Source organism: Nocardioides sp. 1609, from assembly GCF_004522105.1.
GTDB lineage: Bacteria > Actinomycetota > Actinomycetes > Propionibacteriales > Nocardioidaceae > Nocardioides.
The window spans coordinates 682193-739863 of the sequence record NZ_SPUJ01000003.1; the positions used below are offsets into that span (position 1 = coordinate 682193).

At 72.4% G+C, this 57671-nt stretch carries 52 protein-coding genes and 1 tRNA gene (1 of these 53 cut by a window edge); 17 read left to right on the forward strand and 36 right to left on the reverse strand.

What is annotated here, in order from left to right; translation table 11 throughout:
- The 4 genes from nucS to E4623_RS09490 form a co-directional block, all read left to right on the forward strand.
- Positions 1–293: the final stretch of an endonuclease NucS gene (gene nucS, locus E4623_RS09470; protein ID WP_209020580.1), read on the forward strand. 406 nt of this gene lie to the left of the window's left edge; 293 of the gene's 699 nt are visible here — the last part of the coding sequence; its start codon lies off the left edge, out of view; it ends in the stop codon at positions 291–293.
- A gap of 7 nt (positions 294–300) precedes the next feature.
- A complete protein-coding gene (locus E4623_RS23330) occupies positions 301–1068 on the forward strand; it encodes a DUF952 domain-containing protein (RefSeq protein WP_209020581.1) in 768 nt (255 codons plus the stop codon).
- A gap of 56 nt (positions 1069–1124) precedes the next feature.
- On the forward strand, positions 1125–1469 hold the full coding sequence (locus E4623_RS09485; RefSeq protein WP_134766247.1) for a hypothetical protein: 345 nt from the start codon (positions 1125–1127) through the stop codon (positions 1467–1469).
- 94 nt (positions 1470–1563) lie between these two features.
- Positions 1564–1971: a hypothetical protein gene (locus E4623_RS09490; RefSeq protein WP_134766248.1), complete on the forward strand. Its 408-nt coding sequence runs from the start codon at positions 1564–1566 to the stop codon at positions 1969–1971.
- Between the two features lie 18 nt (positions 1972–1989).
- On the opposite strand, the gene E4623_RS09495 is transcribed toward E4623_RS09490, so the two are convergent.
- From E4623_RS09495 to E4623_RS09515, 5 genes are all read right to left on the reverse strand, one after another.
- Positions 1990–2862: an FAD-dependent oxidoreductase gene (locus E4623_RS09495; protein WP_134766249.1), complete on the reverse strand. Its 873-nt coding sequence runs from the start codon at positions 2860–2862 to the stop codon at positions 1990–1992.
- Between the two features lie 11 nt (positions 2863–2873).
- On the reverse strand, positions 2874–3398 hold the full coding sequence (locus E4623_RS09500; protein WP_134766250.1) for a ferritin: 525 nt from the start codon (positions 3396–3398) through the stop codon (positions 2874–2876).
- Between the two features lie 26 nt (positions 3399–3424).
- Positions 3425–3613 (reverse strand): hypothetical protein, encoded by a 189-nt coding sequence (locus E4623_RS09505; RefSeq protein WP_134766251.1) that lies wholly within the window; start codon positions 3611–3613, stop codon positions 3425–3427.
- Between the two features lie 50 nt (positions 3614–3663).
- The gene (locus tag E4623_RS09510; RefSeq protein WP_134766252.1) at positions 3664–5718 is read right to left on the reverse strand and encodes a protein meaA; all 2055 of its coding nucleotides are present in this window, start codon (positions 5716–5718) and stop codon (positions 3664–3666) included.
- Between the two features lie 83 nt (positions 5719–5801).
- Complete coding sequence (locus tag E4623_RS09515; protein WP_134766253.1) at positions 5802–6107, reverse strand: STAS domain-containing protein; 306 nt, start codon at positions 6105–6107, stop codon at positions 5802–5804.
- Positions 6108–6269: 162 nt separating this feature from the next.
- On the opposite strand from E4623_RS09515, the gene E4623_RS09520 reads away from it, so the two are divergent.
- The 3 genes from E4623_RS09520 (at position 6270) to E4623_RS09530 (ending at position 11025) form a co-directional block, all read left to right on the forward strand.
- Positions 6270–6848, forward strand: a complete 579-nt coding sequence (locus E4623_RS09520) for a cob(I)yrinic acid a,c-diamide adenosyltransferase (protein WP_134766254.1) — start codon at positions 6270–6272, stop codon at positions 6846–6848.
- Positions 6849–6915: 67 nt separating this feature from the next.
- Entirely contained in the window at positions 6916–10152 is a 3237-nt protein-coding gene (locus E4623_RS09525; protein WP_134766255.1) for a DEAD/DEAH box helicase, read from the forward strand.
- Between the two features lie 84 nt (positions 10153–10236).
- Positions 10237–11025, forward strand: coding sequence for a TIGR02206 family membrane protein (locus E4623_RS09530; protein ID WP_134766256.1), 789 nt, complete (start codon positions 10237–10239; stop codon positions 11023–11025).
- On the opposite strand, the gene E4623_RS09535 is transcribed toward E4623_RS09530, so the two are convergent.
- The 23 genes from E4623_RS09535 to argS form a co-directional block, all read right to left on the reverse strand.
- Positions 11022–12194 (reverse strand): MFS transporter, encoded by a 1173-nt coding sequence (locus E4623_RS09535; RefSeq protein ID WP_134766257.1) that lies wholly within the window; start codon positions 12192–12194, stop codon positions 11022–11024. The two genes, E4623_RS09530 and E4623_RS09535, sit on opposite strands and share 4 nt — an antisense overlap.
- Positions 12191–12631 (reverse strand): DUF2550 domain-containing protein, encoded by a 441-nt coding sequence (locus E4623_RS09540; RefSeq protein WP_134766258.1) that lies wholly within the window; start codon positions 12629–12631, stop codon positions 12191–12193. The genes E4623_RS09535 and E4623_RS09540 overlap by 4 nt, the downstream gene beginning before the upstream one ends.
- 48 nt (positions 12632–12679) lie before the next feature.
- Positions 12680–13072: a F0F1 ATP synthase subunit epsilon gene (locus E4623_RS09545; protein WP_134766259.1), complete on the reverse strand. Its 393-nt coding sequence runs from the start codon at positions 13070–13072 to the stop codon at positions 12680–12682.
- Position 13073: 1 nt separating this feature from the next.
- The gene (gene atpD / locus E4623_RS09550; RefSeq protein WP_134766260.1) at positions 13074–14531 is read right to left on the reverse strand and encodes a F0F1 ATP synthase subunit beta; all 1458 of its coding nucleotides are present in this window, start codon (positions 14529–14531) and stop codon (positions 13074–13076) included.
- A gap of 4 nt (positions 14532–14535) precedes the next feature.
- Positions 14536–15450: a F0F1 ATP synthase subunit gamma gene (locus E4623_RS09555; protein WP_134766261.1), complete on the reverse strand. Its 915-nt coding sequence runs from the start codon at positions 15448–15450 to the stop codon at positions 14536–14538.
- Between the two features lies 1 nt (position 15451).
- Complete coding sequence (atpA, locus tag E4623_RS09560) at positions 15452–17089, reverse strand: F0F1 ATP synthase subunit alpha (protein WP_134766262.1); 1638 nt, start codon at positions 17087–17089, stop codon at positions 15452–15454.
- Positions 17090–17169: 80 nt separating this feature from the next.
- Positions 17170–17979, reverse strand: a complete 810-nt coding sequence (locus tag E4623_RS09565) for a F0F1 ATP synthase subunit delta (RefSeq protein WP_134766263.1) — start codon at positions 17977–17979, stop codon at positions 17170–17172.
- A gap of 2 nt (positions 17980–17981) precedes the next feature.
- Entirely contained in the window at positions 17982–18542 is a 561-nt protein-coding gene (locus E4623_RS09570) for a F0F1 ATP synthase subunit B (protein WP_134766264.1), read from the reverse strand.
- A 45-nt stretch (positions 18543–18587) separates the two neighbouring features.
- Positions 18588–18791, reverse strand: a complete 204-nt coding sequence (gene atpE / locus E4623_RS09575; protein WP_280633646.1) for an ATP synthase F0 subunit C — start codon at positions 18789–18791, stop codon at positions 18588–18590.
- 48 nt (positions 18792–18839) lie between these two features.
- Complete coding sequence (gene atpB / locus E4623_RS09580; RefSeq protein WP_134766266.1) at positions 18840–19655, reverse strand: F0F1 ATP synthase subunit A; 816 nt, start codon at positions 19653–19655, stop codon at positions 18840–18842.
- A 313-nt stretch (positions 19656–19968) separates the two neighbouring features.
- Positions 19969–20460 carry a hypothetical protein gene (locus E4623_RS09590; protein ID WP_134766267.1) on the reverse strand — a complete coding sequence of 164 codons (492 nt, stop codon included), beginning with the start codon at positions 20458–20460 and terminating at the stop codon, positions 19969–19971.
- A 67-nt stretch (positions 20461–20527) separates the two neighbouring features.
- Entirely contained in the window at positions 20528–21766 is a 1239-nt protein-coding gene (locus E4623_RS09595) for an MraY family glycosyltransferase (protein ID WP_134766268.1), read from the reverse strand.
- On the reverse strand, positions 21766–22515 hold the full coding sequence (locus tag E4623_RS09600; protein WP_348537287.1) for an L-threonylcarbamoyladenylate synthase: 750 nt from the start codon (positions 22513–22515) through the stop codon (positions 21766–21768). Before E4623_RS09600 ends, E4623_RS09595 begins: the two co-directional genes overlap by 1 nt.
- 5 nt (positions 22516–22520) lie before the next feature.
- Positions 22521–23387 carry a peptide chain release factor N(5)-glutamine methyltransferase gene (gene prmC / locus E4623_RS09605; protein WP_209020621.1) on the reverse strand — a complete coding sequence of 289 codons (867 nt, stop codon included), beginning with the start codon at positions 23385–23387 and terminating at the stop codon, positions 22521–22523.
- Between the two features lie 5 nt (positions 23388–23392).
- Entirely contained in the window at positions 23393–24466 is a 1074-nt protein-coding gene (gene prfA / locus E4623_RS09610) for a peptide chain release factor 1 (RefSeq protein WP_134766270.1), read from the reverse strand.
- Positions 24467–24571: 105 nt separating this feature from the next.
- A complete protein-coding gene (gene rpmE / locus E4623_RS09615) occupies positions 24572–24796 on the reverse strand; it encodes a 50S ribosomal protein L31 (protein ID WP_134766271.1) in 225 nt (74 codons plus the stop codon).
- A 154-nt stretch (positions 24797–24950) separates the two neighbouring features.
- Entirely contained in the window at positions 24951–25316 is a 366-nt protein-coding gene (locus E4623_RS09620; protein WP_134766272.1) for a response regulator, read from the reverse strand.
- Complete coding sequence (rho, locus tag E4623_RS09625; protein ID WP_134766273.1) at positions 25316–27346, reverse strand: transcription termination factor Rho; 2031 nt, start codon at positions 27344–27346, stop codon at positions 25316–25318. The genes E4623_RS09620 and rho overlap by 1 nt, the downstream gene beginning before the upstream one ends.
- A 177-nt stretch (positions 27347–27523) precedes the next feature.
- Complete coding sequence (thrB, locus tag E4623_RS09630) at positions 27524–28459, reverse strand: homoserine kinase (RefSeq protein ID WP_209020582.1); 936 nt, start codon at positions 28457–28459, stop codon at positions 27524–27526.
- A complete protein-coding gene (thrC, locus tag E4623_RS09635; protein WP_134766274.1) occupies positions 28456–29529 on the reverse strand; it encodes a threonine synthase in 1074 nt (357 codons plus the stop codon). The genes thrB and thrC overlap by 4 nt, the downstream gene beginning before the upstream one ends.
- Positions 29526–30848, reverse strand: coding sequence for a homoserine dehydrogenase (locus E4623_RS09640; protein WP_134766275.1), 1323 nt, complete (start codon positions 30846–30848; stop codon positions 29526–29528). The genes thrC and E4623_RS09640 overlap by 4 nt, the downstream gene beginning before the upstream one ends.
- Positions 30848–32257 carry a diaminopimelate decarboxylase gene (gene lysA, locus E4623_RS09645; protein ID WP_134766276.1) on the reverse strand — a complete coding sequence of 470 codons (1410 nt, stop codon included), beginning with the start codon at positions 32255–32257 and terminating at the stop codon, positions 30848–30850. The genes E4623_RS09640 and lysA overlap by 1 nt, the downstream gene beginning before the upstream one ends.
- A 3-nt stretch (positions 32258–32260) precedes the next feature.
- Positions 32261–33934: an arginine--tRNA ligase gene (gene argS / locus E4623_RS09650; protein WP_134766277.1), complete on the reverse strand. Its 1674-nt coding sequence runs from the start codon at positions 33932–33934 to the stop codon at positions 32261–32263.
- 80 nt (positions 33935–34014) lie between these two features.
- On the opposite strand from argS, the gene E4623_RS09655 reads away from it, so the two are divergent.
- Positions 34015–34087: transfer RNA gene (locus E4623_RS09655), tRNA-Arg, on the forward strand.
- A gap of 131 nt (positions 34088–34218) precedes the next feature.
- On the opposite strand, the gene E4623_RS09660 is transcribed toward E4623_RS09655, so the two are convergent.
- Both E4623_RS09660 and E4623_RS09665 read right to left on the reverse strand, forming a co-directional pair.
- Entirely contained in the window at positions 34219–35115 is an 897-nt protein-coding gene (locus tag E4623_RS09660; protein ID WP_134766278.1) for an LCP family protein, read from the reverse strand.
- Positions 35115–35720, reverse strand: coding sequence for a hypothetical protein (locus E4623_RS09665; protein ID WP_134766279.1), 606 nt, complete (start codon positions 35718–35720; stop codon positions 35115–35117). The genes E4623_RS09660 and E4623_RS09665 overlap by 1 nt, the downstream gene beginning before the upstream one ends.
- Positions 35721–35894: 174 nt before the next feature.
- Here E4623_RS09665 and E4623_RS09670 point away from each other — a divergent pair, with 174 nt between their 5' ends.
- From E4623_RS09670 to E4623_RS09680, 4 genes are all read left to right on the forward strand, one after another.
- The gene (locus E4623_RS09670) at positions 35895–39674 is read left to right on the forward strand and encodes a multifunctional oxoglutarate decarboxylase/oxoglutarate dehydrogenase thiamine pyrophosphate-binding subunit/dihydrolipoyllysine-residue succinyltransferase subunit (protein ID WP_209020583.1); all 3780 of its coding nucleotides are present in this window, start codon (positions 35895–35897) and stop codon (positions 39672–39674) included.
- A gap of 145 nt (positions 39675–39819) precedes the next feature.
- Positions 39820–39996 carry a DUF6104 family protein gene (locus tag E4623_RS22580; RefSeq protein ID WP_167736547.1) on the forward strand — a complete coding sequence of 59 codons (177 nt, stop codon included), beginning with the start codon at positions 39820–39822 and terminating at the stop codon, positions 39994–39996.
- A gap of 142 nt (positions 39997–40138) precedes the next feature.
- On the forward strand, positions 40139–40810 hold the full coding sequence (locus E4623_RS09675; RefSeq protein ID WP_134766281.1) for a thymidine kinase: 672 nt from the start codon (positions 40139–40141) through the stop codon (positions 40808–40810).
- Between the two features lie 51 nt (positions 40811–40861).
- A complete protein-coding gene (locus tag E4623_RS09680; protein WP_134766282.1) occupies positions 40862–42091 on the forward strand; it encodes a hypothetical protein in 1230 nt (409 codons plus the stop codon).
- A gap of 26 nt (positions 42092–42117) precedes the next feature.
- Here the strand turns inward: E4623_RS09680 and E4623_RS09685 are convergent, their stop codons facing one another.
- From E4623_RS09685 to E4623_RS09700, 4 genes are read right to left on the reverse strand one after another with little or no spacing between them, the layout of a single operon-like run.
- Complete coding sequence (locus E4623_RS09685) at positions 42118–43242, reverse strand: nucleotide pyrophosphatase/phosphodiesterase family protein (RefSeq protein ID WP_134766283.1); 1125 nt, start codon at positions 43240–43242, stop codon at positions 42118–42120.
- Positions 43243–43256: 14 nt separating this feature from the next.
- Positions 43257–43862 (reverse strand): DUF5998 family protein, encoded by a 606-nt coding sequence (locus E4623_RS09690; RefSeq protein WP_134766284.1) that lies wholly within the window; start codon positions 43860–43862, stop codon positions 43257–43259.
- A 23-nt stretch (positions 43863–43885) separates the two neighbouring features.
- Complete coding sequence (locus tag E4623_RS09695; RefSeq protein ID WP_134766285.1) at positions 43886–44518, reverse strand: LysE family translocator; 633 nt, start codon at positions 44516–44518, stop codon at positions 43886–43888.
- Positions 44519–44576: 58 nt separating this feature from the next.
- Entirely contained in the window at positions 44577–47282 is a 2706-nt protein-coding gene (locus E4623_RS09700) for a GNAT family N-acetyltransferase (RefSeq protein ID WP_245154987.1), read from the reverse strand.
- A 73-nt stretch (positions 47283–47355) separates the two neighbouring features.
- Between E4623_RS09700 and E4623_RS09705 the strand changes: the two genes are divergently transcribed.
- Genes E4623_RS09705 through E4623_RS09720 form a run of 4 tightly spaced genes read left to right on the forward strand, consistent with a single transcriptional unit; the run spans position 47356 to position 52849 of the window.
- Positions 47356–49860, forward strand: a complete 2505-nt coding sequence (locus E4623_RS09705; protein WP_134766286.1) for a DNA topoisomerase (ATP-hydrolyzing) — start codon at positions 47356–47358, stop codon at positions 49858–49860.
- 5 nt (positions 49861–49865) lie between these two features.
- The gene (locus tag E4623_RS09710) at positions 49866–50588 is read left to right on the forward strand and encodes an LppX_LprAFG lipoprotein (protein WP_167736548.1); all 723 of its coding nucleotides are present in this window, start codon (positions 49866–49868) and stop codon (positions 50586–50588) included.
- Positions 50585–52336 carry an MFS transporter gene (locus tag E4623_RS09715; RefSeq protein WP_134766288.1) on the forward strand — a complete coding sequence of 584 codons (1752 nt, stop codon included), beginning with the start codon at positions 50585–50587 and terminating at the stop codon, positions 52334–52336. Before E4623_RS09710 ends, E4623_RS09715 begins: the two co-directional genes overlap by 4 nt.
- A gap of 18 nt (positions 52337–52354) precedes the next feature.
- Entirely contained in the window at positions 52355–52849 is a 495-nt protein-coding gene (locus E4623_RS09720) for a carbonic anhydrase (protein WP_134766289.1), read from the forward strand.
- A gap of 116 nt (positions 52850–52965) precedes the next feature.
- Here E4623_RS09720 and E4623_RS09725 read toward each other — a convergent pair whose 3' ends face one another.
- Complete coding sequence (locus tag E4623_RS09725) at positions 52966–54954, reverse strand: DNA topoisomerase IV subunit B (protein ID WP_245155012.1); 1989 nt, start codon at positions 54952–54954, stop codon at positions 52966–52968.
- Between the two features lie 492 nt (positions 54955–55446).
- Between E4623_RS09725 and E4623_RS09730 the strand changes: the two genes are divergently transcribed.
- Complete coding sequence (locus E4623_RS09730) at positions 55447–55671, forward strand: hypothetical protein (RefSeq protein ID WP_134766291.1); 225 nt, start codon at positions 55447–55449, stop codon at positions 55669–55671.
- A 255-nt stretch (positions 55672–55926) separates the two neighbouring features.
- Here the strand turns inward: E4623_RS09730 and E4623_RS09735 are convergent, their stop codons facing one another.
- Positions 55927–57453 (reverse strand): RNA polymerase sigma factor, encoded by a 1527-nt coding sequence (locus tag E4623_RS09735; protein ID WP_134766470.1) that lies wholly within the window; start codon positions 57451–57453, stop codon positions 55927–55929.
- Positions 57454–57671 lie beyond the last annotated feature (218 nt).

Genomic DNA, 57671 nt, shown 5'->3' on the forward strand with positions numbered 1-57671 from the left:
CCACGGCGATCGGCCCGGTCGACCTGATGTGCCGCGACGCCGGCGGGCTCAGCGTCGCCGTCGAGATCAAGCGCCGCGGGGAGATCGACGGCGTCGAGCAGCTGACCCGCTACCTCGAGCTGCTCAACCGCGACCCCGCGCTGACCCGCAGGGGCGCCGTCCGCGGCATCTTCGCGGCCCAGGAGATCAAGCCGCAGGCGCGGGTGCTGGCCACCGACCGCGGCATCGCCTGCGCCGTGGTCGACTACGACGCCCTGCGCGGCATCGACGACTCCGAGCACCGGCTCTTCTAGGTCCGTCGTGCGGGTCTTCCACATCGCCACCGTCGCCGACTGGGAGGCCGCCCTCGTCTCCGGGCGCTACACGACGTCCACGATCGGCCGCACCCTCGCCGAGGAGGGCTTCATCCACGCCAGCCGCGGCGACCAGTGGCAGGGCGTGCGCGACCGGTTCTACGCCGACGTCGCCGAGCCGCTCGTGCTCCTCGTCCTCGACACCGACCTGCTCACCTCGCCGGTGGTCGAGGAACCGGTCGAGGGCGCGGCGCCCGGGAGCGAGACGTTCCCGCACGTGTACGGCGCGATCACCCCGGACGCCGTCGTCCGCACGATCGCGCTGACCGACCCCCCTCTGCCGGCCGACCCCCCTCCGCCGGCCGACCCCCCTCCGCCGGCCGACCCCCCGCCGCCGGCCGACCCCCCTCCGCCGGCCGACCCCCCTCCGCCGGCCGACCCCCCTCCGCCGGCCGACCCCCCTCCGCCGGCCGACCCCCCTCCGCCGGCCGACCCCCCTCCGCTGGTCGAGCCGGCGAGCGCCAGCGAGCCGAGTCGAGACCCCGCGCCCGCACCACCACCGCAGGCGGTCCCCGAGCCGTCCTTCAGCCGGATCTACTTCCAGGAGCTGTTCCGCAACCTCCTCGTCGCGAGCCTGGTCCTGGCCCTCGTGGTGGCCGCCACCCTCACCGGCCGGGCCCTCGACGAGGACTGGGGACCGATCACCGGCGCCGTGCTCGGACTGGTCGTCGGCGTGCTGGTGGCCCGCCGGGTCGCGGCCCGGCGAGAGCCCTGACCACACCGCCGGGGCCGGGAGGTTTCCTCAGTGATCCCTCAGGATATGTTCCGCTCGTGACTACATCGACGCTCCCCCAGACCCGCACCCGCAAGCGGACGAGGTTCCTCGGCCTCGCCGCCATGACCGTCGTCCTCGGCACGACGCTCACCGCCTGCGGTGGCAACGACCTCGACAACGCCACCTGTGGCGAGATCAAGGACATGTCGACCGACGAGTTCTTCGACTTCATGAAGGACGCCGCCGAGGACGACGGCTCCGACGACGCCAAGGAGCTCGTCGACGGCCTCGAGGCCCTGCCGGACGACCAGCGCGGCCCCTACCAGGAGGCGTTCGTCGGCACGATCTGCGAGGGCGAGGACGACGGCACCAAGCTGAAGGACACCGAGTTCGGCAACTGACGACCCGGATCCACCGGAGGCCACCCACGGCCACCGACGGCCCGCCCCGACCTCGGTCGGGGCGGGCCGTCGTCGTCCCGGTAAGTTCGGGGACGTGACCTCGCGCCTGCGCTCCGCCCTGACGACCGGCGTCGCGACCACGGCGCTGCTCGCCCTCTCGGCCTGCGGCGGCATCGCGGCGGACGCGCCGACCGACGCCTCCCTGGAGGACTTCTGCACCGCCAGTGCGGCCATCGACCGCACCGCCGGCGAGTTCGCGGCCGGGCTGGCCGAGGCCGGCACCCCCGCCGACGTGAGCGAGCAGGTCCGGGCCGGGTTCGAGATCTACGTCGACGCCCTCGACGACAAGGGCGACGAGGCCTACGACGAGGCGCGCAGCAGCCTGGCCGTCCCGGAGGACGACGTCGAGGACGGCGACGCGTTCATCGCGTACATGACCGAGACCTGCGAGCGGTACTTCGCCGACCTCGCCCCCGACGGCAGCGACGTCCCGGCGCCGTGAGCGCCTGACCGTCCGCGGTCAGTCGCCGCTGGCCGGTCCGACCAGCCCGACGACGTCGTCGGCGCACCCCCACGAGAGCGTCACCCCGGCGCCACCGTGGCCGTAGCAGTGCACGACCCCGCCCACCCGTTCGAGGCGCACCTCGGGTCGTGCGGGCCGCAGCCCGACCTTGTGCCGCAGCACCCGCGCGTGGGCCAGGGCCGGCACCAGGCGCGCGGCCCGCGCGACGATGTCGGCGGCCGTCGCGGGCGACGGCGTCCGGCTCCACTCCCCGACGTCGTCGGTGCCGCCGACGACGATCTCCCGCGCGCGGGGCACGACGTACGTCGGCGCCCGGGCGTCGAGCCACCAGCGGTCGAGACCGACCTGCTCGAGGACGACGACCTGGCCGGCGGCCGGGACCACCGTCGGGTCGGCGCCGAGCAGCCGGGCGCCCAGGCCCGAGCAGTTGACCAGCACGTCGCCGCGCTCGGCCCGGTCGGCCCGATCGGCGCCGCCCAGGTGCGCGAGGGTCGACAGGTTGAGCCGGGTCAGTGTGCCGCCGAGCGACTCGATCCGGGCCACGAGCCAGCGCAGGTAGACCGGGAGGTCGACGACGGGGGCGACGCGGACGCCGTGCTCGACGTCGGTGCCCTCCATCAGCACGACGCCGTGCGGCATCCCGGTGCCGACGCGGCTCAGCGTCTCGTACGCCGCGACCGACCGCGCCGTCCACGCCTCGACGAGGTCGGGCGGCCCGGCCCGGTGCGGGTGCACGAGCCCGGCCGCGACCGCGGACGTCGTCTCGAGCGGCAGGTCGCGCGCGACGACGTCGACGCGGTGACCCGCCTCGAGCAGCCGGACGGCGCAGGTGAGGCCGACCACGCCGGCTCCGACGACGATGACCCTCATGGGGCTGGCGCCTACGCGCCGGCGATCCTCGGCGCGGTGGCGTCCGTGCCCTCGCCACCCTGCTCGCGGGCGACGTAGTCCTCGATGTCGTCGATGTCGTGGGCGTTGCGGTTGACCACGGCCAGCAGGTCGCTCATGGTGGCGACCTCCTCGACCTGCTCCTTGATGAACCACTGCATGAACTGCTCGGAGGCGAAGTCGCCCTCCTCGCGGGCGACCCGCAGCAGCTGGTTGATCTGCTCGGTGACCTTCTTCTCCTGGGCCAGCGCCAGCTCGACCGGGGCCACGACGCCCTCGAAGGTCGGCACCGGCGCCTCGACGCCCGGGATCACGACGTCGGCGTCGGTGTCGAGGAGGTACTGCACCATCATCATCGCGTGGTCGCGCTCCTCGAGCGCCTGCCCGTAGAAGAGGGCGGCCATCTGCGGCATGGTCAGCGCGTCGTAGTGGACCGCGACCGAGAGGTACTGGTTGTGGGCAGACAGCTCGTTGCCGATCTGGGCGTTGAGCAGGTCGACGAAACGGGGTGCGGGCACGGGAGCCTCCGGGTCAGAGAAGGCTGTCAGGCCGCCTTCGTGAGCTTCTTCTTGGTGACCTTCTTGCCGTCGAGACGGACCAGATGGCGACGCTTCACGGTATACCCCGGGGGCAGCGTGCCCTCCTTGAGCATCCGCAACGGACACCGCCCGCACTTCTTCCTCGACTCGCAGCACTTCATCTTCGGAAGCTTCGCGACGTTGCCCTTGCCCACGTCCGCAGGCTAACAGAGGTGAGGCGAGGCTACCCTCTCCTGGGCGCCGCTCACGGCTGCCCGGCGTCCCCGTCGGGGCCGAGGGGGGCGAGGTCGTTGGCGGCCCGGATCACCTCGACGATGCCGCCCATGATCGCCGTCAGGCCGAAGTCCTTCGGCGTGTAGACGGCGGCGACACCCGCCTGCATCAGCAGCCTGCCGTCGGACTCGGGGATGATCCCGCCGACGATGACCGGGACGTCGTCCAGCCCGGCCGCGCGCAGGCCCTCGAGCACCGACGGCACCAGCTCCATGTGGCTGCCCGACAGGATGGAGAGGCCGACGCAGTGCACGTCCTCGGCCACGGCGGCGCTGACGATCTGCTCCGGCGTGAGCCGGATGCCCTGGTAGACGACCTCGAAGCCGGCGTCGCGGGCCCGGACGGCGACCTGCTCGGCGCCGTTCGAGTGCCCGTCGAGGCCGGGCTTGCCCACGAGCAGCCGCAGCCGTCCGCCGAGCTCCTCGCCGGTGGCCCGCACCCGCTCCCGGACGTCGGTCAGCTCGGCGCCGGCCTCCGCGACACCGACGGCACCGCCGACGCCGGTCGGGGCGCGGAACTCGCCGAAGACCTCGCGCAGGGTCCCGGCCCACTCCCCCGTCGTGGCCCCGGCGCGCGCCGCCGCGAGGGTGGCCACCATCAGGTTCGTGTCGGTCTTGGCGTCCTCGGCGAGCCGCTGCAGGGCCGCGCGGACGCCGTCCTCGTCACGCTGCTCCTTCCAGGCCGCGACCGAGTCGAGCGCGGCCTGCTCGGCCAGCGGGTCGGCGGCCATGATGGCGCCGTCCAGGTCGGCGGTCAGCGGGGACGGCTCGGTGGTCTCGAAGCGGTTGACGCCGACGATCACCTCGTCGCCGTTCTCGATCCGCGCCCGGCGGGCGGCGTGGGCGGAGACCAGCTCCTGCTTCATGTAGCCGGACTCGACCGCAGCGATCGCCCCGCCGAGGGCCTGGACCCGGTCCATCTCGGCCGTCGCGCCCTCGACCAGCTCGGCGACCTTGGCCTCGACCACGTGGGAGCCCTCGAAGATGTCCTCGTGCTCGAGGAGGTCGGACTCGAAGGCGAGCACCTGCTGGAGGCGCAGCGACCACTGCTGGTCCCAGGGGCGCGGGAGGCCGAGGGCCTCGTTCCACGCCGGGAGCTGGACGGCGCGGGCGCGGGCGTCCTTCGACAGCGTCACGCCGAGCATCTCGAGCACGATCCGCTGGACGTTGTTCTCCGGCTGGGCCTCGGTGAGGCCGAGGGAGTTGACCTGCACGCCGTAGCGGAACCGGCGCATCTTCGGGTCCTCGACGCCGTACCGGTCGCGGGTGATCTCCTCCCACATCCGCACGAAGGCGCGCATCTTGCACATCTCCTCGACGAACCGGACGCCGGCGTTGACGAAGAAGGAGATCCGCCCGACGACCCTGCCGAAGTCGGCCTCGGACACCTGACCGGAGCTCCTCACCTGGTCGAGGACGGCGATCGCCGTGCACAGCGCGTAGGCGATCTCCTGCGTCGGCGTCGCGCCGGCCTCCTGCAGGTGGTAGCTGCAGATGTTGATCGGGTTCCACTTCGGGATCTCGTGGACCGTGTAGGCGATCATGTCGCTGATCAGGCGCAGCGAGTGCTGCGGCGGGAAGACGTAGGTCCCGCGCGACAGGTACTCCTTGATGATGTCGTTCTGGGTGGTGCCGGCGAGCTGGTGGGCGACCTCCGACGGCTCCAGACCGGGGTTCTGCTCCTCGGCGGCCACCTGGTACATCGCGAGCATCCACATCGCGGTCGCGTTGATCGTCATCGACGTGTTCATCCCGGTCAGCGGGATGTCGTCGAAGAGCCGCCGCATCTCGCCGAGGTGCGGCACGGGGACCCCGACCTTGCCGACCTCGCCGCGCGCCAGGGGTGAGTCGGGGTCGTAGCCGGTCTGCGTCGGCAGGTCGAAGGCGACCGAGAGCCCCGTCTGCCCCTTGGCGAGGTTGGTCCGGTAGAGGGCGTTGGACGCCGTCGCCGTCGAGTGTCCGGCGTAGGTCCGCATCACCCACGGCGTGTCCTTCGGCCGACGTCCCGCGCTGTCCGTCTCGGTCATGGACCGAGGGTAAGCGGTTGTTAACCGGCTGGTAACTACGTCCGGAGTGGCATATCCGACACGGTCAGCCCTTGCCAGGAGGGTCAGGCGGAGGCCGCGACCCGCTCGACCTCCACCAGCCGGTAGAGGTGGGTCAGGTGCAGCAACCGGCGCACGGCGCCGTTGCACCCGCGCAGGGTGAGGTGCTGGCCCTCGTGGACCGCGTGCCGCGAGGCGGCGGCGAGGACCCGCAGCGCGGTGACGTCGACCGAGTCGACGTCGGTCAGGTCGACGACCACGTGGTCGTGGGCCGCGAGGTGGTCGTAGACGGCGATCCGGACCTCCCACGTGCTGCGCACGTCGAAGTCGCCCGTCAGCACCAGCGCCGGTCCGTCGATCACGATGTCCATCGCTGGTCCTCCCGGTGTAGCGCCCGTCACACGTCGACCTGTCACCACTATGACGCTCCGAACCTCCCAGGGGTTGCACCGTCGGGCCAGCGAGTTTCGTCGCCACCCGGGATCGGGCGGGCGCCCGGGATCGGGCGGGGCGCGGCCCGATACCTTCACCCCATGGTCAACCTCACCCGCATCTACACCCGGACCGGCGACGGCGGCGAGACCCGCCTGGGCGACATGAGCCTCACGACGAAGAACGACCTGCGGCTGCACGCCTACGCCGACGTCGACGAGGCCAACGCGCACCTCGGCCTCGCGGTCGCGCAGGGTGGGCTCGAGGACGACGTGGTGCGGATCCTCGTCCACGTGCAGAACGACCTGTTCGACGTCGGCGCCGACTTCTGCACCCCCGTGGTGCCCGACCCGGAGTTCCCGCCGCTGCGGATCACCCAGGACTACGTCGACCGGCTCGAGGGCTGGTGCGACCACTACAACGAGCCGCTGGAGAAGCTCCGCTCGTTCATCCTCAGCGGTGGCACCCCCGGTGCCGCCCACCTGCACGTCTGCCGCACGGTGGTCCGGCGGGCCGAGCGCTCGGCCTGGGCCGCCTACGAGGTGCACGGCGAGGAGACGATGAACAGGCTCGCCATCACCTACCTCAACCGGCTCTCCGACCTGGTCTTCATCCTCGCCCGCCACGCCAACCGCGAGAACGGCGACGTGCTGTGGGTGCCGGGCGGCGAGCGCGGCTGAGCGCCGCGACGCCGGACGCGGCGTCCCTGGGGAAGAGCCTCCGGCCCTGTCGGCGTCGGGTGGCAGCATGGCCGACGACATGGACCTCCTGCGCCAGCTCGTCCACGAGCACCTCGACGGACTCTTCGACCGGGGCACGCTGCACCGCGCCCAGGTCTACGTCGACGAGCGGCTGGTGTCGGCGCCGACGATCGTGGCCGAGTCCGAGACGCACCTCACCGCCAGCGCCCGGGTGCACTCCTCCGCCGGCGCGCCCTACCTCACGCGCCTCACCGTCCGTCTCGCTCCCGGCCTCCTCGACCTGACGACCATCTGCAGCTGCCCGGTGCGCTTCGACTGCAAGCACGGCGCCGCGCTGGCGATGGTGCTGGCCGCCGGGTCCGACGAGCCGGCGGGCGACGACTGGCGACGCCGGTTCGACGTCCTGCTCGACGAGCTCGGCGACCTCGCGCCGCCCGCGGTCGACCCGACGCCGCTGGCGCTGCAGCTGACCTGGGGGGTCAGCCACGACCGCTACCGCTACTCGCAGGCACCCGACCTCCGGCTGCGCCCGATGCGGATGGGCAAGCGCGGCCGGTGGATCAAGTCTGGCATCGCATGGTCCGACCTCCCCGGGGCGCGGATGCGCCGCGAGCACCTGGCCGCGCACCTCGACGTCCTGGCCTCGATGGCGAGCGGGCTCGAGCGGCACGGCGGCTACTGGTACGCCGGGCGCGAGCCGAGCGCGGGCGACTTCGGCCCCGACGTCGTCCCGCTGCTCGTCGAGGCCCGCTCGGCCGGCGTCCAGCTCCTCCTCGAGGGCGTCGACGTCGTGGAGCTGGTCGACAAGCCCGTGGCCCCGGTCGCCGACCTGTCCACCGGTGGCCCCACCGACGGCCCCACCGGCGGCACGACCGACGGCCCCACCGACGGCACGACCCGCCTGGTCGTCGGTCTCGACCACGACGGCCGGGTCTGGCACGGTGACCGGGTCCGGTTCTGGGGCGAGCCCGCCCACACCGCGCTCCTGCACACCGGCGAGGGCACGATCGCGCTGGCCCGGCTCGCGCAGCGCCTGCCCCGCGGCCCGGTCCGGGCCATCACCGGCGACCCGGTCGAGATCCCGCCCGGCGCCGGGGGCGACCTCGCCACCGGCGTCGAGCGACTGCGCCGACTGGTGCCGCTCGGCTCCCGCGACGGCAGCGTCGTGGTGCCGGAGCCGGTCCGTCCGCGCCTCCGGCTCACCGTCGTCTGGCACGGCGCCGACCGGGCCGAGCTCGCCTGGTCGTGGCGCTACGGCGACCACGAGGTCGCCCTCGACCAGCCCGACGCCGTCCGCGACCACCGCGCCGAGCGCGACCTCGTCGCCGCGCTCCCCCAGCCGCCCGACACCGGGCGCCGCGAGGTCGCCGGCGTCGACGCGCTCCACCTCACCCTCCTCGAGCTGCCGGTCTGGCGCGACTGCGACGACGTCGAGGTGGTGGAGGTCGGCGCGCCCACCGTCCGGGAGGCGGTCGCGGAGCCCGAGATCCGCTTCGACCTCGCGGCGCCGAGCGACGGTGCGGTCGACGCGACCACCGACTGGCTCGACCTCGCGGTCTCCATCACCGTCGAGGGCGAGCACGTGCCGCTCGCCGCCGTCCTCGCCGCGCTGACCCTCGGCGACGAGCTGGTCATCCTCCCGAGCGGCCTGTTCTTCAGCACCGACCGGCCCGAGTTCGCCCGTCTCGCGGCCCTCGTGCAGGACGCCGCGACGCTGCGCGAGCGCGACGACGACGACCGGATCAGCGTGGGCCGCCACGACCTCGGCACGTGGGCCGAGCTCGCCGACCTCGGCGTGGTCGACGACCAGGCCGAGGAGTGGGTGCGCCGCGCGCGGGCCCTCCGCGACCTGGTCGACCTGCCGCGGCCCGAGCCCACGGGCGTCGTCTCGACGCTGCGCGGCTACCAGCGTGACGGCTTCCACTGGCTCGCGTTCCTGTGGCAGCACGGGCTCGGCGGGATCCTCGCCGACGACATGGGCCTCGGGAAGACCCTCCAGGTGCTCACCCTGGTGGCCCACGCCCGCGCCACCGGCCCCGCCGTGCGCCCGTTCCTCGTCGTGGCGCCGACCAGCGTCGTGCCCGGCTGGGTCGACGAGGCCGCGCGCCACACCCCGGGGCTCCGGGTGCGCGCGGTCACGGCGTCCGCGGCGCGCCGTCCCGGGACCATCGCCGACCTCGCCGCCGACGCCGACGTCGTGGTCACCAGCTACACCCTCCTGCGCCTCGACGGCGACGACTACGCCGCCGTCGCCTGGGAGGGCCTGGTGCTCGACGAGGCCCAGCAGGTGAAGAACCACCGGAGCAAGGCCTACGGCGTGGTGCGGCGCCTCGACGCCCGGTTCCGGGTGGCGGTCACCGGCACGCCGTTCGAGAACCGCCTGCTCGAGCTGTGGTCCCTGCTGTCCATCGTCGCCCCGGGCATCTACCCGCACCCCCGCTCGTTCCTCGAGCACGTCGTCCGCCCGGTCGAGGACGACGGCGACGAGGCCGCGCTGCGCCGCTTCACCCAGCGGATCAAGCCCTTCGTGCTGCGCCGCACGAAGGAGCTGGTGGCCGCCGACCTGCCGCCGAAGCAGGAGCAGGTGCTGACCGTCGAGCTCACGCCGCGCCACCGCAAGGTCTACGACACCCACCTGGCCAGGGAGCGGCAGCGGATCCTGGGCCTGGTCGACGCCGACTTCGACGGCAACCGGGTCGCCATCCTCGCCGCCCTCACCAAGCTGCGGCAGCTCGCGCTCGACCCCGCGCTCGTCGACGAGGCCCACGGTGACCTCGGCTCGGCCAAGCTCGACCTGCTCCTCGACCACGTCCACGAGCTCGTCGCCGAGGGGCACCGGGCGCTGGTGTTCTCCTCGTTCACCGGCTACCTCCGGCGGGTGCGCGACCGGTTGGGGGCCGAGGGCGTCGCGACGACCTACCTCGACGGATCGACCACCGAACGTGCCGCGGTGATCGCCCGGTTCCGGCAGGGTGACGCCCCGGTGTTCTTCATCAGCCTCAAGGCCGGCGGAATCGGGCTCACCCTCACCGAGGCCGACTACGTCTTCGTCCTCGATCCCTGGTGGAACCCCGCGGCCGAGGCCCAGGCCGTCGACCGGGCGCACCGCATCGGCCAGGAGCGGACGGTGATGGTGTACCGCCTCGTCGCCGGCGACACCATCGAGGAGAAGGTGATGGCACTCAAGGAGCGCAAGGCCGCCCTGTTCGCCCGGGTCGTCGACGGCGAGGGCGCCACGGCGCGGGGCATCGACGCCGCCGACATCCGCGCCCTCTTCGACTGAGGCCGGTCCGGAGCGGGACGTCTCCGGGCCGATCCGGGCCTGCGTACTCAGGCGGTGTCGGCCCCGCCCGGCGAGGGTAGGCACATGCCCATGATCGCGCCGCTGGCCGCCGACCGCTTCCAGTCCTTCAGCACCGAGCACCTCGCCCTGATGGGCGTCGCGGTCCTCGGCTGCGTCGCCGCGGTGGCCCTCGGACGCCGCCTCGCCCGCGGTGACGCAGGCACCGAGACCCGGGTGCGCCGAGGGCTCGCGCTGGCGATCCTCGCCTTCACGATCCCGCTGCAGGTCCTCCAGCTGCTCCCGGGCGACTTCGACCTCGGCACGTCGCTTCCGCTCCAGGTCTGCGACCTGAGCTGGATGCTGGCGGCCCTCGCCCTGTGGACCCGCCACCCCGGCGCCTGCGCGCTGCTCTACTTCTGGGCCACGACGCTCGTCACGCAGGCGATCGTGACGCCCTCGCTGCAGGAGGCGTTCCCCGACCCGCGGTGGTGGATGTTCTGGGGCATGCACTTCGCCAGCGTCTGGGCGATGGTCCTGCTCGTCACGCTCGGCGAGCGCCCGACCTGGCGCGGCTACCGCGTCGCGGTCGCAGTCACGTTCGGCTGGGTGGTCGCCATGATGACGTTCAACGCGGTCTCCGGCGCCAACTACGGCTACCTCAACCGCAAGCCGTCGGTCAGCTCCCCGCTCGACCTGCTCGGTCCCTGGCCCGGCTACGTCGCGATCGAGATCGCGGTGATCGCCACCGCCTGGGCGCTGCTGACCCTGCCCTGGGTCCTCGGCCGCCGCACGCCGTCCCATGCCGACCGCGCCGACCGCGCCGACCGCGCCGACCGAGGCGACCGCCGCGGCCTGCGCGACGCGGCCGTCTAGGTCGCTCGGGCCGGACGCGTCGCCAGCACGGCGAGCGCGGCCGGCACCATCAGCAGCGCCACGACCTGGAGTGCCGGCAGGGTGCCGACCCGGTCGCCGAGGGAGCCGAGCAGCGGCGGCCCGCCGAGGAAGGCCGCGTACCCGATCGTCGACACCACGCTGACGCGGGCGGCGGCCCGCGCGGGGTCGTCGGCGGCCGCGCTCATCCCCACCGGGAACCCCAGCGAGGCGCCCATCCCCCACGCGACGATCCCGACCACGACCACCGGCCACACCTGGCCGTGCACGACCAGGAGCAGACCGGTCGCCGACAGCGCCGCGGTCGCCCACAGGCAGGGAGCACGACCCCAGCGGTCGAGCACGACCGGGCCGAGCAGCCGCCCGAGCGTCATCGCCGACACGAAGAGCGCGAACCCGCCGACGCCGACCCAGTGCTCGACGTCGTAGCCGTCGACCAGCGCCAGCGTCAGCCAGTCGTTCGCCGATCCCTCCGCCACGGCGAAGGCCAGCACCATCACACCCACCAGGAGCGTGCGGGGCTCGCGCCAGGCGGCCGCGCTGCCGGACGGCGCCGGGTCGGGCTCGACCGGCAGGAACGTCCGGGTGGCCAGCAGCACCGCGGCGAGCACGGCCACGCCCAGCACCACCAGGTGCAGCGCCATGCTCACCCCCAGCGCGACCACCGCGACCCCGAGCAGCGCCCCGAGCACCGTGCCGAGGCTGAACCCGGCATGGAAGCGCGGCATGATCGTGCGGCCGAGCCGCCGCTCGACCTCCGCACCCTCGAGGTTCATCGCGACGTCCCAGGCGCCGATGCCGGCGCCCTGGGCGACCAGCCCCGCCGCCGCGACGGGCACCGAGCCGGCGACGTCGGCGGCCACGGCGGCCAGCGCCATCCCGGCCACGCTCAGCACCCCTGCGGAGCGGACGACGGCGGCCGCCCCGAAGCGAGCGACCAGGGCGCCGCTCGTGGGCAGCGCGACCAGCGAACCGACCGCGATCATCAGCAGCAGCACGCCGAGGCCGCCGTTGCTCAGGTCGAGACCGGAGCGCAGGTCCGGGACGCGTGAGACGAAGCTCGCGAACAGCCCGCCGTTGAGCCCGAAGACGAGTCCGACCGCGGTCCGCGCACGGATCAGCGACACCGGGGCGGACGCCGGGCCGCTCACCTGTCCCAGTCGGTGCCGGGAGGTCGGGCCTCCAGCCAGGACTGGAAGCCGGTCAGGGAGGCGGCACCGAGCGCGAGCTCGACCTCACCGGCGGCCGACTGGCACACGATGACGACGTGGTCGGGGTAGAGCGACATCTGCTCGGTCCCGAGCGGTGCCCGGCGGCCGTCGTAGCTCAGGGCCTCGCGCGCCCAGACCCGCTTGGGGCGCGGCGAGAGCGAGAAGAGCCGGAACCACTCGAGTCGCTCGCCGGAGTAGCGGCCGACCCCGAGAACCCAACCGCGTCCGTCCCCGGAGGGACGGACGCGGTGTGAGAGCTCGATGGTGCCGTGGTGGCGCGTGATGAGGCGACGACGGACGACGAGGGCCAGGCCGTAGAGCAGGATCAGGATCAGGATCGCGCCGGCGACGTCGACCACCCACTGCCACCACGCCATGTCGCTGAGCCGCCCCCTCTGCCTCGGAGGACCAACCCTAGCGGTGGGCTAGCGGGCCTTCTCGACCGCCCTGATGCGAGCCTCTGCCCGCCGGATCCGCCGCTCGGTCTCGTCGGGCGCGGCGTCGCCGCCCCGGGCCTCGTCGAGGTCGATCCGGGCCTGGTCGACGTTGATGTCCTCGGCCAGGACGGCGTGCTCGGAGAGGATCGAGACCCGGTCGCCGGCGACCGAGAGGAAGCCACCGTCGACGGCGGCGACGACCACGTCGCCCTCGTCGCCGGTGATCTCCACGACGGCGTCGGTGAGCAGCGACAGGAGCGGCGCGTGTCCACGCAGCACACCGACATCGCCCTCGACGGTGCGTGCGATCACCATCGTCGCCGAGCCGGACCACACGGTCCGGTCGGCGGCGACCAGCTCGACCTGCAGGGTGTCAGCCATGTCAGAGGTTCTTCTGGATCTCAGCCCACTTGGCCTCGACGTCGTCGAGACCACCGCACATGAAGAACGCCTGCTCGGCCACGTGGTCGTAGTCACCGTCGGCGATCTTGTTGAACGCCTCGATCGTGTCGGCAACGGGGACCGTGGAGCCCTCGAGGCCGGTGAACTGCTTGGCCACGTAGGTGTTCTGCGACAGGAACCGCTGGATGCGACGGGCCCGGGAGACGATGATCTTGTCCTCCTCGGAGAGCTCGTCGACACCGAGGATCGCGATGATGTCCTGCAGCTCCTTGTTGCGCTGCAGGATCTGCTTGATCCGGATCGCGCAGTCGTAGTGCGCCTGACCGAGGTAGTCGGCGGACAGGATGCGCGACGTCGAGGTCAGCGGGTCGACGGCCGGGTAGATGCCCTGCGACGCGATGTCGCGCGACAGCTCCGTGGTGGCGTCGAGGTGGGCGAACGTCGCCGCCGGCGCCGGGTCGGTGTAGTCGTCGGCGGGCACGTAGATCGCCTGCAGCGAGGTGATCGAGTGACCACGCGTCGAGGTGATCCGCTCCTGGAGCGTGCCCATCTCGTCGGCGAGGTTGGGCTGGTAGCCCACGGCGGACGGCATCCGGCCGAGCAGGGTCGAGACCTCGGACCCGGCCTGGGTGAACCGGAAGATGTTGTCGATGAAGAGCAGCACGTCCTGGTTCTGCACGTCGCGGAAGTACTCCGCCATCGTCAGGGCCGACAGCGCGACGCGCAGGCGGGTGCCCGGCGGCTCGTCCATCTGGCCGAACACGAGGGCGGTCTGGCCGATGACGCCGGCCTCCTCCATCTCGACGATGAGGTCGTTGCCCTCGCGGGTGCGCTCGCCGACACCGGCGAACACCGACACACCACCGTGGTCCTTCGCCACGCGGGCGATCATCTCCTGGATGAGCACGGTCTTGCCGACGCCGGCACCACCGAACAGGCCGATCTTGCCGCCGCTGACGTACGGGGCGAGCAGGTCGATGACCTTGATGCCGGTCTCGAACATCTGCGTCTTCGACTCGAGCTGGTCGAAGGCCGGCGACTTGCGGTGGATGCCCCACCGCTCGGTCTCGCCGAGCTCCTCGCCCTCCTCGAGGTTGAGGCAGTCGCCGAGGGTGTTGAACACCCGGCCGAGCGTCACGTTGCCGACCGGCACCGTGATCGGGCCGCCGGTGTCCTGCACCGAGGCGCCGCGCACGAGGCCGTCGGTCGGCTGCAGCGAGATCGCGCGGACGACGCCGTCGCCGATGTGCTGGGCGACCTCGAGCGAGAGCAGCTTGGACTCCCCCGACAGCTCGAAGGTGGTCTCGAGCTTGTTGTAGATGTCGGGCATGTTGTCGACGGGGAACTCGATGTCGACGACAGGCCCGATCACCCGGGCGATGCGGCCAGTGCCACCGGCACCGGTGTTGTTGGTGGTCTCTTCAACCGTTGCGGTCATTGGTCTACTCACTCCCTGCACTGGCATCGGCCAGCGCGTTGACGCCACCGACGATCTCGCTGATTTCCTGGGTGATCCCGGCCTGGCGGGCCTGGTTGGCAACGCGGGTGTACTTCTTGATGAGCTCTTCGGCGTTGTCCGTCGCCGACTTCATCGCCTTCTGACGCGCGGCCAGCTCGGAGGCGGCCGCCTGCAGCATCGCGAAGAAGATCCGGCTCTGCACGTACTGCGGCAGCAGTCCGTCGAGCACGGCCTCGGGCGAGGGCTCGAACTCATAGAGGGGCAGGACGTCGCCCTTCTCCGGGGCCTCGGTGCCCTCGACGACTTCCAGCGGCAGCAGGCGCACCGCGGTGGGCTCCTGCACCAGCATCGAGCGGAAGCGGGTGTAGACGACGTGGACCTCGTCGACGCCGCCCTTTTCCTCGCGCTCCTTGAGGAAGGCCGCGATCAGCGCCTCCCCGACCTCGGCGGCGATGTCGTAGGACGGCTGGTCGGAGAACCCGGTCCACGACCGCACGATCTGGCGGTTGCGGAACTTGAAGTACGCCTCGCCCTTGCGACCGGCGATGTAGAAGTCGATCTCCTTGCCCTCCTCGCGGAGCTTCTCGGCAAGTCGTTCGGCCTCCTTGAGCACGCTCGAGGAGTAGGCGCCGGCCAGGCCGCGGTCGCTCGTGACGATGAGCACGGCGGCCCGGTTGGCGTCCTCCTGCTCGGTCGTCAGCGGGTGGTCGACGTTCGAGAACGTCGCCACCGCCGAGACCGCGCGGGTCAGCTCACGGGCGTACGGCGCAGCCGCCTGGGCCCGCTGCTGCGCCTTGATGATGCGCGACGCAGCGATGAGCTCCATGGCGCGCGTGATCTTCTTCATCGACTCCGTCGACTTGATCCGCGCGCGGTACTCGCGCAGCGATACGGCCACGTCAGCCCCGCTTCTGCTTGACGATCTGCTCCTGCTCGAGCTCGTCGTCCTCGAGCGCCTCGGCGGCAGCCTCGTGGCCGACCTTGATCGAGCCTCCCTCGGAGGTCTCGAACTGGTCGAGGAACGAGTTGTAGGCGTCCTCGAGCCCGGCCTCGTCCTCGAACTTCTGCGACTCGCGGATGGCGGCGAGGATGCCCTCGTGGCTGCGCCGCAGGTAGTCGAGGAACTCCTGCTCGAAGCGCAGCACGTCACCGGTGGGCACGCGGTCGAGTCGACCGGTGGTGCCGATCCAGAGCGAGACGGTCATCTCCTCCAGCGGGTACGGCGAGTAGGCCGGCTGCTTGAGCAGGGCCATCAGTCGCTGACCGCGCTCGAGCTGCTGGCGCGAGGCCGCGTCGAGGTCGGAGGCGAACATCGCGAACGCCTCCATGGCGCGGAACTGCGCCAGGTCGACCTTGAGCGAGCCGGTGACGGCCTTCATGGCCTTGGTCATCGCCGAGCCGCCCACGCGGGAGACCGAGACGCCGACGTCGATGGCCGGGCGCTGGTTGGCCGCGAACAGGTCCGACTGCAGGAAGATCTGGCCGTCGGTGATCGAGATGACGTTGGTCGGGATGAACGCCGAGACGTCGTTGGCCTTGGTCTCGATGATCGGGAGCCCGGTCATCGAGCCGGCGCCGAGGTCGTCGGAGAGCTTCGCGCACCGCTCGAGCAGCCGGCTGTGCAGGTAGAAGACGTCACCCGGGTAGGCCTCGCGGCCCGGCGGGCGACGCAGCAGCAGCGACACCGCACGGTAGGCCTCGGCCTGCTTGGTGAGGTCGTCGAACACGATGAGGACGTGCTTGCCGTCGTACATCCACTGCTGGCCGATGGCCGAGCCGGTGTAGGGGGCGAGGTACTTGAAGCCAGCGCTGTCGGAGGCCGGGGACGCGACGATCGTCGTGTACTCCAGCGCGCCGGCCTCCTCGAGGGCGCCACGCACCGAGGCGATGGTCGAGCCCTTCTGGCCGATGGCGACGTAGATGCAGCGGACCTGCTTCTTCGGGTCGCCGGTCTCCCAGTTCTGCTTCTGGTTGATGATCGTGTCGATGCAGATCGTGGTCTTGCCGGTGGCGCGGTCGCCGATGATGAGCTGGCGCTGGCCGCGGCCGATCGGGGTCATCGAGTCGATGGCCTTGATGCCCGTGGCGAGCGGCTCGTGGACCGACTTGCGCTGCATGACGGTCGGGGCCTGCAGCTCGAGCGCGCGGCGTGCCTCGGCCTCGATGTCGCCGAGGCCGTCGATCGGGTTGCCGAGCGGGTCGACGACGCGACCGAGGAACTTGTCGCCCACGGGGACCGAGAGGATCTCGCCGGTGCGGCGGACCGTCTGGCCCTCCTCGATGCCGTCGAAGTCACCGAGGATGACGACGCCGATCTCGCGGGTGTCGAGGTTGAGGGCCAGGCCACGGGTGCCGTCCTCGAACTCGAGCAGCTCGTTGGCCATGCACGACGGCAGACCGGCGACGCGGGCGATGCCGTCACCGGCCGAGGCGACCGTGCCGACCTCTTCCTTGCTGGCCGCGTCCGGCTGGTAGTCGGCGACGTACTTCTGCAGCGCGTCGCGGATCTCCTCCGGACGGATGGAGAGCTCCGTCATCGTGGTTCCTTCTCTCTTGGTTCGTGCGTCGTGTGTGGGCCGGACCAGGGACGTGGCGGCCAGTGGGGCAGGTGGCTGGGTCAGCCGGCGATCTTGCGGCGGGCGTCGTCGAGGCGGCTCGCGACCGTGCCGTCGATGACGTCGTCACCGATCTCGACACGGATCCCGCCGAGGACGGTGGGGTCGACCAGCAGGTTCAGGTGCACCGGCCGGCCGTACTGCGCCGACAGGACGTCGGCGAGGCGACGCGTCTCGGCGTCGGTGAGCTCGCGCGCGACCCGGACGGTCGCCACGCCCTCCCCGTGCACCTCGGCCGCGGTGCGCTGGTAGGCGGCGAGCGCGACCGAGACGGTGCGGTAGCTGCCGGAGAGCGCCTGCTGGGCCAGGGTGATCGTGGACGGGAGCGCCCTGCCGCCGAGCAGGACGGCGATCAGGCCGCCCTTGTCGTCGGCCGAGCGCGCCGGGTCGGAGAGCGCGTCGCGCAGCTCCGGGTTGTCCTTGACCGCCTGGGCGAAGGCGAACAGCTCGTCGGCCAGGCGACCCGAGTCGGTGCCGGCCGCCTTGACGAGGGCGACCACGCTCAGGTGCTCGAGCGTGTCGGCCAGGTCACGCGGCGCCGTCCACTTGCGGCCGACGGCCGAGGTGAGGACGGCGAGCGCGCCGTCGGACACCTTGCCGCCGAAGACCTCCCCGACGAGGCCCTTCTTGGCCTCGGCGGGGATCGACGCGTCGGAGGCGAAGCGCCGCAGCGCGGCCTCGGACCGCAGCGTCGAGGCGATCGTGAACAGCCCGTCGGCCACGGTCGCTGCCGAGGTCGAGTCGCCCAGGTTGCTCCCGAGCTCGTCGGTGAGGACGGCGGCGGAATCCGCCGATGCTCCGCGCAGGTCCATCATCAGCTCCGGCCCGGGGTGCCGGTCTCGAGGTCGGCCAGGAACCGCTCGACGACCCGGCTCTGCCGCTCGTCGTCGTCGAGGCTCTCCCCGACGATCCGACCGGCCAGCGTGGTGGCGAGCGTGCCGACCTCGGTGCGGAGCGAGGTGACCGCCTGCTGGCGCTCCGCCTCGATCTGCGCCTTGCCGTGCTCGACGATGCGAGCCGACTCGGACTGAGCCTGCTCGCGCATCTCCGCGATGATCACGGCGCCCTGCTCGCGAGCCTCCTCACGGATGCGTGCCGCCTCGTGGCGAGCATCCGCGAGCTGCTTCTCGAGCTCGGCGAGCTTGGCGTCGGCCTCGGCCTGCTTCGTCTCCGCGGCGGCCAGACCACCCTCGATCGCCTGGGTGCGCTCGGTGTAGGTCGCCTCGAAGTTCGGGACGACGAACTTCTTCACGGCGAAGAAGAGAATGCCGAACACGACGATCGAGAGGACGATCTCGACCGCGTGGGGGACGAGGGGGTTGAGTTCCTCTCCCCCCGCAGCTTGCACCGCGAACGGTGCGATCAGTGACTGCATGCCTGGTCCTTCCGGGTCCTACGGCGTGGCGTCGTCAGAGCTCGGTCAGAGCACGAAGGCGAGGGCGATACCGATGATGGCGAGCGCCTCGGCGAGCGCGAAGCCCAGGATGGCGATCGACTGCAGGCGGCCCTGGGCCTCCGGCTGACGAGCGACACCACTGATGTAGGCGGCGAAGATCAGGCCGATGCCGATGCCCGGCCCGATGGCGGCCAGGCCGTAGCCGATCATGTTGAGGTTGCCGTCCACGGCGATTTCCTTTCGGTTGGTACTACTCAGTGCAGGTCAGTGGGTGGATCAGTGCTCGTCCGCCAGAGCGCCCTGGATGTACATGGCGTTCAGGAGGACGAAGACGTAGGCCTGGAGGAACTGGATCAGCACCTCGAGGATGGCCACGGCGATGAACATCAGCCAGGCCAGGATGCCGACCGGGGCGTACCCGATGGGCTGGTGGACCAGGATGTACTCGCCGCCGAGGGCGAACAGGATCAGCAGGAGGTGGCCGGCGAACATGTTGGCGAACAGACGCAGGGCCAGCGTGACCGGCCGCACCAGGATGTTCGACATGAACTCGAGCGGGATCAGCAGCAGCAGGATCGGACCGCCGACGCCCGACGGCACCGACTGGAGCTTGAAGTAGCCCGCGAAGCCGTGCTTGCGGATGCCGACCAGGTTGTAGACCACCCAGCTCATGATCGCCAGGGAGTAGACCATCCCGGAGCGTGAGAACGTCGGGAACTGCAGGAACGGGATCGAGGCCATGAAGTTGTTGAACAGCACGAAGAAGAACAGCGCGAACAGGTAGGGCACGAAGCGCTGGAAGTCGTGGCTGCCGATGATGTCGCGACCCAGGGAGTTGCGGACGAAGCCGTAGCCCTGCTCGCCGATGTACTGGAACTTGCCCGGCACCATCGCCCGCTTGCGCGAGGCGAGGTAGAACACGGCGAAGACCAGGATGCCCGCGAGCACGACCTGGAGCATCGGCTTGGTGACCCCGAGCACCCACTCCTGGCCGAAGAGGTGGAACGTCCCGAAGTCGCCCCCGATCGGCGGCAGGTTGAAGTCCCCAGGGCCCGGTGGGACGAAGGGGTCTTCGGTGATGAGTCGGCTCACCGTGTCTCCTGAACGTTGGTCGCTGTCATGTACGTGTGCTGGTGCTGCTGCCGGATCCCTCCGGGTCGTCGCCCGGGGCCGGCGGACCGAAGCTGCCGAACCGGGCCCAGGTCATGTACAACCCCAGGCAGGCGCCGACGAGGATCCCTACGGCCACCATGAAGCCCGTCCCCCACCAGCGATCGAGCAGCCACCCGATCACTCCGTAGAGAAGGACACCGGCCACGAGGTATCCGAAGGCGTTCCACGGATCGCCTCGAGGTGTGTCGTCTGACTGCCTCATCGCGGTCGTGACGATAGCAGTGCGCGTGGCTCATCGCTCACTCCCCTCGGGCGCCGCGTCCCGCACCGCGGACGGTGCCGGCGCGGGGAGGTCGTAGAGCGGGATCCGGGCCCGCACGGCGTGCACCACCAGGCAGACGGTCCACGCGAGGGCGACCGCGATGACGCCGGCGGCGAACCACTGCGGCGACATCGTCGCCTCGAGGTCCTCGGCGCGACCGAAGGCGACCAGGAGCAGCGCGAGGAGGCCGAGCTGCAGGGTGTAGGTGAGCACCGCGACCATCAGCGACGCGGCCGGCATCAGTCCGGCGACCACGTCGACCACGGCGAACCCGGTGGCGAGCACGAGCAGCGTCACGCCCGCGCCGACCAGGGCACCGAGCGCGCCGGCGGACCCGCCGAGCGCGAGGCCCAGGACGGTCGCCACCGCACCGCAGACCGAGCCCGCGAGCACCGCGAGACCGAGGGCCGCGACGCCGTAGGGGCGTGCTTCCCGGTGCGGGGAGGTCGTGGCGGTCGTCATCGTCGGCGGCCGTTTCTGCTCGTCGGGGGGACTGTCTCAGGTGCCCTTCAGGTGCTCGTGAAAACTATCACAAAGTCTGCCCGGGTGCCGCCCCGGGGGCCTCGACGGCCGACTCCGAGGCGCTCCCCGCGGGCTCGGCGCGGACCTCGCCGGGGACGTCCTCGGGACGCTCGGTCGTGTCGTCGAGCAGCCTCGGGGCGCGCACCACCGGCAGCACGAAGGTCAGTCCCAGCGTCACCGCGAACGCCGCCGCGATGGTCGCGTAGACCACGGTGCCGGTCTGCAGGCTCGCGTAGACGGTGCCGAAGGCGATCAGCCCGGCCCAGGCCCACATGATGAGGACCGCGCGGCGGTGCGAGTGGCCGATCTCCAGCAGCCGGTGGTGCAGGTGCTGCTTGTCGGGCGCGAACGGCGAGCGTCCGGCCCGGGTGCGCCGGACGACGGCCAGCACCAGGTCGGCCAGGGGCACGATGAGGATGAGGATCGGCAGCGCGACCGGCAGCAGCATCGGCAACAGGCTGGCCCGGGTGCCGTCGGCGCCGAACGCGACGTCGTCGCTGGAGAACTGCGTGGTCACCGAGATCGCGGAGGCCGACAGCACCAGCCCCAGCAGCATCGAGCCGCTGTCGCCCATGAACAGGCGGGCCGGGTGGAAGTTGTGCACCAGGAACCCGACGCAGATGCCGGCGAGCGCCGCGGAGAGCAGCGCGCCGGTGGTGGCCCGGGTGGCGCCGTTCGAGACGCTCAGCTGGTAGCAGAAGACGAACAGGGCGATCGCGGTGATGCCGACGACCCCGGCGGCGAGGCCGTCGAGCCCGTCGACGAAGTTCACCGCGTTCACGCTCGTGAGCACGATGAACGCCGTCAACAGCGCACCCTGGCCCGGGTCGAGCGAGAACTGCACGCCGTCGGGCTGGTAGAAGAAGCGGAACTGGATGCCGGAGTAGATGAGCAGCCCCACGGCCAGGACCTGGCCGCCGAACTTGGTGAGCGCGTCGAGGTCGAAGATGTCGTCGAGCACCCCGACCCCGCAGATGAGCGCGCCCGCCACGACCACGGCCCCGGCGTCCTCGAAGACGAAGGTCTGGCTGGTCGCGAGGAACGGCAGCTCGCGCGCCACCAGGTAGGCAGCGACCAGCCCCCCGAGCATGGCGATGCCGCCGAGGTACGGGATCGGCTCAGCGTGCACGTCGCGGTCACGGACGGCGGCGACCGCTCCCGTGCGGAGCGCGATCTCGCGGGCGACGACGGTCAGCAGGTAGGTGACCGAGGCCGCGACCAGGAAGACGACGAGGTACTCGCGCATCAGCCCTCGTCGGTGCCCGCGCCGGGGGTCTGGTCGGTGGTCTTGTCGGGGGTCTTGTCGGGGGTCTTCTCGAGCGACGGCCCGGACGCCTCCTCGGCGCCCACGTCGAGCAGGGACGTGCCGAGCGGCTCGAGCACGGCGTTCAGGCGGGCCAGCGACAGCGCGCCCCGACGCAGGATGCGCCCGCGCGCCCGGGTCGCGTCGACGATCGTGGAGGCCTCCCCGACCGGCGACTCCCCCGCGTCGACGACGACCGCGACGCGGTCGCCGAGCATCGACTCGGCGCGGTCGGCGTCGGTCGCCGCGGGTTCGCCGGTGACGTTGGCCGAGCTGACCGCGAGGGGCCCGGTGCGGTCGAGGACCGCGCGGGTGATCGCGTGGTCGGGCATCCTGACCGCGACGGTGCCGCGGGTCTCCCCGAGGTCCCACAACAGCGAGCTCTGCTGGTGGCACACGATGGTCAGCGGGCCGGGCCAGAACTCCTCGACCAGGACCCGGACCCACGCCGGGACGTCGCGGGCCAGGGCGTCGATCGTGGTCGCGTTGCCGACGAGCACCGGCGGCGGCATCTCGCGGCCGCGGCCCTTGGCGGCGAGCAGCTCGGCGACGGCATCGGCGTCGAAGGCGTCGGCGGCGATCCCGTAGACCGTGTCGGTCGGGAGCACCGCAAGGTCGCCTCGCTGGAGCGCGACGGTCGCGGCCTCGATCGCCGTCTCGCGTTCCTCGTCGGTCGTCGTGGGATAGCGCACCCGACTCATCCTGCCAGTCGCGCCGTCAGGAACCGCGGACGGTCGGCCAGGTCGCGGTGGTCGCGGACGTCGAGCCACCCGCCGGCGTCGACGAACACCGCCGGCGCCGAGGCTCCCTGGGCGTCGGCGTGCTCGGCGCCGACGACCCCGCCGGGACGCAGCAGGACCCTGGCCCGCCGCTCCAGCACGCGCAGCGCGTCGAGCCCGTCGTCGCCGGAGAAGAGGGCCAGGTGGGGGTCGTGGTCGCGGGCCTCGGGCGCGACCGACTCCCACGCCTCGAGCGGGATGTAGGGCGGGTTGCACACCACGACGTCGACGGCGCCCAGCAGGTCGTCGAAGGCGTCCTCCATCGACCCGGCCCGCAGGTCGACCCCGGTGCCGTCGAGGTTGCGGGCCGCCCAGGCCAGGGCGGCCTCGTCGAGCTCGACGGCGTGGACGACGGCGTCCGGCACCTCGTCGGCCACCGAGCAGGCGATGGCACCCGACCCGGTGCACAGGTCGACGACGACGGGCGGCCGGCCGGGTTCCGTGGCCGTCACGAGCCGGGCCGCCTCGATCGCCCAGCCGGCGAGCAGCTCGGTCTCGGGCCGCGGCACGAACACCCCCGGGCCGACGGCGAGCTCGACGTGGCGGAACCCGGCCACGCCGGTGAGGTGCTGGAGCGGCTCCCGCGCGGCGCGCCGGGCCACCAGGGCGTCGTACGTCGCCAGGTCGGCTCCGGTGACGTCGTCGACCAGCGCCAGCGCACCCCGGCTGGTGCCGAGGACGTGCGCCAGCAGCTCGGCGGCGTCGTGCTCCGGGCTGCCCACCCCGCCGTCGCGCAGGAGCGCCACGGCGGCGGCGAGGACGTCGCGGCGCCGGGCCCGCGGCACCGGGGTCACTGCTCGAGCGCGTCGAGCCGCGCGGCCAGGTCGGCCTCGACGCACGAGTCGACGACCGGCTGCAGGTCGCCGTCGAGGACGGCGTCCAGGTTGTAGGCCTTGTAGCCCGTGCGGTGGTCGGAGATCCGGTTCTCGGGGTAGTTGTAGGTGCGGATCCGCTCGGAGCGGTCGACGGTGCGCACCTGGCTGCGCCGGACCTCGCTGGCCTCGGCGTCGGCCTCCTCCTGCGCGGCGGCCAGCAGCCGGGCCCGCAGGATCCGCATCGCCTGCTCCTTGTTCTGCAGCTGGCTCTTCTCGTTCTGGCAGCTCGCGACGATGCCGGTCGGCACGTGGGTGATCCGGACGGCCGAGTCGGTGGTGTTGACGCTCTGCCCGCCCGGCCCGCTGCTGCGGTAGACGTCGATGCGCAGGTCGTTGTCGTCGATCTGGACGTCGACCTGCTCGGCCTCCGGCAGCACCAGGACGCCGGCGGCGCTCGTGTGCACCCGCCCCTGCGACTCGGTGACGGGGACGCGCTGGACGCGGTGCACGCCACCCTCGTACTTGAGCAGCCCGAACGGCGCCCCGCCCGGCTCGGGCGTGCCCTTGGCCTTGACCGCGACGGTCACGGACTTGTAGCCGCCGAGGTCGGACTCGGTCGCGTCGAGCACCTCGACCGACCAGCCGCGGCGCTCGGCGTACCGGGTGTACATGCGGAGCAGGTCGCCGGCGAACAGCGCCGACTCCTCCCCTCCCTCGCCGGACTTCACCTCGAGCAGCGTGTCGTTGGCGTCGGCCGGGTCGCGCGGCACCAGGAGGCGCCGCAGCCGCTCCTCGGCGACGGGCAGGCGTCGCGCGATGTCGTCGGCCTCCTCGGCGAAGGCCGGGTCCTCCCCCGCCAGCTCGCGGGCGGCCCCGAGGTCCTCGCCGAGCGCGGTCCAGTCGCGCCAGGCGCCGATGACGGCGTTCAGCTCGGCGTAGCGCCGGTTCAGCCGCTTGGCCAGGCGGGCGTCGGCGTGGGTCTCGGGCTCGCCGAGGCGGCCCTCGATCTCGCGGTGCTCGTCGACGAGCCCCTCGACTGCTTCGAACATGGACTGCTCCTGGGTGCTGCGACCTGGTGGGGCGTGGGCGACGGATCGACGAAAAAGCGAACACCGACCCCCGCTCGAGGGCGGAGGTCGGTGTCGGCGGGGTCGCTACTTCGAGGAGTCAGCGGCCTTCTTGGCGTAGCGCGCCTGGAACCGGGCGACGCGGCCGCCGGTGTCGAGGATCTTCTGCTTGCCGGTGTAGAACGGGTGGCACTGCGAGCAGACGTCGGAGCGGATGACGCCCGACGCGACAGTGCTGCGGGTCTCGAACGACGCGCCGCACGTGCAGGTGACCTGCGTGGCGACGTAGTCGGGGTGCGTGTCCTTCTTCATGGTGTCCTCTCAGGTGCTCCGGGTCGTCGCACGGCGCGCGACGTGAACCGGAACCGGATGGCATCGTAGTGAACACCACCCGGGTCGCCACAATTCCGACCGGACCGCCGGCGCCGGACCGTCTGCCGGCGAGCGCGCGCCGGGCCGAGGGCGCTCAGCGGTTCAGCAGCGCCTCGACCCGCGAGGCCAGCTCGCGCGGGCTGAACGGCTTGGTGATGTAGTCGTCGGCGCCGGAGTCGAACCCGCTCTCGACGTCGGCCTCCTGGGCCCGGGCGGTCAGCAGGATCACCGGCAGGTCCGCGAGGGCGGGGTCGGCCCGGATCTTCGCGATCGCGTCGAGGCCCGAGACGCCGGGCATCATCACGTCGAGCACGCAGAGGTCGGGGCGCTGGGCGCGGCAGGCCGCTAGCGCCGCGCCGCCGTCACCGACGGCCACGATCTCGTGTCCCATCGTCGAGAGCTTGAACTCCACGAGCTCCCGGATGTCGACGTCGTCGTCGGCGACCACGATCCGAGCCATCAGATCGCCGCCTGCCCGTTCTTCGGGGTGGCCTTCTGCACGTTCATCAGGAACTCGATGTTGGTGCCGGCCCGCTTCAGGCGCTCCAGGAGGAGCTCGAGCGCCTGCTGGCCGTCGAGGTTGGAGAGGACCCGGCGCAGCTTCCACACGATGGCCAGCTCCTCCTCGCTCATCAGCAGCTCCTCGCGCCGGGTGCCCGACTGCACGGGGTCGATGGCCGGGAAGACCCGCTTGTCGGCGAGGTCGCTGCGCAGCCGCAGCTCCATGTTGCCGGTGCCGGCGAACTCCTCGAAGATCACCTCGTCCATCACCGAGCCGCTCTCGACGACGGCGGTGGCGACGATGGTCAACGACCCGCCGTTCTCGATGTTGCGGGCCGCCCCGAAGAACTTCTTGGTCGGGTGCAGCGCCGCCGCGTCGACGCCGCCGGCGAGCAGCCGCCCGGACGCCGGCGTCGAGTGGTGGTAGGCCCGGGCGAGCCGGGTCAGGCCGTCGAGCAGGACGACCACGTCGTGACCGAGCTCGACGAGGCGCTTCGCGCGCTCGATCGCGAGCTCGGCGACGACGGTGTGGTCACCGGCCGGGCGGTCGAAGGTCGAGGAGATCACCTCGCCCTTGACCGAGCGCTCGTAGTCGGTGACCTCCTCGGGCCGCTCGTCGACGAGGACGACCATCAGGTGACACTCCGGGTTGTTGACGCTGACCGACTGCGCGATCGACTGCAGCACCGTCGTCCGCCCGGACCTCGCGGGTGCGACGACCAGGCCACGCTGGCCCTTGCCGATCGGCGCCACCACGTCGACGACCCGCCCGACGAGGTTGCCCGGCTCGGTCTCGAGGCGCAGCCGCTCGGACGGGTACAGCGGGGTCAGCCGGTCGAAGTCCGCCCGCGACCTCGACTGCTCGGGGTCGTGGCCGTTCACGCTGTCGATGCGGACCATGGGGTTGAACTTCTCGCGACGCTCGCCCTCGCGCGGCTGGCGCACCTGGCCGACGATGGCGTCGCCGCGGCGCAGCCCGAACTTCCGGACCATCGACAGCGACAGGTAGACGTCGTCGGCGCCCGGCAGGTAGCCGCTGGTGCGGACGAACGCGTAGTTGTCCAGGACGTCGAGGATGCCGGCCGCCGGGACGACGACGTCGTCCTCGAGGATGGTGGTGTCCGGCTCGTGCCGGTGCCCGCCACCCTGGCTCCCGCCCTGGTTGCCCTGGTTGCCGCCCTGGTGGCCCTGGTTGCCGGCGTTCTGCTTCGGGCCCTGGTTCGGGGGCGGCCCGCCCTGGTTGCCGCCCGGGTTGGCGCCCTGGCCGCCCGCGTCACCGACGACGCGGTTGCGGTCCCGGCCGCGGCGGCGCCGGTTGCGGCCGGTGCGGCCGTCGCCGTCACCGTCGGCGTCGCCCTGGTCCGACTGCTGGTCGGACCTCGGCTCGGTCTTCTGGGCCGGCTTCTGCTCCGGCTTGCTCTCGGCCTGGTTCGGCTTGCCCTGCTTCTTCTCGGGCTGTCGCTCGGGCTGTCGCTCGGGCTGCCGCTCGGGCTGTCGCTCGGGCTGCCGCTCGGGCTGTCGCTCGGGCTGGCTCGGCTCGGTCCGGTCCTGCTCGGGCTGCGACGTCGCGGCCTGCTGCGGCTCGGCGGACGCCGGCTCGCTCCGCTGCGGCGCGGACGACGCCTCGGCGGCCGGGTCCTGCTCGCGGGGGCGCCGGGGCCGTTCCCGGGTCGGCGCGGCCGCCTCGTCGGACGACGTCATCGGGAGCTCGGCCTGCGCCTCGGCCTGCGCGGCCGGCTTGCGGCGCCGGGCCGCGGCCGGTGCCGCTCCCCCGTCACCGGAGCCGCCGGAGCCGCCGGCCCCGGCGGACCCGCCCGAGGCCTGAGCGCCCTTGATGGCGTCGATCAGCTGCGCCTTCTTCATCGAGCCGGCGCCGGCGATCCCCATCCCACCCGCCATCGACTTGAGGTCGGCGAGCAGCATCGCGCTGAGCCCGCCGGTGCGCTTCTTGGCCGAGGCGGACGGGGCGGTGTCGGGCGTCTCTGTCACGGGGGTCCTTCGCACGTTCACGTGCCGCGGGCCGCGTGGCCCGCCGGCAGCGGTCGGATCGCGGGCGGTGCCTGCGCCGGTTCCGAGGATGAGTGGTGGGTGCCGCGGTGGACCGCGGTCGAGCACCGGGATCCGGCGCGCCGCAAGGCTAGCACCACGCCGACCCGGCGCGGAGGCTCAGCCGACCACGGCGCCGTCGGTCGAGACGGCGAGGTAGCGGGCGGTCCAGCCGTCGGGACGACGCGCGAGCAGCGCCCGGGTGTCCTCGCCGTCGGGACCGTCGAGGGCGAAGGCCAGCACCGTCGGGCCGGCGCCCGAGACGACCGCCGCGACGCCGTCGGCGCGCAGCGCGCGGACCAGCGCCAGCGAGTCGGGCATCGCGGGCTCCCGGTAGTCCTGGTGGAGGTAGTCGCGGGTCGCCGTCGCCAGCCACCGCGGCTGCCCGGCGAGCGCGGCGACCACGAGGGCCGTCCGGCCGCCGTTGGCGGCGGCGTCACCGTGCGGGACCTGCTCGGGGAGCAGTCCGCGGGCCAGCTCGGTCGAGAGCCCGGTCGGCGGCACGAAGACGACGGTGCCGACCCGGGGGTCGACCGGGGCCGAGGCGCTCCAGAAGTCGTCGTCGTGCCCGGAGATCGTCAGGCCGCCGTACAGGGCGGGGGCGACGTTGTCGGGGTGGCCCTCGATCCGGGCGACCAGGCGGAAGACGGCGTCGTCGTCCAGGAGCGCGGTCCCGTCGACCACGAGGGCCCGGGCCAGGACCACGCCGCCCACGATCGCCGCGGACGACGACCCGAGGCCGCGGGCGTGCGGGACGACGTTGCGGCAGCGCAGCCGGAGCCCGGCGGGCCGGCCGCCGAGGAGGTCGAACGCGGCGTGCATGGCGCGGACGACGAGGTGCGTCTCGTCGAGCGGGACCGAGGCCTCCCCCTGCCCCTCGACGGTGATCTCGGTCCCGGCGCGGCCCTCGGGCAGCACCTCCGCCTCGAGCCGGTCGCGCAGGTCGAGGGCCAGGCCGAGCGCGTCGAACCCGGGCCCGAGGTTGGCCGAGGTCGCCGGTACCGAGACCCGCACGGGGCCGTCGACGAAGCGGAGGGGCCGGGAGGGCCCGCTCACGCGAGGCCGGCGGCCGCCGCGGCCGCGGTCACGTCGGCGTCGACGACGGTGTCGACGAGCGCGCCGACCCCCTCGAGCGCCGTCGCGGTGTCCTTGAGCCCGTGGCCGGTCACGGTCACGACCACGGTGCTGCCGGCGTAGGACTCGCCCTGGGCGAGCTCCTGCAGCATCCCGGCGATGCCGGCGGCCGAGGCCGGCTCGACGAAGACGCCGTCGCGGGAGGCGAGCTCGCGCTGCGCGGCGAGGATCTGCTCGTCGGTGACGGAGGCGAAACGGCCCTCCGACTCCTTCGCGGCCTGCTCGGCGAGGTGCCAGGACGCCGGGTTGCCGATCCGGATGGCGGTGGCCTTGGTCTCCGGGTCGGGGAACGGCTCGCCGGTGACCAGCGGCGCGGCACCGGCGGCCTGGAAGCCCCGCATGACCGGGCGTCGGGTCGCGAGGCCGAGGCCGGCGTACTGGGTGTAGCCGAGCCAGTACGCCGAGATGTTGCCGGCGTTGCCCACCGGCAGCAGGTGGTAGTCGGGGGCGTCGCCGAGGAAGTCGACGATCTCGAACGCGGCGGTCTTCTGGCCCTCGAGGCGGACCGGGTTGACCGAGTTGACCAGCGCCACCGGGTAGTCGGCGGCGAGGCCGCGGGCCATCGCGAGGCAGTCGTCGAAGTTGCCGCGCACCATGATCACCTGGGCGCCGTGCAGGATCGCCTGCGCCATCTTGCCGGCCGCGATCTTGCCCTCCGGCACCAGCACGAGGGGCTTGAGGCCGGCCTTGGCGGCGTACGCGGCCATCGAGGCGGAGGTGTTGCCGGTCGACGCGCAGACGACGGCCTCGGCGCCGTCCGCCTTGGCGACCGAGATCGCCGCGGTCATCCCGCGGTCCTTGAACGAGCCGGTCGGGTTGTTGCCCTCGACCTTGAGGTGCACCGCGGCGCCGGTGAGGCCGGAGAGCCACTCGGAGTGCACGAGCGGGGTGCCGCCCTCGCGCAGGGTGACCGCCGGGGTGCCGGCCGGGATGTCGAGGAGGTCGCGGTACTCCTCGACGACGCCGCGCCACTGGTGGGTTCGGGTGCTCACTGCTCGTCGGCTCCTTCGACACGCATCACCGAGGTGACGTCGCGGACGATCTCCATGCCCCGCAGGTGCTCCACGGTGGCGCTGAGCTGGGCGTCGGTGGCGCCGTGCGAGACCAGGACGAGCTGGGCGTCGTCACCGCGGCCGTCCTGGCGCATGGTCTGGATCGACACGTCGTGCTCGGCGAAGGCCTGCGCGATCGCGGCCAGGACGCCGGCGCGGTCGTCGACGTCGATGCCGACGTGGTAGCGGGTGCGGGTCTCCCCCATCGGCAGCACGGCCCGGTCGGCGTAGGCCGACTCGCCGACGCCGCGGGTGCCCGCGACCAGGTTGCGGGCCACGGTGACGAGGTCGCCCATCACGGCGCTCGCGGTCGGGGCGCCCCCGGCGCCGGGCCCGTAGAACATCAGCTGGCCGGCGGCGTCGGACTCGACGAACACGGCGTTGTAGGCCTCGCGGACGCTGGCCAGCGGGTGGCTGCGCGGGATCATCGCGGGGTGCACGCGGACGGCGACGGTCTCGTCGCCGCCGCCCGGGCCGCCGGGGCCGGGACGGAGCTCACAGATCGCGAGCAGCTTGACGACGCACCCCATCTCGCGCGCCGAGGCGATGTCGGCCGCCGTGACGTCGCTGATGCCCTCGCGGTGCACGTCGGCCGCGGTCACCCGGGAGTGGAAGGCGAGCGAGGCGAGGATGGCGGCCTTCGCGGCGGCGTCGAAACCCTCGACGTCGGCGGTCGGGTCGGCCTCGGCGTACCCGAGGTCCTGGGCCTCCTCGAGCGCCTCGGCGAACCCGGCCCCCGAGGTGTCCATCTTGTCGAGGATGTAGTTGGTGGTGCCGTTGACGATGCCCAGGACCCGGGTCACGCGGTCGCCGGCCAGCGACTCGCGCAGCGGGCGCAGGATCGGGATCGCCCCGGCCACGGCGGCCTCGTAGTAGAGGTCGCGGCCGGCCTTCTCGGCGGCCTCGAACAGGGTCGGGCCGTCCTCGGCCAGCAGCGCCTTGTTGGCGGTGACGACGCTGGCGCCGTGCTCGAGCGCGGAGAGGATCAGGGTGCGGGCCGGCTCGATGCCGCCGATCACCTCGACCACCAGGTCGACGTCGTCGCGGGCGACCAGGGCCTCCGCGTCGGTGGTCAGCAGGCCCGCGGGCAGCTCGACGTCGCGCGGTGCGTCGATGCGGCGCACCGCCACCCCGGCCAGCTCGACCGGTCGACCGACCCGGGCGGCCAGGTCGTCGGCCTGCTCCTCGAGCAGCCGCACCACCTGCGACCCCACGACACCGCACCCGAGGATCGCCACCTTCAGCGGCCTGTCACCCATCACACACCCACGTCCGTCGCCAGCAAGTCGTCCACAGTCTCGCGCCTCAGGAGGGTCCGCGCGGCCCCGTCCCGCACCGCGATCACGGGCGGCCGGAGGGCGTGGTTGTAGTTGGAGGCCATCGAGCGGCAGTAGGCGCCGGTGGCCGGGACCGCCAGGAGGTCACCGGGGGCCACGTCGCCGGGGAGGAACTCGTCGCGGACGACGATGTCACCGGCCTCGCAGTGCTTGCCGACCACCCGGGCCAGCACCGGCGGCGCGGTCGAGGCGCGGGCCGCGATCGTGCAGGAGTAGTCGGCGTCGTACAGGGCGGTGCGGATGTTGTCGCTCATCCCGCCGTCGACCGAGACGTAGGTGCGCACGGCGCCGCCGTCGAGGGCGACGGCCTTCACGGTGCCGACGGTGTAGACGGTGCACATCGACGGACCGACGATCGCGCGGCCGGGCTCGATCGAGAGCCGCGGCGCCTCGAGGCCGAGCGCGCGGCACTCGTGGGCGACGATCGCGGTCATCTCGGCGGCCAGCTGGGCGGGCTCGGTGGGGTCGTCCTGGGTCGTGTAGGCGATGCCGAAGCCGCCGCCGAGGTCCATCTCGGGCATGGTGACGCCCAGCCCGGCGTCCGGATCGGCGACCTGGGCGTGCAGGCGGAGGACGCGGCGCGCGGCGACCTCGAAGCCGGAGGAGTCGAAGATCTGGCTCCCGATGTGGGAGTGCAGCCCGCGCAGCTCGAGCCCCGGGGCGCCCAGCACCCGGCGCACGGCCTCGAGGGCGTCGCCGCTGGTGATGGAGAACCCGAACTTCTGGTCCTCGTGGGCGGTGGCGATGTACTCGTGGGTGTGCGCCTCGACCCCCGCGGTCACCCGGACCATCACGGCCTGGGTGGTGCCGAGGTCGGCGCTGACCTGCGCGAGGCGCTCGATCTCGGCGAAGGAGTCGACCACGATCCGCCCGACGCCGGCCACGACCGCGCGGCGCAGCTCGGGGTGCGACTTGTTGTTGCCGTGGTAGCCGATCCGGGACGGGTCGACCCCGGCGCGCAGCGCGACGGTCAGCTCGCCGTCGGAGCACACGTCGAGGTGCAGGCCCTCCTCGGCGACCCAGGCGGCCACCGCCGTGCAGAGGAACGCCTTGCCGGCGTAGTAGACGTCGTAGTCGGCGAACCCGTCGCGGAACGCGCGGGCCCGGGCCCGGAAGTCGTCCTCGTCGAGGACGTAGGCCGGCGTGTTGTGCTCGGCGACCAGGTCGGCCACCGCGACGCCGCCCACGACGAGGTCGCCGTCGCGCTTGTGGGCGGTGCTGCTCCACAGCGACGGGACCAGGGCGTTGGGGTCGGTGGGGGGCTGCAGCCAGGCGGGACCGCGCAGTGCTCCGGGCGCGTGCGCCCACCCTGCCTCGTGGGTGGTGCTCATCGACTACATCCGCTCCGGGGCCGAGACGCCCAGCAGGCCGAGGCCGTTGGCCAGGACCGTCCGGCTCGCGACCACGAGCACCAGCCGTGCCTCGTTGGCCGGTGTCACCGGCTCGTCGCCCTGCGGCAGCATCCGGCACTCCTTCGTGTCGTACCACCGGTTGAACGTCGCGGCGGTGTCCTCCAGGTAGCGCGCCACCCGGTGCGGCTCGCGCAGCTCGGCGGCGCTGGCGACGACGCGCGGGAACTCCGCGAGGGCCCGGAGCAGGTCGCGGTCGCGCTCGTGGGCGAGCAGCGCGGGGTCGAAGTCCGCGGGGAGCGCCATGCCGAGGTCGTCGGCGTTCGCCATCATCCGGCAGGTGCGGGCGTGGGCGTACTGCACGTAGTGGACCGGGTTGTCGTTCGAGGCCCTGGTGATCTCGGCGACGTCGAGGACGAGCGGCGAGTCGGCCGGGTAGCGGGCCAGGGAGTAGCGCAGGGCGTCGACGCCGATCACGTCGACGAGCTCCTGGAGCGCGACGATGTTGCCGGCCCGCTTGGAGAGCCGGAGCTCCTCGCCGTCCTGGAGGATCTTGACCAGTTGGCCGATCAGGACCTCGATGTTGTTGTCGGGGTCGTCGCCGGCGCACGCGGCCATCGCCCGCAGCCGGTTGACGTAGCCGTGGTGGTCGGCCCCGAGCAGGTAGATGCAGCGGTCGAAGCCGCGTTCGCGCTTGTTGACGTAGTAGGCGGTGTCGCTGGCGAAGTAGGTCAGCTCGCCGTTGGACCGGATCAGCACCCGGTCCTTGTCGTCGTCGAAGTCGGTGGTGCGCATCCACAGCGCGCCGTCGGCGTCGAAGAGGTGGCCCTGCGACCGCAGCTTCTCCACCGCGGCGGCGACGTCGTCGGCGGCGGCGTCGTGCAGGCTGCGCTCGGAGAACCAGACGTCGAAGTGGGTCTGGAAGCCCGCGAGCTGCTCCTGCTGCTCGGCGAGCTGGAGGGCGTAGCCGGCCTCCCGGAAGGCCACCAGCCGCTCGTCGGCGGGCAGGTCGAGGATCCCGGGGTCGGCGGCGACGACCTGCTGGGCGAGGTCGCCGACGTAGTCGCCGTGGTAGCCGTCGTCGGGCACCGGCTCGCCGAGGGCCACCGCCTGGATCGAGGCACCGAAGAGGTTCATCTGGTTGCCGCGGTCGTTGATGTAGAACTCGCGGGTCACCGTCGCCCCGGCCGCGCTCAGCACCCGGCCGATCGCGTCGCCGAGCACCGCCCACCGGGTGTGGCCCAGGTGCAGCGGGCCGGTCGGGTTGGCGGAGATGAACTCGACGTTGATCTTCTGCCCGGCCAGCGTCTCGGTGTGCCCGTACGACGCGCCGGCGGCGACGATGTCGGCCGCGACCTGTCCCTGGGCACCGGCCTCGACGGTGATGTTGAGGAACCCGGGGCCGGCGATGTCGACCTGCGCGACGCCGTCGGAGGCGCGCAGCCGCTCGGCGACCAGCTCGGCGAGGGCGCGCGGGTTCGTGCCGGCCTTCTTGGCCAGCTGCAGCGCGACGTTCGTGGCGTAGTCGCCGTGCGACTTGTCCCGGGGTCGCTCCACCGTCACCTCGGCCGGGACGCCGTCGGGCAGGGTGAGCGCACCCTGGTCGACGAGCGACGCCAGGGCGTCGACGACAGTGGCGGAGAGCTGAGCGGGATTCACCCCTCAAGCGTATCGGCGCGGGCCGGTTTCCCTCTCACCAGTGAGGCCCGGTAGTGTCCGCTGGGCGTCGCGAGACGCAGGCCTCCGTAGCTCAGGGGATAGAGCACTGGTTTCCGGTACCAGGTGTCGCAGGTTCGAATCCTGCCGGAGGCGCACACCGCGGCCGAGCCGCACGCCGGGTCCGCGTCCCGCCACGACGCGGCCACGCACGAACGGGTGGGCGCCGCGCAGCTGCCGCGGCGTGGCCCGCCCGCGGCTGGGCGTTCTCGGGCGGGTCGGCCCCGTCAGCACCGCTCGATCGTCGCGTCCTTGCGGGCGTCGTCTCCGTAGCGGCGCGCGGCGGCCGTGTCGGGCGTGACCACGCTGGCCCCGCCGATGGTCGCGAAGCCGCCGAGGACGACGCACCCGGTGATCTTGCGGGGGTCGACCTGGGCGACGGCGTGGGCGATCCGGAACAGCTCCCCGGGTCCGAGGTCGGTGCTGGTGTGCTTCATGACCGAGAGCACGCCCCGCTCGATGAAGCCGGGACGGGCGGCCCGCTCGGCGATCCTGGCCTGGATGCCCCGCAGCACCCGCTGCTGGTTGGCGGAGCGGTCGAAGTCGCCCCCGGGCAGCGCCTTGCGGACCCGGGAGAACGCGGTGGCACCCTGGCCGTTGAGCTCGAGGCGTCCCTCCTCGAAGCCCTTCGGCCGGATGTAGGGGTCGGAGAACTGGCGCGGGTTGACGACCGTGATCCCGCCGATGTCGTCGACCATGGCGGCCATGAACTCGAACCGCGTCACGAAGACGTAGTCGGGCTCGATGCCGACCAGCTCGCCGACGGTCTCGCCGAGGAGCTGCGGTCCTCCGTAGTAGAGGGCGGCGTTGATGCGGTCGGAACCGCGCCCCGGGATCGAGACGTAGGAGTCACGCGGGATGCCGATCGACGTGGCCGCGCCGGTGCGGGTGTTCATGCCGACCAGCTGCAGCGCGTCGCCGCGGACCCGGGTCATGTCCTCCCCGACCCGGGCGTCGGAGCCGACCGCCAGGATCCAGACCATGTCGTCCTCGAGCGCCACCCCCTCGGCGTGCTCGAACTTCACCAGCGTGGCCTGGGCGACCGCGACCTGGGAGTCCGGGACGAGGAGGCCCACGGTGACGAGCACGGCGAGCAACGAGGCCCACCTCTTCGTGCGGCCCATCAGACGCGTCCCCTCGCGACGTCGTAGCCGAAGACCTTCCAGGCGCCGCGCTCCAGGGTCAGGAAGAGCGAGCCGGTGACCCGGTCGCGGCGGACGTCGCCGTCGGTCCCGGTGATCTGGAGCCCGAGGTGGACGTGGGCGGTCGCGGCCGCCGCCCGGCCACTGCGCGCCAGCGCGTCGACGCGGACCCGCCGCGCCGTCATCTCGACGGTGTCGACCGACTCGCCCAGCCCGGCGTTGGTCATCAGCCGGCGGTCGGCCGCGGCGCGCTCGCGAGCCCCGGAGGTGAACGAGGCGAACGCGCCGTCGAAGTCGGTGCGCGGGTAGTCACCGCCGTACGCACCGTCGATCCAGGCGTCCACGGCCGCGCTGACGTCGGTGCGGAGGGTGTCGCGGGCCGCCCGCGGGAGCCTCCCGGTCACGGTGCCGAGCGATGCCTTCGTGGTGAGCGGCGCGGCCGCCCCGGACGGCGTCGCGGACGACGAGGTGGTGGCCGGCCCGGGCTCGTCGTCGCCCGAGCAACCGACCAGCACCGGGCCGATCAGGAGTCCGGTCGCGGCCAGGGCGGCGAGCCGCGCTCGGCGGTGGCGGCGGGGTTCGGTCATGGTGGAGCGGCTCCCAGGATAGGTCGGCGGTGGGCGGACGAGCCCTCGTGCTGTGGCTCCGGTAACAGGGTGCACGAAAGACCACTACCTGACGCGCATTTGCTGGCGTGTGGGTCTAGCCTTGACAGCACCCATCATGCCGGTCATCTCACCTTGGAAGAGGCGAACCCAGTCGTGCCGCAGTCGTCAGGCCCGTCCACCAGCTCCACCGAACCCTCCGACAGCGATTTCGGCGCCAACGAGTGGCTCGTCGAGGCGATGCGTGAGCAGTACGACGCCGACCCGTCGAGCGTCGACCCGACCTGGGTCGCCTACTTCAAGGACGGCGGCGACCCCACCGCCGGCGCCACGGGCAGCACCAACGGGACGTCGAACGGCACGTCCGCCCCGGTGAGGACCGCCCCCGCCCCGAGGACCGAGGCCAAGACCGAGGCCAAGACCGAGGCCAGGACCGAGACGAGGACCGAGCCGGCGAAGGCCCAGCCGGCGAAGGCCGAGGCCGCGCCGAGGTCCGAGCCCCGCCCGGCCACGAAGGCCTCCGAGCCCGCGAAGGCGACGAGCAACCCCACGCCCAAGGAGTCGAAGCCGACCGAGCGGTCGGCGGCGACCGACCAGCCGACCTACACCGTGCTCCGCGGTGCCCCCGCCCGCACGGTGGCCAACATGGACGCCTCGCTGACCGTGCCGACCGCGACGTCGGTCCGCTCGGTGCCGGTCAAGCTGCTGTGGGACAACCGGATCGTCATCAACAGCCACCTCGCCCGGGCCCGCGGCGGCAAGGTCTCCTTCACCCACCTCATCGGCTACGCCCTGGTGCGTGCGCTGACCTCGATGCCGGAGATGAACGTCGGCTTCGAGGTCGTCGACGGCAAGCCGAACCTCGTCACCCCGGCCCACGTCAACCTCGGCCTGGCCATCGACGTGCCGAAGCCCGACGGCAGCCGCCAGCTGCTCGTGCCGTCGATCAAGGCCGCCGAGGACATGGACTTCGCCGGCTTCTGGACCGCCTACGAGGAGATCGTGCGCAAGGCGCGCGACAACAAGCTCACCGTCGCCGACTTCCAGGGCACCTCGATCAGCCTCACGAACCCCGGCGGCATCGGCACGGTGCACTCGGTGCCCCGCCTGATGGCCGGGCAGGGCGCGATCATCGGCGTCGGCGCGATGGAGTACCCCGCCGAGTGGCAGGGCGCCTCGGAGGAGGTGATCGCCCGCAACGGCATCAGCAAGGTCATGACGCTGACCTCGACCTACGACCACCGTGTCATCCAGGGTGCGCAGTCGGGTGAGTTCCTCAAGCGGCTGCACCAGCTGCTGCTCGGGGCCGACGGCTTCTACGACGACATCTTCCGCTCGCTGCGCATCCCCTACGAGCCGATCCGCTGGAACAACGACATCGCGACGTCGCACGACGACGAGATCGACAAGCAGGCCCGGATCCTCGAGCTGATCCACGCCTACCGGGTCCGCGGCCACATGATGGCCGACACCGACCCGCTCGAGTACCGCCAGCGCAGCCACCCCGACCTGCAGATCGAGTCGCACGGGCTGACCCTGTGGGACCTCGACCGCGAGTTCCCCACCGGCTCCTTCGGCGGCGAGGGACGGCGGTTCATGAAGCTGCGCCACATCCTCGGGATCCTGCGCGACTCCTACTGCCGCACCACCGGCATCGAGTACATGCACATCATGGACCCCGCCCAGCGGCGCTGGATCCAGGAGCGGGTGGAGCTCCCGCACGAGAAGACCCCGCGCAAGGAGCAGCTGCGCATCCTGCTCAAGCTCAACCAGGCCGAGGCGTTCGAGACGTTCCTGCAGACCAAGTTCGTCGGGCAGAAGCGCTTCAGCCTCGAGGGCGGCGAGACCACGATCCCGGTCATCGACGAGATCTGCGAGGCCGCCGCCGCAGCCGACCTCGACGAGGTCACCATCGGGATGGCCCACCGCGGCCGGCTCAACGTGCTCGCCAACATCGTGAGCAAGAAGTACAGCCAGATCTTCCGCGAGTTCGAGGGCAACATCGACCCGCGCACCGTGCAGGGCTCGGGCGACGTGAAGTACCACCTCGGTGCCGAGGGCGAGTTCGTCGCCGGCTCCGGGGACACCATCAAGGTGTCGGTGGCCGCCAACCCGTCGCACCTCGAGGCCGTCGACCCGGTGCTGGAGGGCATCGCGCGCGCCAAGCAGGACGTCCTCGACCGGGGCAACGAGTACCCCGTGCTGCCGCTCCTCGTGCACGGCGACGCCGCGTTCGCCGGCCAGGGCGTGGTCGCCGAGACGCTCAACCTCAGCCAGCTGCGTGGCTACCGCACCGGCGGCACGATCCACGTCGTCGTCAACAACCAGGTCGGGTTCACCACCTCCCCCGGCTCGTCGCGCTCCTCGCTCTACTGCACCGACGTCGCCCGGATGGTCCAGGCGCCGATCTTCCACGTCAACGGCGACGACCCCGAGGCCTGCATCCGGGTCGCCCAGCTCGCCTTCGAGTACCGCCAGGCGTTCAAGAAGGACGTCGTCATCGACCTCGTCTGCTACCGCCGCCGCGGTCACAACGAGGGCGACGACCCGTCGTACACGCAGCCGCTGATGTACGACCTTATCGAGCAGAAGCGCTCGGTGCGCAAGCTCTACACCGAGTCGCTCATCGGTCGCGGTGACATCACGATCGAGGAGGCCGAGCAGGTGCTGGCCGACTACCAGCAGCAGCTCGAGCGGGTCTTCACCGAGGTGAAGGAGGCCTCCTCCCAGCCGTCGGAGTGGACCACGGTCCCCGACTACCCGGACAAGCCGGCCGCCGAGACCACCACGGCGATCCCGATGGAGTGCCTGAAGCGGATCTCGGACGCCTACGTCACTCCCCCCGACGGTTTCACCGTGCACCCGAAGGTGATGCCGCAGCTGCAGCGGCGCGCCACCGCGATCACCGAGGGACCGATCGACTGGGGCACCGGCGAGATCCTGGCGTTCGGCTCGCTGCTGATGGACGGCCGTCCGGTCCGCCTCGCCGGCCAGGACTCGCGCCGCGGCACGTTCGTCTCGCGGTTCGCCACGATCATCGACCGCAAGAACGCCGACGAGTGGACGCCGCTTTCCTCCCTCACCGAGGACCAGGGCCGCTTCTACGTCTACGACTCGCTCCTCTCCGAGTACGCCGCCCTCGGCTTCGAGTACGGCTACTCGGTGGCCCGCCCCGAGGCGCTGACGCTGTGGGAGGCCCAGTTCGGCGACTTCGTCAACGGCGCCCAGACCGTCATCGACGAGTTCATCTCCGCCGGCGAGACCAAGTGGCGCCAGCAGTCGGGCGTCGTCCTGCTGCTCCCCCACGGCTACGAGGGCCAGGGCCCCGACCACTCCTCGGCGCGGATCGAGCGGTTCATGCAGATGGCCGCCGACGACGCGTTCGTGGTGGCCCAGCCGTCGACGCCGGCGTCGTACTTCCACCTGCTGCGCCGCCAGGCGCTGGGTGAGGCGCACCGGCCGCTCATCGTCTTCACGCCGAAGTCGATGCTCAAGCGCAAGGAGGCGGCCTCGCAGCCGTCCGACTTCACCGAGGGCACGTTCCGGCCGTTCATCAGTGACGCGGGCGCCGACCAGGACAAGGTCGACACCCTGCTGCTCTGCTCGGGCCGGGTCACCTGGGACCTGATGGTCGAGCGCGCCAAGCGCGAGAACCCCGAGCGGTTCGCGATCGCGCGGATCGAGCAGCTCTACCCGCGCCCGGTCGACGAGATCAAGGCCGAGATCGCCCGCTTCCCGCACCTGAAGGCGGTCCGCTGGGTGCAGGACGAGCCCGAGAACATGGGGCCGTGGCCGCACTACGCGCTCAACGTGTGGGCCGACCTGGACGCGCGGGTCGAGGGCGTCACGCGCCCGCAGTCGTCCTCGCCGTCGGTGGGCACGGTCAAGCGGCACCTGGCCGAGCAGAAGGAGCTCCTCGAGCGCGCCTTCGCCTGACCCGGACCACCCGGCCGTGGCCGCCCTCGCCCCTGGCGACGGCGGCCACGTCCGCGACCAGCCGGTCGGCGCCGGGCCCACGGGGGTCCGGAGGTGCGACGTGGCCGCGTCGCCACCCCGTCGGGACCGCGCCTAGGCTCGGAGCATGTACTTCACCGACCGGGGCATCGAGGAGCTGGACAAGCGGCGCGGCGACGAGGAGGTCACCCTCGCGTGGGTCGCGGAGCAGCTGCAGGCCTTCACCGACGCCCACCCCGAGTTCGAGACGGCCGTCGAGCGGTTCGCGACCTGGTTGGCCCGCCTCGACGACCCGGAGGACTGACGCCCCGGCCGAGGAGTCCGGCCGCCCCGGCGGGTCGTGCACGAGGTCGCCCGGACCGGTCACCTGACCGTGGCGCTGGTGGCCGTCGGGAGCCGACCCCACTCCTGCACGGCGCGACGGAGCGGCGTGGCAGGATCACGCCGTGGCCGAGCTCCAGTTCTTCACCGGCACCATGGATTCGGGCAAGAGCACCCTGGCGCTGCAGACCAACCACAACCACGCGGCCCGGCACCGCAGCGGACGGATCTTCACCACCCACGACCGGGCCGGCGAGGCGACGCTCTCCAGCCGCCTGGGGCTGACCCACGAGGCGATCGAGGTGGCCGCCGACTTCGACTTCTGGCACTACGTCGTCGACTCGCTGACCCACGGCGCCCGGATCGACTACCTGATCTGCGACGAGGCCCAGTTCTACACCCGCCTCCAGGTCGACCAGCTCGCCAAGGTCGTCGACGAGCTGCAGGTCGACGTCTTCGCGTTCGGGATCCTGACCGACTTTCGCACCGACCTGTTCCCCGGCAGCCAACGGCTGGTCGAGCTCGCCGACCGGATGCACGTCCTGCAGGTCGAGGCGCTGTGCTGGTGCGGCAAGCGCGCGACCCACAACGCCCGCACCGAGGACGGCGCGATGGTCGTCGAGGGCGAGGTGATCGTCGTCGGCGACGTCGAGGACACCGGCGCGCCCGGCGGCCCGGCCGGTCCGCCCGCCGAGGTCGCCTACGAGGTGCTGTGCCGCCAGCACCACCGTCGACGGCTCACCGCCGCGCGCGCCCAGGCGGTCAGCCTGGCACCGGAGCCGCTGCCGTTCGGCTGAGCACCACCGCGCCCCTTCCGCTGTGACCCCGGTCACCCCTAGGTTCGGCGGATGACCCGTTCCCGGACCCAGCGTCGCGTCTGCCTCCCCGCCGTCCTGCTCGCCCTCGCCGCCCCGCTGCTCGCGGTCGTCGCGGGCGCCGCGCCGCCCGCCGCGGCCGACGGGCCTGGCGTCGGGGCGCCGTGGGTGGTCACCCTCGGCGACTCCTACATCAGTGGCGAGGCCGGCCGCTGGGCCGGCAGCAGCAACGCCTCGAGCAGCCGCGCCGACGCGCTCGGCCCGACGGCGTACTTCGACAACGCCAGCGGGACCGGCGAGCAGATCAGCCGGTGCCACCGCAGCAGGTCCGCCGAGGCCTACGTCGGCGGCGGCGTCAACGGGCTCAACCTCGCGTGCTCCGGCGCGACGACGGCCACCAGCACCGGCAGCACCTTCAAGCCCGGGATCGACTTCTACGACGACGGCGCGGGCAGGGTCGGGCAGGCCAGGGCGTTGCAGCAGGCCGCCACCACCCGCAACGTGAAGATGGTCGTCGTCTCGATCGGCGGCAACGACTTCGGCTTCGCCGACGTCGTGACGAGCTGCGTCACCGACTTCCTCACCTCCCCCAGTTGGTGGAAGAACTACTGCAACGACGACCGGTCGGTGACCGCGAACTTCACCACCGCCAACGTCACCGCCGTGCGCAACCGGATCGCCGGCGCCTTCCAGAACGTGCGGACCGCGATGCGCAACGCCGGGTACGCCGACGGCGCCTGGACCCTGGTCGCGCAGACCTACCCGTCCCCGATCCCCCGCGGCGACGGCTTCCGCTACGCCCAGAGCGGCTACACCCGCCAGTCCACCGGCGGCTGCGGTTTCTGGAACGCCGACGCCACCTGGGCCAACGACGTGGCCCTGCCGACCATCAACAACACCGTCCGGGCCGCCCTCACGCAGTCCGGCGTCGGTGGCAAGGTGCTCGACCTGGCGTCGGCGTTCAACGGCCGCCGGCTCTGCGAGAGCGGCGTCGGCCTCTACGAGGAGCGCGGCATCGCGAGCTGGCGCACGCCGGGCGCGGTCGACCAGACCGAGTGGGTCAACCAGATCCGCACCGTCTCCACCTGCTGCGCGAGCAGTCCCTACTACATCCAGGAGTCGATCCACCCGAACTACTGGGGGCAGCTCGCCGCCCGCTCCTGCGTGCGCCAGGTCTGGAACGGCGGCGCACCGCGCGGCGGCTCGTGCACGATCTCCGGCCCCGGGCTCGTCGACGGGGAGCCGCGGATGCAGCTGAGGTAGCGGGTCGGGCGCCCGGCCGGCACGGCTCAGTCGAGGAGGATCGGGATCAGCATCTCGTCGGCGGTCAGCGAGCCGTGCAGGCCCACCAGGGTGGTCTCGTAGGCGAACCGCTCCGAGGAGAAGACCCCGGCGTCGCCGCGCGCCGCCACGAGGACGTCGCCCAGGCGGGGCAGGACGGCGGCGTCCACCGGCCCGAACCAGCCGCGCCGGATCGCGTCGTCCCGCGTCAGCACGTCGGCCCGCTCGCCGAGGAGGCCCCGCCAGGTCGCCAGGACGTCGTCGACCGCGCCGGTGCGGCAGTACAGGTGCCGGAAGCGGGCCTCGCCGCCGAGGAGGGCGACGCCGTCGAGCAGCTCGCCGTGCCGGTCGACGTCGATCCGGCTCGCCTCGGGCGAGTCGACCATCCCGTGGTCGGCGACCACGACGAGACGCCGGTCCGGGGGCAGCGTCTCGCGCAGCTGCTCGGCCTCGGCGTCGATCATGGCGAGCTGCTGGAGCCAGGCGCTCGAGGCGACCCCGAGCTTGTGCCCGGTCCAGTCGAGGTCGCTGTCGTAGAGGTAGGTGAGCGAGGGCCGCTGGGCGGAGGCCGTGACGGCGGCGGCGATCCGCTCGCCGGCCCGGTCGGCGCCGACGTACTCGGCGCCGCGGGTCGAGGCCACGCTCAGGCCGGAGGTGCGGAACTCGCGCTTGTTGACGACCGTCACGAACACCCCGGCCGCGGCCAGGGTGCCGAACGCCGTGGGGTGCGGCTGCCACTCGAGCGGGTCGACGTCGGCGTCCCAGGACAGGTGGTTCAGCAGCCGGCCGGTGCCCGGGACCCGCGCGGTGAAGCCGACCAGCCCGTGCGCGCCGGGCGCCAGGCCCGTGCCGAGCGAGGTCAGGCTGGTGGCCGTCGTCGAGGGGACGCCGGCCGTGCCCGCTCCCCCGCTGTCGGCCAGCAGGCCGGAGAGGTACGGCGCCGCGTGGGCGTAGCGCTCGAGGAGCCGGGCGCCGAGGCCGTCGACGAGGAGCACGACGTACGACGGCGCCGGTGGCAGCGTCAGTCCGGTCGGCGGCGGGGTGGTCGCTACGCCGAGCGCGTGCGCGACGGCCGGGAGGACGTCGGCGAGCGAACGTCGTCCGTAGGCGGGCTCGACGAACTCGGAGGGCATCCGGTGGCCGGCGCTCAGTGCTGCGTGCGCGCCGAGAGGGACGCCGCGAACGAGAGCAGCCCGGCGACCGCGTCGCGGCCGTCGGCGGCCGCGGAGACGCGCAGGGAGAAGTCGTCGGAGGCCAGCACGCCGGTGTAGCCGTGGTCGGCGTCGCACTCGGGGTCGCTGCACCCGGCGGGCTCGAGGTCGAGCCGGCTGACCCCGCCCCACCCGATCGTCATCACGGCCTCGGCCGGCGGGTTGGGTCCCTTGGTCGGGTTGGCGGTCATCCGGGTCACGACCACCGACTTCACCGACGTCAGGCTGACGGCCTCGGTCGAGGTGGAGGTGTAGGGCTCCGGGAGCAGGTCGTCGCCGGCGTGCTCGTCGGTGTGGGCCAGGATCAGCCGGGTCGGGGTCAGCACCACGACGCTCTGGTGCCGGCGGACCTCGTCGTTCTCGAACGTCGGCTCGTGGTGCACGTAGAACGAGACGACCTGCTCACCGGCCACCGCACCGGTGACGGCGTCGGTGACGACCTCGGGGTAGTAGCCCGTGCGGTCGATGGCCTTGCGGAGGCCGCGCGAGTGGTCGACGGGGTCGTGGGGGTCCACCGGGGTGGCAGGACGGGCGGGACGCATGGTCGCAGTCTGTCACTGCCGGCCTACTGCTGCGCGGCCATCCCCGCGCCGAGGGCGATCATCATCGTGCCGCCGGCGACGCCGAGCCCGTCGAGCCGCTCCGGCCGCTTCGAGAACCAGCTGCGCGCCGAGCCCGCGGCGAGCGCCCAGGTGCCGTCGGACAGCAGGCACAGCACCCCGAAGACCAGGCCGAGCACGACGAGCTGGGGTGCGGCCGGCGAGCCGCCGGCCGTGAACTGCGGCAGGAACGCGACGAAGAACACGATCGTCTTCGGGTTGGTGACGCCGACGACGAACCCGGTGACCACGGCCCTGCGGCTCTGCTCCGGCGCCCGCCCGTGGTCGGCGAGCAGCGCGGCCCGGGCGTCACCGCGGTGCCGGATGGCCTGCACGCCGAGGTGGATGACGTAGGCCGCGCCGGCCAGCTTGAGCACCGTGTACGCCGTCGCGCTGGCCGCCACCACGGCTCCGAGGCCGACCGCGACGAGCAGCACCTGCACGACGACGCCGAGCGCGTTGCCGACCACCGAGAGCAGCGCGTCGCGCCGACCGACGGTGAGGGCGCGCCCGATCGTGAAGAGCAGGCTGGGACCGGGGACCTGGATGAGGAGGATCGACGCGACCAGGAACGCGATCCACTGGCTCGAGCTGGGCACGGGAGGAGTGTGGCACCTGACGGGCACCTCGCGCCCCCGAGTTCCACCGGCGGCCCGGCTACTCCGGGATGGTGTCGCCCGGGTGGTCGGCCATCCGGCGCACGAACAGGTCGGAGCGCGGCTCGGCGATGTTGGCGACCCGCGCGCCGGCGGTCAGCACCGTGGTGCCGTCGGGGCCGGCGAGCACCAGCGACAGCTCGAGCGAGCTGAGCTGCGGGACGTCGTTCTGCAGCTGCGCGACCCGGCTGATCAGCCGCTCGACGTCGGCGACGTCGACCTGCTCGGCGCCGCGGTAGCCGAAGAGCAGCGGCGAGCTCTTCATCTCGCGCACCATGGCCGCCACGTCGCGGGAGCCGAGCGGCGGGATCCGGTAGGAGCGGTCGGAGAGCAGGTCGATGATCGGGCCGGAGATGCCGAAGGAGACCACGGGACCGAAGAGCGGGTCCTCCAGGCTGCGGATCGAGACGGGCACCCCGGGCGTCGCCTTCTTCTGCACCACGAAGCCCGCGTTGGCGGGGTCGCGGACCAGCTCGGTCAGCGCCTCCCAGGCCTGACGCATCTCCGCCGGCGAGTCGATGTTGCGCCACACGTGCGCGAGGTCGGGCCGCTCGCGCAGCCCCTCCGCGGTCGCCTTGAGGACGACGTCCCAGCCGAGCCGCTTGCCGGCGGCCTGCGCCATCCGCACGTTCGCGACCGGGTACGACGGCCACAGCTCGATCCCGTAGGCCGCGAGCACCCCGGCGAGCTGCTCGGGGGTGAGCTCGCAGCCGCCGGGCTCGGCGGTGAGCGCCTCGTTGACGATCCGCTTGACCGCGAGGGTGTCGACGTCGTCGAGCAGGGCGGCCGGGCCGTCGGGGGTGCGCAACCACACGGCGTACTCGACGACGCTGGCCAGCGCCCGCACCGCCGACTCGACCGCGGGGTAGGACGGCACCGAGCCGCGACCGGCCGCGGAGCCGGCCACGTCGGGCACCCGCAGCAGCTCGGGCACGCCCTCGGCGCCGAGGAACGACGACACGAGCGGCTTGTCGGACTGCTCCCCCACGGCGGCGAGCACGTTGGCGACGTCCTCCCCGGAGACGTTGAGGGGCGGGATGTAGACCGCGATCACCGAGTCGACCTCGGGGTCGTCGATCACGTCGTCGAGGGCGTCCTCGAAGTCCTCGGCGCTCGGCTCGGCGCTCAGCGTGACCGAGCGGGTCACCAGCAGCCCGACCTCGGCGGCGGCGTCGGCGGCCAGCAGGCCCAGCGCGTCGGAGTTGCCGACGATCGCGACCCGGCGCCCGCGCGGGAGCGGCTGGTGGGCGAGCAGCTGGGCGACGTCGAACATCTCCTCCAGCGTGCCGACCTGGATGATGCCGGCCTGGCGGAACATCGCGTCGAGGGCCTCGGCGGGCGCGGCGATCCGGCGCACCGCGTGGCCCATCGGCACGCCCTGCGTGGTGCGGCCCGAGCGCACCGCGATGATCGGCTTGCGCAGCGAGACCCGGCGCGCGATCCGGGAGAACTTGCGGGGGTTCCCGATCGACTCGAGGTAGAGGAGCACGACCTCGGTGGCGTCGTCCTCCTCCCAGTACTGGAGCAGGTCGTTGCCGGAGACGTCGGCGCGGTTGCCCGCGGAGACGAACGTCGTGAGGCCGAGACCACGGTTCTGGACCTTCTCCAGGATCGCCGAGCCGAGGGCGCCGGACTGGCAGAAGAAGCCGGCGCGACCGCGCGGCGGCATCACCGGTGACAGCGAGGCGTTGACCGACACGGCGGGGTCGGTGTTGATGACGCCGAGGCAGTTGGGGCCGATCAGCCGCAGTCCGTAGGAGCGCGACAACCCCACGAGGTGACGCTGGCGCTGGCGGCCCTCCTCGCCGGTCTCGGCGAAGCCCGAGGAGATCACGATCATCCCGTGCACGCCCTTGGCGGCGCAGTCGAGCACGACGTCGGTGACCGACTCGGCCGGCACGGCGACGATCGCCACGTCGACGTCGTCAGGGATGTCGCCGACCGTCTTGAACGCCGGCAGCCCCGACACGGCCGCCGCGCTGGGGTTCACGGCGTAGACCCGGCCGGTGAAGTCGGCGGTGACCAGGTTGCGCACCAGCACCTGGCCGATGGTGTCCTGGCGGCGGCTGGCACCGATGATCGCGATGGAGCGCGGGTTGAAGAACCGCTCGATCGAGGCGGCCTCGGCCCGGTGCTCGCGCCCGCGCATCACGCCGATCGAGGTGTCGGTGGGGTCGATCGAGAACTCGAGGGTGAGGACGCCGTCCTCGTAGCCGCTGACGACGCGGTACCCGGCGTCGCGGAAGGTGTGGATCATCCGGCTGTTGTCGGGCAGCACCTCGGCGGTGAACCGCTCGATCCCGCGCTCGCGCGCGGCCTGCGCCAGGTGCTCGAGGAGCAGCTGGGCGATCCCGCGGCCGTGGTGCTGGTCCTCGACGAGGAACGCGACCTCCGCCTCGCCGGGCTTCACCACGTCGTAGCGGCCGACCGCGATCATCCGCCCCTGCAGCAGCAGCACCAGCGCGACCCGGCTGTCGTGGTCGACCTGGGTGAAGCGCGCGACGTCACGGTCCGACAGGGTCGGCATCGGCGAGAAGAACCGGTAGTACTTCGACCGGTCGCTGACCCGTGAGTAGAACTCGACCAGCAGCTCGGCGTCATCGGGGCGGATCGGCCTGATGTGGGCGGTCCTGCCGTCGCGCAGGAGCACGTCGGCCTGCCAGTGGCGGGGCGCGTCGGGCACTGCGGTGGAGGGGTCCGCGGTCACGTGGACAGGCTACCGGTGCGCCCTCCGGCGTGCCCGTCGCGTTCCGCGGGCCGCGACCCCCGAGAATGGCCCCATGGCACGTCGCACCACGAAGCAGGACCTCCCCGACGACTTCGAGGAGCACATCCTCGACATCGACGTCGGGGAGGAGATGCGCAACTCGTTCCTGGAGTACGCCTACTCGGTCATCTACTCCCGGGCGCTGCCCGACGCGCGAGACGGGCTGAAGCCGGTCCAGCGCCGGATCCTCTACACGATGAACGACATGGGCCTGCGTCCCGACCGCGGGCACGTGAAGAGCGCCCGCGTGGTCGGCGAGGTCATGGGCCGCCTGCACCCGCACGGTGACGGCGCGATCTACGACGCCCTGGTCCGCCAGGCCCAGTCGTGGTCGCTGCGGCTGCCGATGATCGACGGGCACGGCAACTTCGGCTCCCCGGACGACCCGCCGGCGGCGATGCGCTACACCGAGTGCCGGATGGACCACCCCGCCGTCGCGATGACCGCCGACATCGACGAGGACACCGTCGACTTCCGGCCCAACTACGACGGCCGCGAGACCGAGCCGTCGGTGCTGCCCGCCGCGATCCCGAACCTCGTCGTGAACGGCACCACCGGCATCGCGGTCGGCATGGCCACCAACTGCGCCCCCCACAACCTCGTCGAGGTCGTCCAGGCCCTCCGGCACCTGATCAAGCAGCCGCGGGCCACCGTCGACGACCTGATGCGGTTCATCCCCGGCCCCGACCTGCCCACCGGCGGCAAGATCGTCGGGCTCGACGGCGTCCGCGACGCCTACGAGACCGGCCGCGGCACCTTCCGGATGCGCGCCACCGCCCGGATCGAGACCATCGGGCGACGCAAGGGCATCGTGGTGACCGAGCTGCCCTACGGCGTCGGGACCGAGAAGGTCGTCGAGCGGATCAAGACGCTCGTGCAGGGCAAGAAGCTGCAGGGCATCGCCGACATGAAGGACCTCACCGACCGCGACAACGGGCTGCGGCTCGTGATCGAGATCAAGAACGGCTTCGTGCCCGAGGCGATCCTCGAGCAGCTCTACCGCCAGACCTCGATGGAGGACACGTTCGGCATCAACAACGTCGCCCTCGTCGACGGCCAGCCCCGCACGCTCGGGCTCAAGGAGCTGCTCGAGGTCTTCCTGGCGCACCGCTTCGACGTCGTCCGCCGGCGCACGACGTTCCGGCGCACCAAGGCCGCCGCCCGGCTGCACCTCGTCGAGGGGCTGCTCATCGCGATCCTCGACATCGACGAGGTGATCGCGCTGATCCGCTCCAGCGAGAACGCCGACGAGGCACGCACCCGCCTGGTGCAGGTCTTCGACCTCAGCGAGCTGCAGGCCGACTACATCCTCGACATGGCGCTGCGACGGCTGACGAAGTTCTCCAAGCTCGAGCTCGACCGGCAGAAGTCCGAGCTGGAGCGCGAGATCGAGGCGCTCGACGCGATCCTGGGCGACGAGACCCTGCTCCGCACGGTCGTCTCCGACGAGCTCGGCGAGATCGCGAAGACCTTCGGGACGCCGCGGCGCACCGTCCTGCTCGAGTCGGCCGGCACCGCCGTCACCGCGACCGCCACCTCGGTCGAGGTCGCCGACGACCCCTGCTACGCGCTGCTCTCCTCCACCGGGCTGCTGGCCCGCACCAGCGGCGTCGACGAGCTCGGCTCCGGGGAAGGGCGGGCCAACCACGACGTCGTCGTGTCCGCCGTCGCGACCACCGTGCGGGGCGAGGTCGGCGTCCTCACCTCGGCCGGCCGGCTGCTGCGGCTCGGCGTCCTCGAGCTCCCCGCGCTGCCGCCGAGCGCGCACGACCCCAACCTGCAGGGCGGCTACCCGCTCAGCGAGGTGCTGTCGCTGGCCGCCGGTGAACGGGCCCTGGCGCTCTGCTCGCTGGCCACCGACGGGCCCGGGCTCGCGCTCGGCACCCGCGACGGCGTCGTCAAGCGGGTCAACCCGGAGGTGCTCAACCGCGACGAGTGGGAGGTCATCGGGCTCAAGGACGGCGACGAGGTCGTCGGCGCGGTCGAGCTGAGCTCGGGCGAGGAGTCCCTCTGCTTCATCAGCAACGTCGCGCAGCTGCTGCACTTCCCCGCCTCCGCGGTCCGGCCCCAGGGCCGCTCCGGCGGCGGCATGGCCGGCATCAAGCTCGGCGCCGGCGAGCGGGTGTCGTGGTTCGGGGTCGTCGACCCCGCCGCGCCCGAGGGCCCGCACCAGCCGGTCGTGGTGACGGCGTCCGGCGCGTCCACGGCGCTGCCCGGCACCGAGCCGGGCTCGGTCAAGGTGACGCCGTTCTCGGAGTACCCCGCCAAGGGGCGGGCCACCGGCGGCGTCCGCTGCCACCGGTTCCTCAAGGGCGAGGACACCCTGGTCCTCGCCTGGGCCGGCACCGCACCCGCGCGGGCCGCGGCCGCCAGCGGGGCGCCGGTCGACCTGCCGCCGGCCGACGGGCGTCGCGACGGCTCGGGCACCCCCGGCAGCCAGCCGGTCGCCGCCGTGGCCGGCCCCCTGGCCGCCCGGCTCGGTCCGCCGACGTCCGCCGACCTCGCTGTGCAAGGGTGAGCGCCGTGAAGACCTACCGACGACCGGCCACCCGGGCCGCCGCCGTGGCCGTCGCGACGGCCCTGTCCCTGTCCCTGGCCGCCTGCGGGGGCGACGAGACCGAGGCACCGGGAAGCGACCCCGACGCGAACCCGTCCGACGTCCTCGCGGCCGCGAAGACCCGCATCGACGAGACCTCCGGCGTCCGGCTCGAGCTGGCCACCGACGCCACGCCCGAGGGCGACTACCTCGGCTCCGCCGCGGGCGTCATCGTCGCCGACCCGCCGGCGTTCGAGGGCACGGCGGCCGGCCGGTTCGCCGGCCTGTCGGCCAGCGACGTCGGCGTCGTCTCCGTCGGCGGCGTCTTCTACGCCAACATCATCGGCGGCTTCACCGAGTTCGACCTCCCGGAGTGCGTGCCCGACCCGGCCGGCCTGCTCGACCCCGACACCGGCATCTCGAGCATCCTGGCGCTCGCCACCGACGTCCAGCAGGGCGACGCCGAGCGCGGCGGCGACAACAACGACGAGATCTTCACGCCCTACACCGCGACGGTGCCGGGCCCGGCGATCAAGAACATCCTGCCGTGCGCCCCCGGCGAGACCTTCGACGCGACGTTCACCGTCGACGACGCCGGCGAGCTGCGCGGCATCGACCTCACCGGCGACTTCTTCGAGGGCACCGACGAGCTCACCTACACGATCACCGTCGAGGAGTACGACGTGGAGCAGGAGATCGCCGAGCCGTGAGCCGAGCGAGCGACCGACCGGCCGAGGTCGAGCGACGGTCGCGGGCCCTGCTCGTCTTCTGCGCGGTCGCGGTGGCCTTCGCCGCCGTCGACACCTACGTCGTGGTGCTCGCCCTGCCCGACATGATGGCGTCGGTCGCGATCAGCGTCGACCAGCTCCAGCGGGCCGCGCCCATCATCTCGGGCTTCCTGCTCGGCTACGTCGCGATGCTCCCGCTCATCGGGCGGATCGCGGACCTGCGGGGCCCGGTGCCGGTGCTGACCGCCTCGCTGGCGGCGTTCACGGTCGGCTCGGTGATCACCGCCGTCTCCTACGACCTCGCGAGCATGGTGGTCGGCCGGTTCCTCCAGGGCCTCGGCGGCGGTGGCCTCGTCCCGGCCACGATGGCGCTGGTGGCCGCGCTGTACCCGGTCGAACGGCGCGGCCTCCCCCTCGGCCTGGTCTCGGCCGTCCAGGAGCTCGGCAGCGTGCTCGGGCCGCTCTTCGGCGCCGCGGTGCTCTCCTTCACCACCTGGCGCGGCATCTTCGCGATCAACGTCGCCGCCGGCGTCCTGCTGTACGTCGTCGTGCGCACCCTCTGGACCCCTGAGCCCGAGCCGACCGAGGCACCCCCTCCCGTCCGGCGCGGCCTGCCCGACGTGCTCGGCGCGCTCGCCCTGCTGGTCGCCGTGGTGGGTGCCTGGCTGGTGGTCTACCCGCCGCAGTCGCTCATCACCGACCTCACCTACGGCGAGTACTACGTGCCGGTCGTCGACGGCGGTGGCCGCTGGCTGTGCCCGATCGGGCTGGTCGCCATCGGCGCCCTCCTGGTGTTCTGCCTGCGGTGCGTGTTCGCGCGACGCCCGCTCGTCGACGTCCGCTCGTGGGGCCGCAGCATGGTCGAGGCCGACCTGCTCGGCGCGACGTACCTCGCGGTGGCGCTGGGCGGCATCGTGCTCGCCTTCGCCACCGCCGACCCCGAGGTCTCGGTCTTCTCCGCCCAGGGTCCGTGGTTCCTGCTCGGGTCCGCGGTCGCGGTGGTCGCCCTCGTGGTGCACCTGCGCCGCGCCGACGCCCCGCTGGTGCCGCGCGGCGCGCTGGCGGCGGTGCCGGCGTGGGGCGCGCTCCTGGTCAGCCTGTTCGTCGGGTGGGCGCTGATCGCCGCCCTGGTCGACATCCCGCTGCTCGCCCGGACCCAGCGCGGCCGGACCCAGCTCGACGCGGCCCTCTTCCTGCTCCGCTTCCTCGTCGCGCTCCCGGTGGGCGCGGTGCTCGGCGGTTGGCTCGTGCGACGTGCACCGGCCGGCGTCATCACCGCCGCGGGGATGCTGATGGCGGCCGGGGCGTTCCAGGTGATGTCCGGCTGGGACGCCGGCAGCCTCGACCACCCGCTGAGCAACCTCGCGCTGGTGGTCGGCGGCCTCGGCTTCGGCCTGGCGCTGGCCCCGGTCAACGCCGCCATCCTGGCCAGCACCCGCGAGGACTCCCACGGCGTCGCCAGCGCGCTCGTGGTGGCCGCCCGGACGGTCGGGATGCTGATCGGCATCTCGGTGCTCACCACGTGGGGCCTGCGCCGTCTCTCCGAGGCCATCCGGGACGACCCGTCGCTGGCCGAGGACATCCGCGCCGCCGCCGTCTTCCAGGAGCAGGAGGTGTTCCAGGGCGCCGCCGTGTTCGCCTTGCTGGCCGCCGTCCTGGCCCTGGTGCTCTTCCGCGGGGCACCCACCCGGGAGATCGATGCAGCCCGGGCGCTGCGCGCCCCCGGCTGATCCGATACGTTTCAAACCGTGCACGACTTCGACGACCTGCTGGCCGCCAACAAAGCCTTCGCCGCGGAGTTCGACTTCGGCGGCTTCGACGGGATCGCCCATGCAGGGGTGGGCATCGTGACCTGCATGGACTCCCGCATCGAGCCGCTCGGCATGCTCGGGCTCAAGCCCGGCGACGCCAAGATCCTGCGCAACCCGGGTGGCCGCGTCGACCACTCCACGCTGGAGGCGCTGGTCCTGGCCGTCCACCTCCTGCGCGTCGACCGGATCCTGGTCGTGCCCCACACGCGCTGCGCCGTCGCCACCAGCACCCAGGAGGAGGTGCGCGACAAGGTGGCGGCCTCGGCCGGCGAGATCGGGGCCTGGCAGCCGATGCACATCATCCGCGACCAGCTCGACTCGCTCGCCGACGACGTCCAGAAGGTGCGCACCCACCAGCTGGTGCCCGACCACGTCAAGGTCGGCGGGTTCCTCTACGACGTCGACTCCGGGCTGCTCGCGCAGCACTACTGATCGACCACCGTCACGCGTGCGCCCGCTCGGCGCTCCTCAGCTGAACCCGGCAGCCGGGGGGCCGGCTGCAGCCCGGTGCCACACGCGGTCGGTCTGCGCCGCGGCGTCACCGGACGTCAGGCGTCGAGCGCCTCGACGTCGACCTCGTAGGCACCCTGGACGATGAACTCCTTGCGCGGCGCGACGTCGGAGCCCATGAGCAGCTCGAAGACGGAGGCGGCGACGTCGGCGTCGTCGACGGTCAGCTTGCGCAGGGTGCGGTGGCGGGGATCCATCGTGGTCTCGGCCAGCTGGTCGGCGTCCATCTCGCCGAGACCCTTGTAGCGCTGCACGGGGTCCTTCCAGCGGATGTTCTTCTTCTTCAGCTCGGCGAGCTTGCGCTGCAGCTCGTCGTCGGAATAGGTGTAGACGTACTTCTCCTGACCCTTGCGGGGGGCGGAGACCTCGATGCGGTGCAGCGGCGGGACGGCGGTGTAGACACGGCCGGCGGTGATCAGGTCGGGCATGTACTTGAAGAACAGGGTGGCGAGCAGGCAGCGGATGTGGGCGCCGTCGGAGTCGGCGTCGGCCATGAAGATGATCCGGCCGTAGCGCCGTGCCTCGAGCTCGAAGGTGCGGCCCGAGCCGGCGCCGACCACCTGGATGATCGAGGCGCACTCGGCGTTCTTGAGCATGTCGCCGACCGAGGCCTTCTGGACGTTGAGGATCTTGCCGCGGATGGGCAGCAGCGCCTGGAACTCCGAGTTGCGGGCCAGCTTGGCGGTGCCGAGCGCGGAGTCGCCCTCGACGATGAACAGCTCGGTGCGGTCGTTGTCGCCCGAGCGGCAGTCGGCCAGCTTCGACGGCAGCGTGGAGGACTCCAGCGCGTTCTTGCGGCGCTGGGTCTCCTTGTGCTGCCGGGCCGCGATCCGGGTCTTCGCGGCGCCGTAGACCTTCTCCATCAGGGGGCGCGACTGACGCTTGTCGGCGGCCCTGGTGGAGGTGAGGAACGCCGCCAGCTCGCGGGCGACGATCTTGCGGACCTCCGAGCGCACGGCCGGCGTCCCGAGGATCTCCTTGGTCTGGCCCTCGAACTGCGGCTCGGCCTGCCGGACCGTGACGACGCCGGTCATCCCCTCGAGGATGTCGCTCTTCTCGACCGGGAGGTCGTTGACCTTCAGCACCTTCGCGGCTCGCATGGCGTCGTTGAACGGCGTGGTCAGGGCCGCCTCGAAGCCCGCGACGTGGGTGCCGCCCTTGGGCGTGGCGATCACGTTGACGAACGAGCGCAGCTCGGTGTCGTAGCCGGTCCCCCACCGGATCGCGATGTCGACGCCCAGCTCGCGCTCGACGTCCTGCGGGGTCATGTGGCCGTGGGCGTCGAGCATCGGCACGGTCTCGGTGAACGAGCCCGACCCCTGGATCCGCAGCACCTCGGTGACCGGCTCGTCCTTGCTGAGGAACTCGGTGAACTCGGCGATCCCGCCGTCGTGGCGGAACTTCTCCTCGGTGGGGGTCTCGCCGCGCAGGTCGCGGATCACCAGCTCGAGGCCCGGCACGATGAACGACGTCTGGCGGGCCCGGCCGACGAGGCCCTCGAGCTCGAAGGTGGCGTCCTTGGTGAAGATCCGGCGGTCGGGCCAGAACCGGATGCGGGTGCCCGAGGCGCCCTTGGCGACCCGCCCGCCCTTGCGGGTCAGCCCGCTGCGCTCCTCGAACGCCGCCTCCGGGCCCTCGCCGGCGAAGACGCCGGCCGCGCCGTGGCGGAAGCTGATGCCCTGGCTGCTGGGCGAGCGGTCGACGTCGATGTCCATCCGCGCCGAGAGCGCGTTCACGACCGAGAGGCCGACGCCGTGCAGGCCGCCGGTGGCGACGTACGAGCCGCCGCCGAACTTGCCGCCGGCGTGCAGCTTCGTCGCGACCACCTCGACGCCGGGGAGCCCGGTCTTGGGCTCCTTGTCGGTCGGGATGCCGCGGCCGTCGTCGTGCACCTCGGCCGAGCCGTCGGGGTGCAGCGTCACCTCGACGCGACGCGCGGCGCCGGCGAGCGCCTCGTCGACGCCGTTGTCGATGATCTCCCACAGGCAGTGCATCAGGCCGCGGGTGTCGGTCGACCCGATGTACATGCCCGGGCGCTTGCGCACCGCCTCGAGCCCCTCCAGGACGAGGAGGTGCGCGGCGTTGTAGGTGTTGTCGGCGATCGTGGGACTCCTGGGGCGAGCTGCGGGAACCTGCTGGAGCCTCGCCCCCATCCGGGGCGGGCACGGTGTCGAATCTACTAGCGACACGCCGGACGACCGTGCAGGCACGCCCCCGGCACCGCATAGTCTGACGCCGCGTCACGATGTGGACACGATCGGACAGCACTCGTCGCGTTCCGCATCCGCAGGGCCCGCTCCGCCGTCACACTCGTGACAGCACCACCTCCGCAAGACCGACAACTCAACAGCCTCCCAACGACCTTCACCCCGACGGACGACGTGGTCCGGGGCGTGGGACCGGTCCGACGGGGGAAGGACACCCGTGATGGGATCGTGTGTCACTCCGGATGCCGGGAATCTTGGGTCCGGTCGTAACGTTGGAGTTGGCGACAGACCGAGTAGAGATGAGGCCAGGAAATGACGACTGCAACCGCCCCCAGCGCTGCACTGACTGCTGAGGACCGCTGCGACCGCTGCGGTGCCCAGGCCTACCTCCGCGTCGAGCTCCAGAGCGGCGGTGAGCTGCTCTTCTGCGCCCACCACGCCCGCGAGCACGGAGACAAGCTCAAGGAGGTGGCCGCCACCGTCCAGGACGAGACCCACAAGCTCGCCCCGACGCCGGCCACCCCGCCCACCGAGTAGTCGCGCCCGACACGACGGCCCCGGACCTCCTGGTCCGGGGCCGTCGTCGTCCTCCGACGACCTTCCAGGCAAATTCTTGCCGGATCTCGTGCGCACGGCCCGAGTCCGTGCCATCCTGGACGAACGCCAGGTCGCGCCGATGGACTGCCCCCCAGCTGTCGGACCGGCCTGGCGTTCTTCTCTCCCCCAGGCTGTGCGCCCGGGACGCAGGAACGCCGCCCACCTCACGGTGAGCGGCGTCCGGTGGACGTGCTGTCAGTCCAGGTAGTCGCGCAGCACCTGGGACCGGCTCGGGTGGCGCAGCTTCGACATGGTCTTCGACTCGATCTGGCGGATCCGCTCCCGGGTCACGCCGTAGACCTTGCCGATCTCGTCGAGGGTCTTGGGCTGGCCGTCGGTGAGGCCGAACCGCATGCTGACGACGCCCGCCTCGCGCTCGGAGAGCGTGTCGAGGACGGCGTGCAGCTGCTCCTGCAGGAGCGTGAACGACACGGCGTCGGCCGGGACGATCGCCTCGGAGTCCTCGATGAGGTCACCGAACTCGCTGTCGCCGTCCTCGCCGAGGGGCGTGTGCAGCGAGATGGGCTCGCGCCCGTACTTCTGGACCTCGATGACCTTCTCGGGGGTCATGTCGAGCTCCTTGGCGAGTTCCTCGGGCGTGGGCTCGCGGCCGAGGTCCTGCAGCATCTGGCGCTGGACGCGGGCGAGCTTGTTGATCACCTCGACCATGTGCACGGGGATGCGGATCGTGCGGGCCTGGTCGGCCATCGCGCGGGTGATGGCCTGACGGATCCACCAGGTCGCGTAGGTCGAGAACTTGTAGCCCTTGGTGTAGTCGAACTTCTCGACCGCGCGGATCAGACCGAGGTTGCCCTCCTGGATCAGGTCGAGGAAGAGCATGCCGCGGCCGGTGTAGCGCTTGGCGAGCGAGACGACGAGGCGGAGGTTGGCCTCGAGGAGGTGGTTCTTGGCGCGGCGGCCGTCCTCGGAGATCCACTCGAGCTCCTCGTGGACCTTCGGCGTCAGCTTGCCGCCCTTGGCGAGCTTCTCCTCGGAGAACAGGCCGGCCTCGATCCGCTTGGCGAGCTCGACCTCCATCTCGGCGTTGAGGAGCGGCACCTTGCCGATCTGCTTGAGGTAGTCCTTGACCGGGTCGGCCGTCGCGCCGGCGACCATGACCTGCTGGGCGGGCTCGTCGGTGTCGTCGGCGGCGGAGATGACGAACGACGAGGTGGCGGTCGCCTCCTGCTCGTCGGCCTTGATCGTCGGGTCGGCCTCGACGTCCTTCTCGAACTGCTCGTCGGGGACGTCGGGGAGGATCTTCTTGCCGTCGGCACCGATCGTGCCGACGGCGCCGGCCGCTGCTGCGGCCTTCTTCGCCGCGGCGGTGGTCTTCTTGGCGGCCGGCGCGGCGGCGGCCTTCTTGGCCGGAGCCTTCTTCGCCGGAGCCGCGGCCTTCTTCGCCGGGGCGGGCGTCTCGGCGGTCTCGGTCTTCTCGGCGGGGGCCGCCTTCTTCGCGGCGGCCGTGGCCGTCTTGCGCGTCGTGCCGGCGGCCGCGGCGACGCGGGCCTCGGCCGGCAGGGCCACGCTCAGCCCGAGCGAGCTCAGGTGCGCCAGGAGCGACTTGAGGTGGCGGGGCTCGACGCCGGCCCGGTCACTGGCGAGGCGCACCTCGTCGGGGCTGAACGCCCCGGTCGGGGTGGCGCGCTCGATGAGGGCGAGGACGGCGGGGTGCTCGAGCACCTCCGAAGGAATCTTGCGTGCGTTCGAGGACACGAACACCTCTCGTGGAACATGCGCTGGCGGCTGGGCGGTGGTGATGACGGTAGCCATCACCGGGGACTCAAGGCGCGACAAGGACCGCTGTCGTCAAGAGCCGCTCCGGTCATTCTGCCACGCGCCGGGTGAGGACCCGACCCAGGCCCGCCCAGATCGCCCTCGGGGCCGGTCGCGGGCCGGTCGCGGGGCCGGTCGACGCGGCTCGCCCGGGGCGCGTCCCC

What these genes read in the sequence shown, in the direction of transcription:
- E4623_RS09545 (WP_134766259.1), bottom strand. Translation starts at nt 13,072, where the DNA reads ATGGCTGACACCCTGCAGGTCGAGCTGGTCGCCGCCGACCGGACCGTG.
- E4623_RS09690 (WP_134766284.1), bottom strand. Translation starts at nt 43,862, where the DNA reads ATGCGTCCCGCCCGTCCTGCCACCCCGGTGGACCCCCACGACCCCGTC.
- E4623_RS09515 (WP_134766253.1), bottom strand. Translation starts at nt 6,107, where the DNA reads ATGGACATCGTGATCGACGGACCGGCGCTGGTGCTGACGGGCGACTTC.
- atpA (WP_134766262.1), bottom strand. Translation starts at nt 17,089, where the DNA reads ATGACGGAGCTCTCCATCCGTCCGGAGGAGATCCGCGACGCGCTGCAG.
- E4623_RS09725 (WP_245155012.1), bottom strand. Translation starts at nt 54,954, where the DNA reads ATGTACATCGGGTCGACCGACACCCGCGGCCTGATGCACTGCCTGTGG.
- E4623_RS09510 (WP_134766252.1), bottom strand. Translation starts at nt 5,718, where the DNA reads ATGACCGAGACGGACAGCGCGGGACGTCGGCCGAAGGACACGCCGTGG.
- lysA (WP_134766276.1), bottom strand. Translation starts at nt 32,257, where the DNA reads ATGAGCACCACCCACGAGGCAGGGTGGGCGCACGCGCCCGGAGCACTG.
- E4623_RS09730 (WP_134766291.1), top strand. Translation starts at nt 55,447, where the DNA reads ATGACGACTGCAACCGCCCCCAGCGCTGCACTGACTGCTGAGGACCGC.
- E4623_RS09495 (WP_134766249.1), bottom strand. Translation starts at nt 2,862, where the DNA reads ATGAGGGTCATCGTCGTCGGAGCCGGCGTGGTCGGCCTCACCTGCGCC.
- E4623_RS09590 (WP_134766267.1), bottom strand. Translation starts at nt 20,460, where the DNA reads ATGACGACCGCCACGACCTCCCCGCACCGGGAAGCACGCCCCTACGGC.
- E4623_RS09570 (WP_134766264.1), bottom strand. Translation starts at nt 18,542, where the DNA reads ATGCAGTCACTGATCGCACCGTTCGCGGTGCAAGCTGCGGGGGGAGAG.
- E4623_RS09685 (WP_134766283.1), bottom strand. Translation starts at nt 43,242, where the DNA reads ATGCCCTCCGAGTTCGTCGAGCCCGCCTACGGACGACGTTCGCTCGCC.
- E4623_RS09665 (WP_134766279.1), bottom strand. Translation starts at nt 35,720, where the DNA reads ATGACCGAACCCCGCCGCCACCGCCGAGCGCGGCTCGCCGCCCTGGCC.
- E4623_RS09565 (WP_134766263.1), bottom strand. Translation starts at nt 17,979, where the DNA reads ATGGACCTGCGCGGAGCATCGGCGGATTCCGCCGCCGTCCTCACCGAC.
- E4623_RS09640 (WP_134766275.1), bottom strand. Translation starts at nt 30,848, where the DNA reads ATGGGTGACAGGCCGCTGAAGGTGGCGATCCTCGGGTGCGGTGTCGTG.
- E4623_RS09520 (WP_134766254.1), top strand. Translation starts at nt 6,270, where the DNA reads ATGGTCAACCTCACCCGCATCTACACCCGGACCGGCGACGGCGGCGAG.
- E4623_RS09680 (WP_134766282.1), top strand. Translation starts at nt 40,862, where the DNA reads ATGACCCGTTCCCGGACCCAGCGTCGCGTCTGCCTCCCCGCCGTCCTG.
- rpmE (WP_134766271.1), bottom strand. Translation starts at nt 24,796, where the DNA reads ATGAAGAAGGACACGCACCCCGACTACGTCGCCACGCAGGTCACCTGC.
- E4623_RS09620 (WP_134766272.1), bottom strand. Translation starts at nt 25,316, where the DNA reads ATGGCTCGGATCGTGGTCGCCGACGACGACGTCGACATCCGGGAGCTC.
- E4623_RS09660 (WP_134766278.1), bottom strand. Translation starts at nt 35,115, where the DNA reads ATGGGCCGCACGAAGAGGTGGGCCTCGTTGCTCGCCGTGCTCGTCACC.
- E4623_RS09705 (WP_134766286.1), top strand. Translation starts at nt 47,356, where the DNA reads ATGGCACGTCGCACCACGAAGCAGGACCTCCCCGACGACTTCGAGGAG.
- E4623_RS09595 (WP_134766268.1), bottom strand. Translation starts at nt 21,766, where the DNA reads ATGCGCGAGTACCTCGTCGTCTTCCTGGTCGCGGCCTCGGTCACCTAC.
- E4623_RS22580 (WP_167736547.1), top strand. Translation starts at nt 39,820, where the DNA reads ATGTACTTCACCGACCGGGGCATCGAGGAGCTGGACAAGCGGCGCGGC.
- atpD (WP_134766260.1), bottom strand. Translation starts at nt 14,531, where the DNA reads ATGACCGCAACGGTTGAAGAGACCACCAACAACACCGGTGCCGGTGGC.
- prfA (WP_134766270.1), bottom strand. Translation starts at nt 24,466, where the DNA reads ATGTTCGAAGCAGTCGAGGGGCTCGTCGACGAGCACCGCGAGATCGAG.
- E4623_RS09540 (WP_134766258.1), bottom strand. Translation starts at nt 12,631, where the DNA reads ATGGCGTGGTGGCAGTGGGTGGTCGACGTCGCCGGCGCGATCCTGATC.
- E4623_RS09525 (WP_134766255.1), top strand. Translation starts at nt 6,916, where the DNA reads ATGGCCGACGACATGGACCTCCTGCGCCAGCTCGTCCACGAGCACCTC.
- E4623_RS09530 (WP_134766256.1), top strand. Translation starts at nt 10,237, where the DNA reads ATGCCCATGATCGCGCCGCTGGCCGCCGACCGCTTCCAGTCCTTCAGC.